Raw genomic sequence first — 57299 nt, 5'->3', positions numbered from 1 at the left:
CGAAACCGTCGGAGACGATCTGCACGACCCTGCGGCGCACGCCGTCGGGCAGCGGACGGTCGAGCACCTCGGCGGCGCCGTCGTCCGGCTCCCCGCCCGTGGTGGTCTCCACCATCCTTCACCCCATCGTCCGTGCGGGGCCCGCTCCTGTCAGGAGCCGGCGCCCGGCCTGTCCACCAGTTCCACCTGATCCACCGCGTTGCACCAGCGACAGCGCACCGACTCGATGGTCTCACTGACCACCTCGCGCTCCTCGATCTTCGGTTCCCCGGCCAGGTCCAGATGCACGTACTCGACGACCTTCGACGAACGGGTCACGTCGAATCGCGTGAGGTTGCCGCAGAGCGTGCAGCGCCACCGGGTCTCGGCGGTCGGCAGGGGTACCGTCATCGTTGCAGTCGCTCTCTTTCCTGAGTCTCCATGCCGCACCAGGTTCCCTGGAGCGTGTGGCTCGTAACCCTAAGGCCTGGCGGGTACTCGACGCCCGTCCACCGGGAGCGGCGAGGCGCTCTGTGCGGTTTGCTCCCGTTACGTCATGCTCTGCTCATGATCGGCAACTGGGGTAGGCCCGTCGAGAGGGCAGTCAGGGCGGTCCGGGGTCAGTCCGCTCCGGTGACCTACGGACTGATCGCCCTGTGCTGCCTGGTCTTCGTGATCGGTCCGGGGTCGGGCCTCAGTCCCGCGTACGGCACCGGTGACGAGCTCCTTTCCGCGCAGCGGGCCTATTTCGAACGCTGGGGCGTGGTGCCCATCGAACTGTTCGAGGGGACACCGAGGGCCGCCGTCACTCCGGCCACCGCCCTCTTCGTGCACGGCAGCTGGCTGCATCTGCTGGGGAACATGCTCTTCCTCTATGTCTTCGGGGCGATGGCCGAGGAGAGGATGGGCCACTTCGCGTTCGCCCTCTTCTACCTGGGCTGTGGCTACCTCGCCCTGTTCGGCTACGCGGCCGCCCACTCCGACTCCGCGCAGACGTTGGTCGGCGCGTCCGGGGCGATCTCCGCGGTCCTCGGTTCGTTCCTCTACCTGTTCCCCAAAGCCCGGGTGACCAGTCTCTTTCCGTTCCTCTTCTTCCTGCCTCTGCGGTTTCCGGCCTGGGTGGTCCTGCCCTTCTGGGTGTCCCTCCAGTGGATGGCCGCGAGCCGCGCGACGCAGGGGCCGGCGGTGGCGTATCTGGCGCATTTGCTGGGGTTCTCGGCGGGGTTCCTCTACGCGTGGGTGCGCTATGGACGTACGGCTGCCGTGTTCTCCCGGGGGACGACCCCCGGACCTCCGGCCGAAAAGACTCCCGGGCGTGAGGCTGAGTAAGGTGAAAACCCAGCCATGGCCACCGAGGGAGAAAACCAGCCGTGATCACCGCGATCGTGCTCATCAAGACCAGCGTGGACCGGATCCCCGAGATCGCGGAGTCGATCGCCGCGCTGGACTCCGTCAGTGAGGTGTTCTCCGTGACCGGCACGTATGACCTGATCGCCATGGTCCGGGTGAAGGCGCACGACGATCTGGCGGATGTGATTCCCGGGATGATCAGCAAGATTCCGGGGGTGGAGGGGACGGACACGCATGTGGCGTTCCGTACGTACTCTCAGCATGATCTTGAGGCTGCGTTCGCGATTGGGCTCGACAACTAGTTCGGTTCGTGGGGTTGCGTGTCGGGTGCGGGTGCATCGTGGCTTGTCGCGCAGTTCCCCGCGCCCCTCGAGGGGCGCCCCATGCTGCGTCGTCCGGCCCGGATGAAGAGTTCTTCATCCGGCGCTCATCCGGGGGCACCGGTGAGGCCCGCAGCATCGGGGCCATGGTTTTCTCTCATCGGATGGCGGCTCTCGCCGCTGTGGTGGTGATTCCTCTGGGGATCGCCGCTACGAGTTACGCCCTGACCGACAGTCCGGAGTCCCCGAAGGTGCCGCCCAAGGTGGAGTTGGAGAGTGGGTCGCCGTCCGCGACGCCCACGTCGGCCGCCTCTCCTGCGCCGACTCCGACGCCGAGTGACGAGGTCGTGTCGCGGCCTCCGGTGAGTGACGACGATGACGATGACGACGGACCCGGGGACGACGGCTGAGCCCGTACCCGCACCCATGTCCGATTCCGATCTCGATCCCGTTCCCGTGCGCCGGCGGATCTCGGCCCGGGTCCGCATCCTGCTCTGGCTGCTGCTCGTGATGGCCGTCGCCCTCGCCGCCGTGGCCACGACCACGCGTTCCATCCTCCTGCGGGACGTCGACTCCCGCGTCAGCGGTCTGCTCGCCCAGGAGGCGGGCGAGTTCGCGAACTTCGAGGAGCGGGGGGTGGACCCCGCGACCGGGGAGCGGTTCACGGAGCCGGGGCGGCTGCTCAAGGTCTTCCTGGAGCGGCAGTACGCCGATCCGGACGAGGAGCTGATGGGGCTGCTCGCGGGAGGCCCCGACGCGGACCCGGCGAAGCTCGTCCAGGACCGTGAGATCCCCGCGGGACTGCCCCTGCACCAGGACGAGGCCGGCCGTCGGCAGATCTTCGAGTCCGCCGAATCCACCGGCACGCTGCACCGCGCCGCCGGGGACGTCCGGTGGGCCAAGGTCGCCATCGCCCGCTCAGGCGGCGAACCGGAGGCCGCCTTCGTGGTCGCCTTCCACCCGGGGCGCGAGCACGACCGCGTGGACGAGGTGTTCCGCATCCTGCTCGCCATCTCCGGGGTCGCGCTGCTGATGACGACGGGGATCGGCTGGGTGGTGGCCGGGCGGATCCTCAAGCCGGTACGTCTGGTGCGTACCGCCGCCGCCCAGCTCACCGAGCAGGACCTCACCCGGCGCATCCCGGTCCGCGGCCACGACGACATCGCCGCGCTCGCGGAGACCTTCAACGCGATGCTCGACCGGCTGGAACGCGCCTTCGCGGCCCAGCGCGAGTTCGTCGACGACGCGGGCCACGAGCTGCGCACCCCGATCACCATCGTGCGCGGCCATCTGGAGCTGATGGGCGACGACCCGGCCGAGCGTGAGGAGACCGTCCGGCTGGTCACCGACGAGCTCGACCGGATGAGCCGCATCGTCGAGGACCTGCTGCTGCTCGCCAAGGCCGAGCGCCCGGACTTCGTCACACCCGAGCCCGTACAGCTCGCCGAACTCACCGCCGATGTCTTCGTCAAGGCACGCACGCTCGGCGACCGCCACTGGGAACTGGCCGAAGTCGCCGACGGGGAAGCCCAGTTGGATCCGCAGCGTGTCACCCAGGCGATGGTCCAGCTGGCGCAGAACGCCGTGCAGCACACCGTCCCCGGCCAGTCGATCCGTATCGGCTCGCACGTCGTCGGCGGCCGCATCGAGTTGTACGTCGCCGACTCGGGCCCCGGTGTGCAGCCGCAGGACGCCGAGGTGATCTTCGAGCGGTTCCGGCGCGGCACCTCCCGGCGCGGCACCCGGGGCAGCGGCGCGGGCCTCGGCCTGTCGATCGTGCGGGCCATCGCGGAGGGACACCGGGGCGGGAAGGTCCGGCTGCGGCAGACACCGGGCGGCGGGGCCACGTTCGCCGTCGTGCTCGACTCGGTGCCGGACCCGCTCCTTGAGACGGACCGCGCATGAACAGCCGTACCACCCGCACCACCCGTACCGGAAAGGCCTGCTGGACATGAAGCGCATCCTGATCGTCGAGGACGAGGAGCGCATCGCCTCCTTCGTCGAGAAGGGGCTGCGCGCGGGCGGCTTCACCACGACCGTCGTCGGGGACGGCGAAACGGCGTACGAGTACGCGCTGACCGGCGGCTTCGACCTGGTGATCCTGGACATCGGACTCCCGGGCCGGGACGGCTTCACCGTGCTGCGCGAACTGCGCGAGGCCCGGGTGACCGTACCGGTGATCGTGCTGACCGCCCGGGACTCCGTACGCGACGCGGTGGCGGGTCTGGAGGGCGGCGCCGACGACTGGATGACCAAGCCGTTCCGATTCGAGGAACTCCTCGCGCGGGTGCGGCTGCGGCTGCGTACGGCGGCTCGGGCGCCTGAGGTCACCGTGCTCCGCGGTGGTGATCTGACGCTGGATCTGCGTACGAGGCGTGCCCGTGCGGGCGAGCGGGTGGTTGACCTGACGGCCCGTGAGTTCGTGCTGCTGGAGCTGTTCCTGCGGCACCCGGGGCAGGTTCTGTCGCGTGAGCAGATCCTGTCGCATGTGTGGGGGTACGACTTCGATCCCGGGTCCAACATCGTTGATGTGTATGTGCGTTCGTTGCGGAAAAAGTTGGGTGCGGAGCGGGTGGAGACTGTGCGGGGGATGGGGTATCGGCTACCCGTGTGAGTGTTCCGTCGGGTCGGTTGTTCGATGGCTGCGGGTGCGTTGTGGCTTGTCGCGCAGTTCCCCGCGCCCCTGAAGGGGCGCCCCCTGCCGGGCTCGTGAAGGTTCCCTCATGTGGTGCTCATGGGAGGCTCACCGCCCCGCTGAACTCTGAATGTCGTGAGTCTGAATCTCCGGCAAGCCGCCGCCCTCTGTGTGGTCCTGAGCCTCTGTGCCCTGCTGATCGTGCCCGGCAACTTTCCCGGGCTCGGTGGTGACGCGCGGCTGACGCTGGCCGTGTTCGCGCTGGCGACCTGTGCGTGGATCGGTACGCCCATCGACGACACGTACATCGCCCTGGGCGCGGGGCTCGCGCTCACGGTGACCGGTGTGATCAGCAGCGAGACGCTCTTCGGCACGCTCGGGGACTCGACGGTCTGGCTGCTGATCTGTGCGTTCGTGCTGGCGGCCGCGGTGGCCCGGACAGGGCTCGCGGGACGGGCGGCGGCCTTCCTCGTGGGCGGGGCACGCAGCGTCAGGCAGTTGGTGCATCTGACGACGGCCGCGCTGGTCGTGACGGCGTTCGCGGTGCCGGCGACCTCCGGCCGGGCGGCGCTCGCACTGCCGGTGTTCCTCGCGCTCGCCAAGGTGCTGGCCGACCGGAAGCGACTGGTCGTGATGCTCGCGCTGCTCTTTCCGACCGTGATCCTGCTGTCGGCGGTGGCGACCCTGATCGGCGCGGGTGCGCATCTGATCACGGTGTCGGTGCTGTGGGAGACGACCGGCGACCGTATCGATTTCACCCAGTGGCTGCTGCTCGGGCTTCCGTTGGCCGTGGCGTTCTCCCATCTGGCCGCCGAGACCGTGCTGTTGACGACGACTCGGCGCGCGGACCGCCGAACTCCCGTACGGATCACGGCCGATGACATCCAGCAGCACAGTGAGCAGCCCGTCACCGGCCCCTGGTCGCCCGCCGAGTCGCGTTGCGCGCTGCTGCTCGCCACGGTGGTCGTGCTGTGGTGCAGCGAGCCCCTCCACCAGGTCTCCCCCGCGGTCGTCGCCCTGATCGGCGCGGTCGTCGCGGCCTCCCCCGCTCTCGGGACCGTGGGCCTGAAGGACGCGCTGAAGACCGTTCCCTGGTCGCTGCTCCTCTTCATGGCGGCGACGATGGCGATGGGTGTCGCGCTCGCGGACTCGGGGGCGGCCGGGTGGCTGGTGTCCGGGCTTCCGGGAGACGTGGCCCCATGGCTGTTCCTCGCGCTCGTCGTCGCGGTGAGCACGGCCGCCCACCTGGTCCTCCAGTCCCGTTCGGCCCGCTCGTCCGTCCTCGTGCCGCTGGTGGTCGCGGCGGCGGTGGGCGCGGGGGTCAACCCGGTCGCGGCCGCGCTCGCGTCCACCGCCGCGGCAGGCTTCTGCCACACGCTCCCGGCCTCGGCCAAGCCGGTGACGCTCTTCGCCGAGATACCCGGCACACCGACGTACACCCCGCGCGACCTGCTGCGTCTGTCAGCGGTCCTGGCCCCGCTGACGGCGACGCTCGTCCTGCTCTTCGCCCTCACCGTGTGGCCGCTGCTCGGCGTACCGGTCCTCAAGCCCTGAAGCCGTCAAGCCCTCAAGGAGCCCCTCTCATGCTGACCCGTTTCGCCGTCGCCCCCAGTGGCTTCAAGGAGTCCCTGTCCGCCCAGGCCGCCGCGGACGCCATCGCGGCGGGCGTACGCCGTGTCGTTCCGGACGCCGAGGTCGACCTGATCCCCCTGGTGGACGGCGGCGAGGGGACGGCCCGGGCCCTCGCCTCGGCCACCGGGGGCCGGCTGGTCGCCCTGCCCGCCACCGGCCCGCTCGGCGAGCCCGTGGGCACCCACTTCGCGCTGCTCGGCTCCGGATCCGACCTCGGCTCCGCCGAGACGGCCGTCGTGGAGATGGCGGCGGTGGCCGGCTTCTCCCTCGTCCCGCACGGCCTGCGCGATCCGGGCGCCACCACCACGTACGGCGTCGGCGAGCTGATCCGCGCCGCCCTCGACACGGGCGTACGCCGCATCCTCGTCGGCTGCGGCGACTCGGGTACGTCGGACGGGGGCGCCGGAGCCCTGCAGGCGCTCGGCGCCCGCCTCCTCGACGAGGACGGCTTCGAACTCCCCCAAGGCGGACGGGAGTTGACCCGCCTGCACCACATCGACCCGAAGGGCCTCGACCCCCGCCTGGCCCACACCGAACTGCTGGTCGCCTGCAACCCGTACAACGTGCTGTGCGGTGAGCGCGGCGTGGCCCGGGTCTTCGGTCCGCAGAAGGGCGCGACCCCCGCGCAGGTCGAGGAACTCTCCGCGGGCCTGGAGAACTGGGCGTACGTCCTCACCCGGGACCTCCCGGTCACCTGTGACCTGTACGGCGGCCCCGGCACGGGTGCCTCCGGCGGCCTGGGCGCGGGCCTCGCCGCTCTCGGCGGCCGCCTCCTGCCCCGCTTCGACGTACTGCTCGACCATCTCGACCTGGACGCCCGCCTCGCCCGCGCCGACCTGGTCCTCACCGCCGAGGGCGCCCTGGACCACCAGACACCGCGCGGCAAGGTCCCGGCCGAGGTGGCCCGCCGCGCCAAGCTGAACGGGCGCCCGGTCCTCGCGCTGGCGGGCACACTCGGCGAGGGCGCCCACACGGTGCCGGGCGTGGACGCCTTCACCGGCATCCTGCCCGCCCCGATGGCCCTCGCCGAGGCCCTCGTACGAGCTTCCGAACTCCTCACCGACGCGACCGAGCGGGCGCTGCGGATGATCCTGCTGGGGGCGGGGCTGCCACGAGGGGCGGGCGTGTGAGGGCGGACGGGGGTGGCCGGACCCGCGGGGAGTCCTGCCGGCTCACACGGCCGGGACGCAACGCCCTTCCACCGTGCGGTAGTTCCACTGCGCACCGTCCCGCACGAGTTCCTTGACGGCACGGACGAACCGCTCCACGTGCTCGTCCGGGGTTCCGGCCCCGAAGCTGACCCGAATGGCGTTCAGGGACTTCTCGCCGGGCGCGGCCTCGGGGGCCCCGCACTCGCCCTGGGTCTGCGGGTCGCTGCCGAGGAGGGTGCGGACGAGGGGGTGGGCGCAGAAGAGGCCGTCGCGGACCCCGATGCCGTACTCGGCGGAGAGCGCGGCGGCGAAGTGCGAGCTGTTCCAGCCCTCGACGACGAAGGAGATGACACCGACGCGCGGGGCGTCGTCGCCGAAGAGCGAGAGGACACGGACCTCGGGCACCTCGGCGAGACCGGCCCGGACGGTGTCGATCAGGTGCTGCTCACGGGCGACCAGCGTGTCGAAGCCGGCCTCGGTGAGGGCCTTGCAGGCGGAGGCGATGGAGTAGGCGCCGATGACGTTGGGCGACCCGGCCTCGTGCCGTGCGGCGCTCTCGTGCCACTCGACGTCGACGCCGCCGTCCACCCGCCGCGAGACCTTCCGCGAGGCACCCCCGCCCGCGAGGTACGGCTCGGCCGCGGTCAGCCAGTCGGCGCGTCCGGCGAGGACACCCGACCCGAAGGGCGCGTACAGCTTGTGTCCGGAGAAGGCGACCCAGTCGACGTCCAACTCCCGTACGGACACGGGGTGGTGGGGCGCGAGCTGGGCGGCGTCGAGCACGATCCGGGCGCCGTGCTCATGGGCGGCGGCGGCCAGTTCCCGTACGGGCCACAGCTCGCCGGTGACGTTCGAGGCGCCCGTCACGCACACGAGCGCCGGCCCGTGGGGGTCCCGCTCGGCGAGCGCCCGCTCCAGCGTCGCGACGGCCTCGCCCGGGGTACGCGGGGCGTTGAGGTAGGTGACGCGGGCGTCCCGCCACGGGAGCAGCGACGCGTGGTGCTCGGTCTCGAAGACGAAGACCTGGCAGTCGGCGGGGAGGGCGGCGGCGAGAAGGTTGAGCGAGTCGGTGGTGGACCGGGTGAAGACGACCTGGTCGCCGTCGCGGCAGTCGAGGAACTCCTCGACGGTCCTGCGGGCGTTCTCGAACAGGTCGGTGGACAGCTGGGAGAGGTACCCGGCCCCGCGGTGCACGCTCCCGTAGTACGGGGCGTACGCGGCCACGTCGTCCCACACCCGCTGGAGGGCCGGGGCGCTGGCGGCGTAGTCGAGCGCGGCGTAGGTGACCTCGCCGCCGGTGACGAGCGGGACGGTGACGTCCCGGCCCAGAACGGCCAGGGACCCGGAGGTGTCACGGCAGACGGGCTGGTCGGCGGCAACGGCAGCGGTGGAAACAGACATGGCGAACTCCTGTGAGGCAGGCGGGAACACCACGCGAGCGGGTACGGCTCGAGCGTGGGTGAAGGTGAAAAGGGGTGTGCGGAGGCGGGGCTCTACGCCCTATCGCATTCGCTTGCTCACAGAAGGCTCCCTCGAACGACCAGGACCCCTGGTGATGCGAGGGGTCCGCGCTTGCCGTAGACCTCACTGCCTACGGCCTGGTCTTCACCCGGGGCACCCCGCCACGGACGGAGGGTTGCCGGACAGCCGGCCGGGGCCTGATGGCTGTCGCTCATGACCTGCCTGCATCTTGCCACACGATCATTCAGACGCAACCCCGCCGTCCGGATGCCGGGACGGCGGGGTCGGGTTCAGGGGCGCGGGGAACTGCGCAGCCTTCCAGCCCCTCCGGCGTCTGAGGAGCGGGGGTTCGGGAGTGGAGCCCCCGAGGAAGTGACGGGACTGGGCAGGGGCGGCGGGGGCGGGAAAGCCCCCGCCGCAACCGCTACGCGTTGGTCGCCGCCACCCACCGCTCCAGCGTGGCCTTGGCCGCCCCGGAGTCGATCGCGGCCGCGGCCTTCACCATCCCCGCCCGGAGCTGGTCCGCGAGCGGCCCGTCCCCCGGCGACAGAGCCACCAGCGCCGCCGCCGAGTTCAGCAGCACAGCGTCCCGCACAGCCCCGGTCTCCCCGTTCAGCAGCCGCCGGGCCACATCCGCGTTGTACGAGGCGTCAGCCCCCCGCAGCGCCTCCACGGGCACCAGCTCGATCCCCACGTCACGCGGATCGAACGACTCCTCGCGCACCTTCCCGTCCCGTACCACCCACACCCGTGACGTGGCCGTCGTCGTCAGCTCGTCCAGCCCGTCGTCACCGCGGAAGACGAGCGACGAGTTGCCGCGCTCGGCGAACACCCCGGCCATGATCGGCGCCATCCGGGGATCGGCACACCCGACGGCCTGCGCCCTCACCTTCGCCGGATTGGTCAGCGGACCGAGCGCGTTGAAGACCGTCCGGATCCCCAACTGCCCACGCGCGGCGCCCGCGTAGCGCATCGCGGGGTGGAACTTGGCCGCGAAGCAGAAGGTGATCCCGGCCGTCTCGGCGACCTGGGCCACCCGGTGCGTCGGCAGCTCCAGGTTGACTCCGAGCTTCTCCAGCACGTCGGACGCCCCGGAGGCCGAGGAGGCCGCCCGGTTGCCGTGCTTGACGACCTTGGCGCCCGTCCCCGCGATGACGATCGCCGACATGGTGGAGATGTTGACGGTCTTCGCCCCGTCGCCGCCCGTACCGACGATGTCGACGGTCTCCCCCGGCACCTCGATCACGTTCGCGTGCTCGTACATCGCCCGGACGAACCCGACGATCTCCTCGACGGTCTCGCCCTTGGCCCGCAGCGCCACCACGAACCCGGCGATCTGCGCGTCGGTCGCCTCGCCCCGCATGATCAGGTCCATCGCCCAGGCGGTGTCGGCGGCGCTCAGGTCGCGTCCGTCCAGCAGGCCGTTCAGCAGGGCGGGCCAGGAACGGACCGCCGCGGTGTCGCCTCCTGCGGGGGTCACAGCGCTCATATGCCGCTCCTGGGTCCGTCCCGCGATGGGGACTCCTGTGGGATCTGTCGGATCCGTGAGATCCGCCCGTAGCTCGTACGGGAACGGGTCCACCCTATCCAGCCCCGGGGACGGCAAAGAGCCCCGTCCGGGCAATGGACGGGGCTCCTGCCGTGGCGAACAGGTTGAGGATCAGTGGTGGCCGTGGCCGCTCGTGATCTCCTTGTACTCCTCAGCGGTGGGCTTCGGGATCTGGTTGTCCTCCCCGAAGTACGCGTTGCTGAGCTTGGCGCGCAGCTTCTGCGGGCCCTTCACCTTGCGCTCGACACCGTTCTCGTCGACCGCCGGGCCGATCGCGGCCGGCTCGTACTGCTCGTGCGCCGTGAGGGTGTGCAGGGCCTCCTGGCTGAGGGGCTCGTGGACCTCGATGAACTCACCGTGCGGCAGGCGCTTGATGATGCCCGACTCGCGGCCGTGCAGCACCTTGTCCTTGTCGCGGCGCTGGAGGCCGAGACAGATCCGCTTGGTGACGACGAACGCGAGGACCGGTCCGACGAAGAACCCGATCCGGACGAACCAGGTGACCGAGTTGATCGACAGATGGAAGTGGGTCGCGACGATGTCGTTGCCACCGCCGATCAGCATGATCATGTAGGCCGTCACCCAGGCGACACCGAAAGCCGTACGGGTCGGGGCGTTGCGCGGCCGGTCCAGGATGTGGTGCTCGCTCTTGTCCCCGGTGATCCAGGACTCGATGAACGGATAGAGCGCGAGCACCCCGAGGAACAGACCGAAGAGCACCAGCGGGATGAACACACCCAGGACAAGTGTGTGACCCCAGAAGTTGATCTCCCAGCCGGGCATCGCACGGATCAGACCCTCGGCGAAGCCCATGTACCAGTCCGGCTGGGCGCCCGTGGACACCTGATCCGGCCGGTACGGTCCCAGCACCCAGATCGGGTTGATGGACGCGACCGCGGACAGCATCGCGATGAAACCGAAGACCAGGAAGAAGAAGCCTCCGGCCTTGGCCATGTAGACCGGCAGCAGCGGCATGCCGACGACGTTCTTGTTGGTCTTTCCGGGACCCGCGAACTGCGTGTGCTTGTGGTAGAAGACCAGGATCAGGTGGCCGACCACGAGCCCCAGCATGATGCCGGGCAGCAGCAGGATGTGGATCGAGTAGAACCGCGAGACGAAGTCGCCGCCCGGGAACTCCCCGCCGAACAGGAACATCGAGATGTACGTTCCGACGATCGGCGTGGCCAGGATCGCGCCCTGGGTGAAGCGGACGCCGGTACCGGAGAGCAGGTCGTCCGGGAGCGAGTAGCCGGTGAACCCGGTGAACATGCCGAGGACGAACAGCAGGAAGCCGAACATCCAGTTGATCTCACGCGGCTTGCGGAACGCGCCGGTGAAGAACACGCGCATCATGTGCACGAACATGCCGGCCAGGAAGACGATGGCCGCCCAGTGGTGGATCTGCCGGATGAGCAGACCGCCGCGGACGTCGAAGCTGATGTCCAGCGTGGAGGCGAAGGCCTCCGACATCAGCTGCCCCTGCAGCGGGACATAGCTTCCGTGGTACTCGATCTCGTTCATCGAGGGGTGGAAGAACAGCGTCAGATACACACCCGTGAGGATGATGATGATGAAGCTGTAGAGGCAGATCTCGCCCAGCATGAAGGACCAGTGGTCCGGGAAGATCTTGCGCATGTTGGCCTTGGCCAGGGAGTAGATCCCCAGCCGGCCGTCGGCCCAGTCGGCGATCTTCTCGCCGGCCGGCGCCTTCTCGCGCGAGCGCGAGTCGGTGGTGGTCGTAGTGCTCATCCGCGCTCCCAGAATGCAGGACCGACAGGCTCGTCGAAGTCGCCGAGCGCCTGAAGGTAGCCCTCGTCGTTCACGCCGATGCGCAGCTGCGGCAGGGCGTGACCGGCCGGGCCGAAGATGACTCGGGCACCGTCGGCGAGGTCGAAGGTGGACTGGTGGCACGGGCAGAGAACGTGGTGCGTCTGCTGCTCGTACAGGGAGATCGGGCAACCGACATGGGTGCAGATCTTCGAGTACGCCACGATGCCCTCGTGGGACCACTCGAGCTCACGCTTGTCCTTGATGTTGTCCGGCTGCAGCCGGACGATCATCAGAGCCGCCTTGGCGATCTCGGTCTGGAACTCGTGGTCGTGCTCCTCCAGGCCCTCGGGCTTGGCGAAGGTGAGCGAGCCCACGGCGACGTCGGAGGGACGCAGCGGCTCGTTCGTGTTCATGTTCACGAGCTGCAGGCCCTTGCGCCACATGGTGTGCCGCAGCTTGTCCTCCGGCAGCGGACCGAGGTCGCGCAGCAGGACGATGCCGGACAGCGGGAACAGGGTCAGCGCGCCGAACATCGTGTTGCGGATCAGCTTGCGGCGGCCGAGCGCGGACTCCTTGGCGCCCTGCTTGAAGTCGGCCAGCACCTTGGCCTTGACCTCGGGCTCCGCCGCGATGGCGTGACGCTCGTCGGTCATCTCCTCGTCGGACATCAGCGTGCGGGCCCAGTGGACCGCGCCCGCGCCGATGCAGAACAGCGCCAGTCCGAGCGTCATGCCCAGGGCGAAGTTCAGTCCGCTGATGTGACCGAGCGGGAAGATGTAGACGATCTTGTCGGCAGGAATCGTCACGAACGCCGCGATGAAGCCGACCGTGGCCAGCATCGACAGCGTGAACAGGAAGGCGACCGTGCGCTCGGAGCGCTTGGCGGCCCGCTCGTCGATGTCCTGGATGCGGTGCTCGTGCGGCGGCAGACCGGGATCCGCGAACGGGTGCTTCTCGTCCGCGACACTCACGGTGCCGTGCGCGTGCTCGTCGTCGGCCCGCTCGGCGGGCAGGTTCTCTTCTGGGATGTCTTGGCTACTCATGACTTCTTGGCCTTTGCGGTCCGGGCGGCGACCCACACGGCGACGGCGATCAGTCCGCCGAGACCGAAGATCCAGCCGAAGAGGCCTTCACTGACCGGCCCGAGGCCGCCCAGCTCCAGACCACCGGGGCTCTCCGAGTCGTCGCTGTTGACCGCGTGCAGGTACGCGATGATGTCCTGCTTGTTCTTCTCCGTCAGCGTGGTGTCGGGGAAGGAAGGCATGTTCTGCGGGCCGGTCTGCATGGCCTCGTAGAGGTGCTTCGGGTCGACATCCTCCAGCGTCGGGGCGTACTTGCCGTTCGTCAGCGCGCCGCCCTTGCCGGTGAAGTTGTGGCACTGGGCGCAGTTGGTACGGAAGAGCTCACCGCCCTTGGCGATGTCCGCGCCCTCGGGGCTGTACTGCGCCTCGGTCGGCACCGTCGGACCGGCACCCAGCGAGGCGACGAACGCCGCGAGCTGGTCGATCTCGGCCTGCGAGTAGATGACCTTCTTCTTCGGAACCTGCGCGCCAGGCTGCTGGGCCGGCATGCGGCCGGTGCCGACCTGGAAGTCGACGGCCGCGGCGCCCACGCCGACGAGACTCGGACCGTCAGTGGTGCCCTGACCGCCGGTGCCGTGGCAGCTGGCGCAGCCGACGGCGTAGAGCTTCTTGCCCTCGTCGATTGCTAGGGACTGGGCGGTTGTACCGGCCTGCGCCTCGTCCGCGGGCGCGAACGCGGTATACAGCCCCCCGGTGCATGCCAGCGCGAGGAGTAGGACGACGAGCGCCGCCAGCGGATGGCGTCGTCGTGCGGAGAGCTTTTTCACGGATTACCCCGGTGTCAGGATCTTCTGCGTCGATGCTTCTGGAATGTGCTCGGGAACGGGCCCGGCTACTTGATCATGTAGATCGTGGCGAAGAGGCCGATCCAGACGACATCGACGAAGTGCCAGTAGTAGGACACGACGATGGCGGCGGTCGCCTGCTCGTGCGTGAACCTGCGGGCGGCGTAGGTGCGCCCGAGGACCAGCAGGAAGGCGATGAGACCACCCGTCACGTGCAGGCCGTGGAAGCCGGTGGTCAGGTAGAACACCGAGCCGTACGGGTCGGAGGAGAGCGAGAGGCCCGCGTCCTTGACCAGTTCGGTGTACTCGAGGACCTGACCGCCGATGAAGATCGCACCCATGATGAAGGTGACGATGAACCACATCCGGAGCTTCTTCACGTCCCCGCGCTCGGCGGCGAACACGCCGAGCTGGCAGGTGAGGGAGGAGAGCACCAGGATCGTGGTGTTCGTAGCCGAGAACGGGAAGTTGAGATGTTCCGCCATCTCCTTCCAGTGATCCGGCCCGGTCACCGATCGCAGGGTGAAGTACATCGCGAAGAGGGCCGCGAAGAACATCAGCTCGGAACTCAGCCAGATGATGGTTCCGACGCTGGTGAGGTTCGGCCGATTGACCGACGGGTGCGCGTGCCCGGTTTCTACTGTCGTTGCTGTCGCCACGACCGACATTATGTCGGTCGCTTATCTCGCCCTCACTCCCGGGGGTGCCGTTCGGAGTGTCTGTGGGGTGTGTCCAGCCCATATGGCCCATCGAAGCCCTGTCCGAACCGCTGTTGACCATGTGTTCAAGGGGGTAGCATCCGCGCATCGGACCCTGTCCGTATCTGTCTCTACGACGCTGACGTCCCGGAGGAAGAATGCAGCCGACCGCAACGGTGCTGGTCTACAGCGACGACTCCAACACCCGTGAGCAGGTGCGGCTCGCCACCGGCCGGAGGCCGGCCACGGACGTGCCTCAGGTCGAGTTCATCGAGTGCGCGACGCCTGCCGCCGTCATCAAGGAGCTGGACCGCGGTGGCATCGATGTGTGCGTGCTCGACGGCGAGGCCGTTCCCGCCGGCGGGATGGGGATCTGCCGGCAGATCAAGGACGAGATCTTCAACTGCCCGCCGGTGCTGTTGCTGATCGGGCGGCCTCAGGATGCGTGGCTGGCCACGTGGAGCCGGGCCGACGCCGCCGTGACCCTGCCGGTGGAGCCGGTGGAGTTCGCCTCTGCCCTGGCGGGGTTGCTTCGCAGTAAGCGGGCCTTGAGCGCCTGAGAGCTCGGTCGGTCCTGTAGTTCGGCGGGTGCGGGTGCGTTGTGGCTGGTCGCGCAGTTCCCCGCGCCCCTGAAGAGCCGGCCCCTGCCTGCACAGTTGCCTAGACAGACTCCGGGCGCAGCCTCAGGCGGGCTTCCGGGCCGGGGCCCTCCGGCGTGTCGGCCACGAGGGCGCTGCCCGTGCGCCATTTCTTCCAGTCGAGATTCCAGTCACCGAAGCCGTTGCCGAACGGGGCCATCGTGTCGCCGGACGAGTTGACGACCTGGACGATGTCGCCGGCGCGGATGTTCTCGTAGAACCACTGGGCGTTGGCGGTACTCATGCCGGTGCAGCCGTGGCTGACGTTGGCGTAGCCCTGGGAGCCGGTGGACCAGGGGGCGGCGTGAACGTACTCGCCGCTGTTGGTGAGCCTGACCGAGTTGTGGACGATCAGGTCGTAGAAGTCGGAGGAACCGATGCTGGCGCTGGTCATGCGAACGGTACCTTCCTTGCCCAGTACGACCTTGACGCCGTTGCGGGTGTCGTAGCCCGGTTTGCCGGTGGTGACGGGGATCGTCTTGATCGCCTCGCCGTTCCTGTAGACCGTCATGGAGTGCGCCGAGGCGTCCGTGACGGCCTCCACGCGGTCGCCCGTGGTCAGGGTCAGGGGCTTGGCCGTGCCGCCCCAGAGGCGCTCGGCGACCTTGATCCCGGACAGGTTGCTGCGGGCGGTGATGGTGGCCTGGGCGGGCCAGTACTCCTTGGGGCGGTAGTGCAGTTTCTTGTCGTCCACCCAGTGCCAGGCGCCGTCCACGGCGGGCCGGGAGTCGACCTTCAGTGAGCGCTCCACGACGGCGCGGGCGGCCCTGTCCTTGACCGGGAGGCTGAGCTCGGCGGTGACGGGCTGACCGACGCCGTACGTGCCCTTGTCGGGCCCGAACTTCACGTCCAGCCGCTTTTTCGTGGTCGGGATTCCGGTGTCGAAGTCGACAACCTTGCGGCCGGGAGCGCCGTCCTCGTCCTCGGTGCTCACGCGGACCCTGTAGTGGGCGCCGGCGGCCAGCGGGGAGGTGCTGTGCCAGCGGGTCCCGTCGGCCGAGAGTTCGCCCGCCAGATACCGTCCTGCGGCGTCCGTGGCGGTCACGTCGGTGATGCGGCCGTCGGAGTCCTCGGCGGTGATCTCCAGGGGCTTGTCCGGGTCGGCTTTCCTGCCGTCGTCCACGGGGGTGTTGAAGGAGATGTCCTCTGCGGCGTCGTACGGCTTGGCCGAGAGCGGGTGGCTGTCGGAGCCGCAGGCCGTGACCCCGGCGCCGAGGGCGACTATGAGTGCCGTGCTGACGGCTGTGCGGTTTCGCGGTGTGTGGCTCATGACCTCACGCTAGGAAGCGAGGCCGGACCCGGCGCGGCGAGTGGGCCGTGCGAGGGACGAGAGGTGTGGCAAAAGAGGGAAGCCCGGACCTCCTGACGGAGTGTCCGGGCTTCCTGTGCTCTGCGCGTGTTACTGGTTCTGGCTTTCTCCGCGGTAGTACTCGAAGACCCAGCCCCACAGGCCGATCATGATGATCGGGGCCGAGAAGTAGAGCAGCCACCAGCCGAAGATCACGCCCATGAAGGCGAGTGCGCCACCGATACCGAGGGAGAGCGGCTGCCAGCTGTGCGGGCTGAAGAAACCGACCTCACCGGCGTCGTCGGCGACGTCGGCCTCCTTGTTGTCCTGGGCGCCCACGTCGACACGCCGGGCCGTGAAGGCCAGGTAGTAGCCGATCATGACGCACAGGCCGAAGCCCAGGAAGAGCGCCGTGGTGCCGGCGGGCTCCTTGGACCACACGCCGTAGACGATCGCCATGGCCAGCACGAAGAACGCCAGCCAGAGGAACATCTTGCCTTGGACCTTCACTTGCCGGCCTCCTTGCCACCAGCGAGGGCCTTCTCACCGTGACCGGCGTTCTCGAGCTGGTCGAGAGCGGCGATCTCGGGGTGGTGCAGGTCGAAGGCCGGGGATTCGGAACGGATCCGCGGCAGCGTGAGGAAGTTGTGCCGCGGCGGCGGGCAGGACGTGGCCCACTCCAGCGAACGGCCGTAACCCCACGGGTCGTCGACCTCGACCTTCTTGCCGTACTTGGCCGTCTTCCACACGTTGTACATGAAGGGAAGGATCGACAGACCGAGCACGAACGAGCTGATCGTCGAGATCGTGTTCAGGGCGGTGAAGCCGTCGGCCGCGAGATAGTCCGCGTAACGACGGGGCATGCCCTCGGCACCCAGCCAGTGCTGGACGAGGAAGGTGCCGTGGAAGCCGATGAACAGCGTCCAGAAGGTGATCTTGCCGAGGCGTTCGTCGAGCATCTTGCCGGTGAACTTCGGCCACCAGAAGTGGAAGCCGGAGAACATCGCGAAGACCACGGTGCCGAAGACCACGTAGTGGAAGTGCGCCACCACGAAATAGGAGTCCGAGACGTGGAAGTCCATCGGCGGCGAGGCCAGGATGACACCGGTCAGACCACCGAAGGTGAAGGTGATCAGGAAGCCGGTGGCCCACAGCATCGGGGTCTCGAAACTCAGGGACCCCTTCCACATGGTGCCGATCCAGTTGAAGAACTTCACACCGGTCGGCACCGCGATGAGGAACGTCATGAAGGAGAAGAACGGCAGCAGCACACCGCCGGTGACGTACATGTGGTGCGCCCACACCGTCACCGACAGGCCGGCGATGGCGATGGTCGCGCCGATCAGGCCCATGTAGCCGAACATCGGCTTGCGGGAGAAGACCGGGATGACCTCGCTGATGATGCCGAAGAACGGCAGCGCGATGATGTACACCTCTGGATGCCCGAAGAACCAGAACAGGTGCTGCCACAACAGGGCACCACCGTTGGCGGCATCGAAGATGTGTGCGCCGAATTTCCGATCCGCCTCCAGCGCGAACAGCGCGGCGGCAAGGACGGGGAAGGCGAGCAGCACGAGGACCGCGGTGAGCAGCACGTTCCACACGAAGATCGGCATGCGGAACATGGTCATGCCCGGCGCGCGCATGCAGATGATGGTGGTGATGAAGTTGACCGCGCCCAGGATGGTGCCGAAGCCGGAGAACGCCAGACCCATGATCCACATGTCGGCGCCGATGCCCGGCGAGCGGACCGCGTCCGAGAGCGGGCTGTAGGCGAACCAGCCGAAGTCGGCCGCGCCCTGCGGGGTGAGGAAACCACCGACCGCGATCAGCGAGCCGAACAGGTACAGCCAGTAGGCGAACATGTTCAGCCGCGGGAACGCGACGTCGGGCGCGCCGATCTGCAGCGGCATGATCCAGTTGGTGAAGCCGGCGAACAGCGGTGTCGCGAACATCAGCAGCATGATCGTGCCGTGCATGGTGAACGCCTGGTTGAACTGCTCGTTCGACATGATCTGCGTGCCGGGACGGGCCAGTTCGGCGCGCATGAACAGCGCCATCACGCCGCCGATGCAGAAGAACGCGAACGAGGTGACCAGGTACAACGTACCGATCGTCTTGTGGTCAGTGGTGGTGAGCCACTTGATCACAACGTTGCCGGGCTGCTTGCGCCGTACCGGTAGCTCGTTCTCGTACGAGTCTTCGGCCGCGGCGGCACCCTGAGGTTCATTGAGGATGCTCACAGGTTGTTCGTCTCCCGGTTCTTCTCGTGGTCCGTCTGCTCGATACCGGCCGGGACGTAACCGGTCTGACCCTTCTCGGCGAGCTCCTTGAGGTGGGCCTCGTAGCGCTCGGGAGAGACGACCTTCACGTTGAACAGCATCCGGGAGTGGTCGACGCCGCAGAGCTCGGCGCACTTGCCCATGAAGGTGCCCTCCTTGTTGGGAGTCACCTGGAAGGAGTTGGTGTGGCCCGGGATGACGTCCTGCTTCATCAGGAACGGCACCACCCAGAAGGAGTGGATGACGTCACGCGAAGTGAGGACGAAGCGGACCGTCTTGCCCTTGGGCAGCCACAGGGTCGGACCGGGGTTGCCGTTCTGCGGGTTCTTCGTGGCAGGCGTACCGACGTCGTAGACGCCACCGGCGTTCTCCGGGAACTGCTTCTTGAACCTGTCCGGAATCGCGTCGAGGTTCTTGTCGGTCTTCGCGTCACCGGTCGAGCCGTCGACGTTCTCGATGTAGTTGAAGCCCCAGCTCCACTGGAAGCCGACGACGTTGACCGTCACGTCGGGCTTCTTGTCGAGACTGAGGAGCTTCGTCTCGTCGCGGGCCGTGAAGTAGAAGAGCACCGAGACGATAATGAGCGGGACCACCGTGTACAGCGCCTCGATGGGCATGTTGTACCGGGTCTGCGGAGGAACTTCGACCTTGGTGCGGCTGCGCCGGTGGAAGAACGCACTCCACAGGATCAGGCCCCAGACCAGCACGCCCGTGACGAGCGCTGCAGCCCACGAGCCCTGCCACAGGGAGAGGATCCGCGGAGCCTCTTCCGTGGTCGGGGTGGGCATACCAAGGCGGGGGAAGTCCTTGTATGTGCAACCGGTGGCGGTCGCCAGGACCAGGCCCGCAGTCAGTGCCTGCAGCAGCTTCCGCCGCATCGGGCGCCGCGGCGAGCGGTCGGAGCCGTAGGGACTCACGTAGCGCCTTCCCGAGAGTCTCGCCCGCGCTGTTGGCTGCGGCCTTCTCGCTGGTCGGTCGCCGCCCTGCGTCGGGCAGGGGTTTGGATGTTTATGCGGAGCAAACCCTACTGGACGCTTTTTGGGGTCGCGCGGGGAGGGTCCCCAACGCGCCGCGGCTCACCCCGAAGGGGTGGAATGCGGGGCTCCGGGACGTATGTGACGGCCCGTCGCGGGGCGCCTGTGAACTCGGGTGGCCCGGCTTGTCGGCGGGTGCGGGCCGGTGGGGGTTGTTCGCGCAGTTCCCACGCGCCCCTGGAGACAAAAGCCGGGGCGCAGCCCCGTTTTCAGGGGCGCGGGGAACTGCGCGGCCAGCCCCCACACGCCCGCAGCCGACGAACCGACCCCGCGCACCCCTACCGGACCAAACCGAATAGCGTGAGGTCGTGTCCTACTTCGACGCCGCATCCTCCGCCCCGCTCCATCCCGTGGCCCGCCAGGCCCTTCAGGCCTCCCTGGACGAGGGGTGGGCGGACCCGGCCCGTCTCTACCGGGAGGGACGGCGGGCGCGGCTCCTCCTGGACGCCGCCCGCGAGGCCGCCGCGGAGGCGATCGGCTGCCGCCCGGACGAGCTGGTGTTCACCACCTCCGGCACACGGGCGGTCCACACCGGAATCGCCGGCGCGCTCGCGGGACGCCACCGCGTCGGACGCCACCTGATCGTGTCCGCGGTCGAACATTCTTCGGTGCTCCATTCGGCAGAGGTGCACCGGAACCAGGGCGGCACGGTGTCCGAAGTGCCCGTTCTGCGCACGGGTGCGGTCTCCCCCGGCACGTACGCCGATGCCCTGCGCCCAGACACCGCGCTCGCCTGTCTCCAGTCCGCCAACCACGAGGTGGGTACGGAGCAGCCGGTGGCCGCCGTCGCCGAGGCGTGCCGCGCGGCGGGCGTACCGCTGCTGGTGGACGCGGCGCAGTCGCTGGCCTGGGGGCAGGTCGAGGGCGGCTGGTCACTCCTGACGGGCAGCGCCCACAAGTGGGGCGGCCCCTCGGGCGTCGGGCTGCTCGTCGTGCGCAAGGGGGTGCGGTACGCCCCTCAAGGCCCGGCCGACGAACGGGAGTCGGGGCGCGCTCCCGGCTTCGAGAACATCCCCGGGATCGTCGCCGCGGCGGCCTCACTGCGGGCCGTACGCGCGGAGGCGGCCGTCGAGTCGGCCCGGCTGCGGGAACTGACGGACCGGATCCGCGCGCGGGTGCCGGAACTGGTCCCGGACGTGGAGGTGGTGGGCGACCCGGTGCACCGACTCCCCCATCTCCTCACCTTCTCCTGTCTCTATGTCGACGGAGAGACACTGCTGCACGAGCTGGACCGTGAGGGCTTCTCGGTTTCGTCCGGATCGTCCTGTACGAGCAGCACGCTGACGCCGAGCCATGTTCTGAGGGCCATGGGCGTACTGAGCGAGGGCAACGTCCGGGTGTCCCTCCCCCTCGGCACCCCGGCAGAGGACGTGGACCGCTTCCTGGACGTCCTGCCCGGCACGGTCGCGGCGGTCCGCGAGAAGCTGGGCGCCCCGGCGAGCGCCCCCGCCGTGACCGTCCAGGACGACTCCCTCGTCGTGGACGCCCTCGGCAAGCGCTGCCCGATCCCGGTGATCGAACTCGCCAAGGTGATCACCGACGTCCCCGTCGGCGGCACGGTCCGCGTCCTCTCCGACGACGAGGCGGCCCGCCTGGACATCCCGGCCTGGTGCGAGATGCGAAACCAGGAGTACGTGGGCGAGGAACCGACAGAGGGCGGAACGGCTTACGTGGTCCGCCGCAAGGCGCCGTAGTCGTCTCCGGTGCGCGGGGCCGCATCCATGTGCGGCTCCCGCGCACCGGCGTTTTCAGGGGCGCGAGGAACTGCGCGACCAGCCCCCACGCACCCGCAGACACAATCGGACAGACGCGCCCCACGAAAAAGGCACCGGCACTAGGCCAGGTGCCCTTGAACCTCCGCCGCGGCGTCGTGCCCGTACGCCTTCGTGAACCGGTCCAGGAAGTGCGACCGCTTCAACTGGTACTCCTGCGTGCCCTTGGTCTCGATGACGAGGGTCGCGAGCATGCAGCCCACCTGCGCGGCCCGCTCGTGCGAGACCCCCCAGGCCAGCCCCGACAGGAACCCGGCCCGGAAGGCGTCCCCGACTCCGGTGGGGTCGACCTTCGCCGTCTCCTCGGGCACACCGACCTCGATCGTGTCCGCCCCGACCCCCTCGATCCGCACCCCACGCGCCCCGAGGGTGGTCACCCGGTGGCCGACCCGCGAAAGGATCTCCGCGTCGCTCCAGCCGGTCTTCGACTCGATGAGCCCCTTCTCGTACTCGTTCGAGAAGAGGTACGTCGCGCCGTCGAGCAGCAGCCGGATCTCGTCGCCGTTCATGCGCGCGATCTGCTGGGAGAAGTCGGCGGCGAAGGGGATCGAGCGGGTCCGGCACTCCTCGGTGTGCCGGAGCATCCCCTCGGGGTCGTCCGCGCCGATCAGGACCAGGTCGAGTCCGCCCACACGGTCGGCGACCGCCTTGAGCTCGATGAGACGGGCCTCGCTCATGGCGCCGGTGTAGAAGGAGCCGATCTGGTTGTGGTCGGCGTCCGTGGTGCAGACGAAGCGCGCGGTGTGCAGCACCTCCGAGATCCGTACGGACGCGGTGTCGACGCCGTGCCTGTCCAGCCAGGCGCGGTACTCGTCGAAGTCGGAGCCCGCCGCCCCGACCAGGATCGGCGAGGTGCCGAGCTGGCCCATGCCGAAGGCGATGTTCGCACCCACGCCGCCCCGGCGTACGTCGAGATTGTCGACCAGGAAGGAGAGGGAGACCGTGTGCAGCTGATCCGCGACCAACTGGTCGGCGAAACGGCCGGGGAAGGTCATGAGGTGGTCGGTGGCGATGGAGCCCGAGACTGCGATACGCACGGCTAGGACACGCTCCTGCGAGGAGGGAGATTGACATCTAACGCTATCGGGTCCGCGCCGCAGCTTCGAAGCAGGCAAAACTACCCAATAGTAGGGCTTTTTTCGTAGGGCATGCGGTGCATACGGTTCCGCTATGACGAACCTCAAGATCCATGGCGAAGTTCCGCTCGATCTCGACGGCGGTCTGGCCGAGCTGCGGGGTGACTGCGCCCGCATGGTCCCGCACTGGTCGGCTCCCGCCAGGATCGTGGCGCTTCCGGTGTCGCCGTCACTCATCCATGGCGTGACGGTGCCGTCGGCTTCCGCCCGGATGCTGGATGCGATGTCGGACTACGGCGACTGAACGCTCCGCGGGGAGGCCGGATGGAGGCTGCGGGCCGGCTGTGGCTGGTCGCGCAGTTCCCCGCGCCCCTGAAAGACGTAGGGCACCGCCGGCCCCCGAAGGGCGTAGGGCACCGCCCGCCCCTAAGAAGAAGTAAGGCTCCGCGCTCCTGAAAAAGGTGAGCGGCGCCAATTAGGGAACCGCGCGCTCCCCCGTCGCGTCCCATCGCTGTCCCCCGTAAAGGGGAGGCAGGATACGACCCCGCTGTGTCCTGACCCGGTCAGGAGCGGGTCTCATGGGACAGCGGTGCGGCAGAAGGAGCGATGCGGTGGACAGCGAGCGACCCGACAACGACGCGGCCCGGGCCGCCGACGAGGACAAGCCGCGCAGGCGGCATTCGCCGGTGGTCGTCGCCTCGGTCGCGGCCGCCGTGCTGCTCGCCGGGGGCGGCGGGGCGTACTTCGCCACGACCGCGTCCAGCGGCGGCGGAAGCAAGGACAGCTCCGGTACGCCGGGCGACGACGGCACTCCGCCGCCGCTCGCCCTGGACGGCTACACCGAGGGCGGCGCGAAGAGCACGGAGGGCACGACCGGCATCGCGCCCGGCGAGCCCGACCCGAACGGCGCGACCTACCGCGCCGAGGGCGAACTCCCCGACGGCCCCTCCTCCGCGGCCGTCCACCGTGCGAAGGGCGAGGTCACCGCGGCCGAGGTGGCGAAGCTTGCCAAGGCCCTGGGTGTGGAGGGCACACCGAAGGCCGAGGGCGACGCCTGGCTGGTCGGTGCCACGAAGGACGGTTCCGGGCCGGGTCTGCGGGTGAACAAGAAGGCACCCGGCACCTGGACGTTCAACCGCTTCGTGCCCGGCACCGACAACTGCAAGAGCACCACCGTGTGCGCGAGCGGGACGGCCAAGGGTGCCGAGACCGACGCCAAGGGTGCCGGAACCGACCCGGTGAGCGTGGACGCGGCGAAGAAGGCCGCCACGCCCGTTCTCAAGGCGGTCGGCCAGGACGACGCCAAACTCGACGCGAGCCAGCTCATGGACGCCGTACGCGTGGTGAACGCGGACCCGAAGGTGGGCGGGCTGCCGACGTACGGCTGGTCGACCGGCCTCCAGATCGGCCCGGACGGCCAGGTGGTGGGCGGCAGCGGCCAGTTGAAGACCCCGGTGAAGAGCGACACGTACCCCGTCATCAGTGCCGAGAAGACGCTCGCCCTGCTGAACGGGTCCGGGACGGGCGGCGGGCGCGTGGGTATCGGCGGGTGCGCGAGTCCCGTACCGCTGAAGGACAAGGACGAGAAGCCGTGTGAGACGTCGACCGTGGCGCCGAAGCCCGAGACGGTCGTCGTCGAGGACGCCGTGTTCGGTCTGGCCACGCACTTCGTGGACGGGCGGCAGGCACTCGTGCCGTCCTGGCTCTTCGAGGTACGGCCCTCGGGGGCGGGCGCCGCCTTCACGATCACGCATCCCGCGGTCGACCCGCGGTATCTGACCTCTCCGAAGCCTCCGGGCGGCGACCCGAGCGAGGATCCGACGGTGGCTCCGAGCCCGCGGCCGAGCGAGCCGGGCGGCGGGACGACAGGGTCGCCGAAGACAGAGACCCGGGATGTCCGTGTCGAGGGCTACAGCGCGGACGGCAAGGAAGTGACCGTGCGCTTCACGGGCGGGGTGTGCAGTGACTACAAGGCCTCGGCGCAGGAGTCCGGCGGCAAGGTGACGGTCCGGGTGACCGAGACGCTGAAGACGGACAAGGTCTGCATCCTGATCGCCAAGGTCTTCCACGAGAAGGTCGAGCTCAAGGAATCGCTCGCGGAGCGGAAGGTCGTCGACACGGACGGCAAGGCCGTACCGCTGGAGAAGGACCTGCCGAACCCGACCGGGACCCGGTAGCCGGGGACGCCCGGCCACCGGTACGCGGAGGACGCGCACCCGCCGGTACGCGAGAACCCGCTGGTAAGCGAAAGGCGGCGCCCTGTTGGAGGGGGCGCCGCCTTTCGGTGTCGCTGAGGACGACGGACCCGGCCGTCATCCGTCAAACGCAAGCAGCAGGCTTAGCTGAACGAGTCGCCGCAGGCGCAGGAACCCGTCGCGTTCGGGTTGTCGATCGTGAAGCCCTGCTTCTCGATGGTGTCCACGAAGTCGATGGAGGCGCCGCCCAGGTACGGAGCGCTCATGCGGTCGGTGACGACCTTCACGCTGCCGAACTCCTTGACGACGTCGCCGTCGAGGGAGCGCTCGTCGAAGAAGAGCTGGTACCGCAGGCCGGAGCAGCCGCCGGGCTGAACGGCGACACGCAGCGCCAGATCGTCGCGGCCTTCCTGCTCCAGCAGGCCCTGGACCTTGGCCGCGGCGGCGTCCGACAGGAGGATGCCGTCGCTCACGGTGGTGGTCTCGTCCGATACGGACATCTGCTTCTCTCCCGGGTTGTACGGAGACTGCTTGCCGACGGTTGCAACCGTCGGAGCCGCGGATTCATTCCGCGCCGAGCGTTAAGTCTTTGGCTTCTCTCTTCATGCTCGCACACCCACCCGGAAGCGGAAAACGGCCTGTGGACAACCACCGCCCACACCTCGCCGAACACCCCGCGACCACCCCGTCGACCACCCCACGGGATTCACGTCACATGGACGCTATGGGCATCGTCAAACTGACGTGAAGCGGTTATGATAGATAGTGTCATTTCGACGAAAAGGCTTGTTCTGCTTGATCGTTCCAGCCGGTCGATCCAAGCGGGCCGCAGAACAGAAAGGGTGCGTGTCGTGACCACCGCCCAGACCCAGGAGCTCGACGTACAGCCGACGCCCCTCGCCCTGCTGCTCCTCGGCCGTGAGGCCGACCCCAGGAGCGAGCGCGGCGTCGAATGTCCCGGTGACCTGCCCTCGCCGTCCGACCCGGACCTGGTCGAGCGCGCCCGCGCGGCCAAGGAGAAGCTCGGGAGCAAGGTCTTCGTCCTCGGCCACCACTATCAGCGCGACGAGGTCATCCAGTTCGCGGATGTCACGGGGGACTCCTTCAAACTGGCCCGGGACGCCGCCGCGCGCCCCGAGGCCGAGTACATCGTGTTCTGCGGTGTGCACTTCATGGCCGAGTCGGCGGACATCCTGACCTCCGACGACCAGAAGGTCGTTCTGCCCGACCTGGCCGCCGGCTGCTCGATGGCCGACATGGCCACCGCCGAGCAGGTCGCCGAGTGCTGGGACGTGCTGACCGACGCCGGGGTGGCCGAGCAGGTCGTGCCCGTCTCGTACATGAACTCCTCCGCGGACATCAAGGCGTTCACCGGCAAGCACGGGGGCACGATCTGCACCTCGTCCAACGCCAAGAAGGCGCTGGAGTGGGCCTTCGAGCAGGGCGAGAAGGTGCTCTTCCTGCCCGACCAGCACCTGGGCCGCAACACGGCCGTCCGCGACATGGGGATGACTCTGGAGGACTGCGTCCTCTACAACCCCCACAAGCCGAACGGCGGGCTCACGGCCGAGCAGCTCCGCGACGCCAAGATGATCCTCTGGCGGGGCCACTGCTCGGTGCACGGCCGTTTCTCCGTCGACTCGGTCAACGACGTGCGCGCCCGGATCCCCGGTGTGAACGTCCTGGTGCACCCCGAGTGCAAGCACGAGGTCGTCGAGGCGGCCGACTACGTGGGTTCCACGGAGTACATCATCAAGGCCCTGGAGGCGGCCCCGGCCGGTTCCAAGTGGGCGATCGGCACGGAGCTGAACCTCGTACGGCGGCTGGCGAACCGTTTCGCGAGCGAGGACAAGGAGGTCGTCTTCCTCGACAAGACGGTCTGCTTCTGCTCGACCATGAACCGCATCGACCTCCCCCACCTGGTCTGGACCCTGGAGTCCCTGGCCGAGGGCAACCTCGTCAACCGCATCGAGGTGGACCGGGAGACCGAGCAGTTCGCCAAGCTGGCGCTGGAACGGATGCTGGCACTGCCGTAAAGCCAAAAAGATTGCGCAGTTCCCCGCGCCCCCTTTCAGGGGCGCGGGGAACTGCGCAACGGGGGTTCGGGGGCGGAGCCCCCGCCCCACCTACACCCCCACGGGCTCCGGGTCACCCGAGTTGGAGGAGCCGGAGGCCTCGGCCTTCTTCTCCCGCTTCGCGGCCTTCTTCTTCGCGCGGCGCTCCTTGCGGAGTTCGACCATCGCGTAGAGCGTCGGCACCAGAAGCAGCGTCAGCAGCGTCGACGTGATCAGACCGCCGATCACCACCACCGCCAGCGGCTGGGCGATGAAGCCGCCCTCACCGGTGATGCCGAGCGCCATGGGCAGCAGGGCGAAGATGGTCGCCAGGGCCGTCATGAGGATCGGGCGGAGCCGGTGCCGGCCGCCTTCCACCACGGCCTCGACAACGCCGTACCCCTGCTTGCGGTACTGGTTGATCAGGTCGATCAGCACGATCGCGTTGGTGACGACGATGCCGATGAGCATCAGCATGCCGATCATCGACGGCACACCCATCGGCGTACCGGTGACGACCAGCAGACCGATCGCGCCCGTCGCCGCGAACGGGATCGAGACGAGCAGGATCAGCGGCTGGATCAGCGACCGGAAGGTCGCGACCAGCAGCATGAAGACGATCGCGATCGCCGCGAGCATCGCGAGGCCGAGGGACGCGAACGCGTCGTCCTGGTCCTCGGACACACCGCCGATGGCGGCCGTGGCACCGGCCGGCAGCTTCAGCTTGTCGAGCTTGGCCGTGAGGTCGGCGCTGACCGCGCCCGTGTTGTCACCGGTCGGCTTCGCCGTGATGGTGGCCGCGCGCTGGCCGTCGATACGGGTCATCGAGACCGGCCCGTCGACCAGCTTCACCGTCGCGATGTCACCGAGCTTCACGGACCCGAGGCTGAGGCTCCTCAGCTCGGACAGCGTCTCGGCCGGCTTCGCCGACTTGATGACGACGTCGCGCTCGGTGTCGTCCAGGATCGCCTTGCCGCTGGTGGTGCCGCGCACCGCCTGGGCGACGGCCGCGCCGAGGGTCGTGTCGTTGAACCCGGCCGCGGCGGCCTTGTCGTTGGCCCTGACCGAGATCCGCGGCACGGACTGGGCGAGGTCGCTCGTCACGTCGGTGACGTCGTCGAGCCCGGCTACCGCGTCCCGGACCTCCTCCGCGGCCTCGCGCAGTACGGCGGCGTCGGCCGACTTCACCACGACGCTCAGGTCCTGGCTGCCGAAGCCGTCACCGGCCGCGACCGTCGTCGTACCGATCCCGGAGAGCTTGCCGAGCCCCTCCTCGATACCGTCCTGGACGTCGTCGAAGGAGGCCGAGTCGGCGACCTTGACGGTGTAGGAGGCCTGGTTGGTGTCCGTGCCCCCGCCGAACGCGGCCATGAAGCCGGAGGAGCCGACCGTGACCTGGTAGTCCTCGACGCCCTTGACGCCGTCGAGCATCTTCTCGACCTTCTTGGCCTCGGCGTCGGTCGCCGCCAGGCTGGTGCCGGGCTTCAACTCCTGCTTGACCGTGATGACTTCCTGCTCGCCCTGGTCGAAGAAGTTCGTCTTCAGCAGGGGCGCCATACCGAACGTACCGACGAGGACCACCACGGCGATCGCCACGCTGGTGAGGCGGCGCCGGGTCGCGAAGCGCAGCACGGGCACGTAGATGCGCTGGAGGCGGCTGCGCGCCTCCTTCTCCTCGGCCTTGCGGCGCGCCTCCTCCGGGTCGATGCCGCGCACGTCCTTGGGGGCGCGCAGGAACCAGTACGAGAGCACCGGTACGACCGTCAGCGAGACGATCAGCGAGGCCAGCAGGGCCGCCGTGACGGTGAGGGAGAACGAGCCGAAGAGCTCGCCGACCATGCCGCCGGTCAGACCGATGGGCAGGAACACCGCGACCGTGGTGAGCGTCGAGGAGGTGACCGCGCCCGCTACCTCGCGTACGGCCTTGAGGATCGCCTCCTGGCGCTCCTCGCCGTAGCCGAGGTGCCGCTTGATGTTCTCGAGGACCACGATCGAGTCGTCGACGACCCGGCCTATGGCGATGGTCAGGGCGCCCAGCGTCAGGATGTTGAGCGACTCGCTGCGGGTCCACAGCACGATCAGCGCGAGGACGACCGACAGCGGGATGGAGACCGCGGTGACCAGCGTCGAACGGATCGACGCCAGGAAGACCAGGATGACCAGGACCGCGAAGAGCAGACCGAGGGCGCCCTCGGTGGTCAGGCCCTTGATGGACTTGGAGACGGCCGGGCCCTGGTCGCTGACGACGGTCAGCGTCGCGCCGGAGCCGAGGTCCTTGCGCAGACCGGACAGCTTGTCCTGGACGGCGTCGGAGACCGCGACCGCGCTGCCGTCGTGGTCCATGGTGACGGAGACCGCGAGGCTGGGCCTGCCGTCGGTGCGGGTGATGGAGTCCGCCCTGGCGGGCTCCTCCTCGACGGTGGCGACGGCACCGAGACGTACGGGCTTCTTGCCGCCCTCGCCGGTGACCATCAGGTCCTCGATCTGCTTCAGCGAGGTGAAGCCGCCGCCGACCTGGACCGTGCGGTTGCTGCCGCCCTCGTCGAAGGAACCGGCCGGGAGGGTCGCGCCGCCCGCCTGGAGGGCCTGGCCGAGCGCGGCCGTGGTCAGCCCGGCCTTCGCCAGCTTCGCGTCGTCGGGCGTGACCGAGACCTGAAGGTCCTGTACGCCGTCGACGGTGACCTGGCCGACGCCGTCGATGTCCTTCAGCGCGGGGACGACCGTGCGGTCGAGCTGGTCCGAGAGGGCCTGCTGGTCCTTGTCGGAGGTGACGGCGAGGACCACGGTCGGGATGTCGTCCGTGGAACCGGCGACGACCTGCGGGTCCACGTCGTCCGGGAGCTGCACACGGGCACGGTTCACGGCCTGCTGGACGTCGGCGACGATCCGGGCGGAGTCGTTGCCGTAGTCGAAGGAGGCCATGATCAGGGCGTTGCCCTCGCTGGCCGTGGAGGTGACGCCGGAGATCCCGTCGACCGCTTCGAGGTTGTCCTCGATGGGCTCGACGACCTGCTTCTCGACCACGTCGGGGGACGCGCCCTGGTACGGCGCGATCACCGACACCATGGGCAGTTCGATGGTGGGCAGCAGCTGCTGCTTGAGCTGCGGGATGGCTATCGCCCCGAAGGCCAGGGCGATGATCGACATGAGCCCGATGAGGGCCCGTTGGGCGAGGCTGAAGCGGGACAGCCAGGACATGGGTGACGGGTCTCTCTTCTGTGGCTTGAGTCTCTGGAGCGGCAGAATGGGCTCATGTGAGCGTCCGCCTATCACTCTGAGCCATGGGTGAGGCCCTACCCTCGCCCCCAAGTCCCGTTTCCTTATGCCGCGCATACCGCGACCGCAGTATGTGCGGGTGGAGCTCACTCCACCCTTGGGCGTACCAGTCCGGACTCGTACGCGATGACCACCAGCTGTGCCCGGTCGCGGGCTCCCAGCTTGGCCATGGCCCGGTTGACGTGCGTCTTCACCGTGAGCGGGCTGACCGTGAGGCGCTCGGCGATCTCGTCGTTGGAGTGCCCGCCGGCGACCTGGACGAGGACCTCGCGCTCGCGGACGGTCAGCGCTTCGAGGCGTTCGGCGCGGCCGGGGTCCCGGTCGTCGTCATCGCCGTCGCCCTGGGCTAGGAACTTCGCGATCAGCCCCTTGGTGGCGGCCGGTGACAGCAGCGCCTCGCCACCCGCCGCGATCCGGATCGCGTTGAGCAGTTCGTCCGGCTCGGAGCCCTTGCCGAGGAACCCGGAGGCTCCGGCGCGCAGCGACTGCACCACGTACTCGTCGACCTCGAAGGTCGTCAGCATGACGACGCGTACGTGGGCGAGGCCCGGGTCGGCGCTGATGAGCCGTGTCGCGGCGAGACCGTCGGTGCCGGGCATGCGGATGTCCATGAGCACGACGTCGGCCCGCTCGTCACGGGCCATCCGCACGGCCTCCGCCCCGTCCGAGGCCTCTCCCACGACCTCCATGTCGGGCTCGGAGTCGACCAGCACACGGAACGCGCTGCGCAGCAGTGCCTGGTCGTCGGCGAGCAGGACGCGGATGGTCATGCGGGGTCCCCCGTGGGTGCCGTGGTCGAGGCCGCCGGTGCGGATGCCGCTGTGGAGGACGCGGTGCTTCCGGTGCGGCTCTTGACCGGCAGGATCGCATGGACCCGGAAGCCGCCTCCGTATCGGGGTCCGGCGGTGCAGACGCCGCTCAGCGCGGTGACCCGCTCGCGCATGCCGAGCAGTCCGTGGCCGCCGTTCTCCTCCAGGCGGGCCGCCGCGTCGTCGCCCGGTCCGTTGTCGAGGACGGTGATCTCCACGTTCGGCCCCACGCGTACGACGCTGACCTCGGCCTTCGCTTCGGGGCCCGCGTGCTTCTGCACATTGGTGAGGGCTTCCTGGATGACGCGGTACGCGGCCAGGTCGACGGCGGCGGGGAGGGTGGTGCCGTGGTCGGTGCGGGCCACCTCCACGGGCAGGCCGGCGCTGCGGAACGTGCCGACCAGTTCTTCGAGGCGGTGCAGGCCCGGGGCCGGTTCGGTGGGTGCCTCGGGGTCGCCGGACTGTCTCAGCAGGCCGACCGTGGCGCGGAGTTCGTTGAGCGCGGAGCGGCTGGCCTCGCGGACGTGGGCGAGGGCTTCCTTGGCCTGGTCGGGGCGCTTGTCCATGACGTGCGCGGCCACTCCGGCCTGCACGTTGACGAGGGCGATGTGGTGGGCGACGACGTCGTGCAGGTCGCGGGCGATGCGGAGACGTTCCTCGGCGACGCGGCGGCGGGCCTCCTCCTCGCGGGTTCGCTCGGCGCGCTCGGCTCGTTCGCGTATGGCGTGCACGAAGGCGCGGCGGCTGCGGACCGCGTCGCCCGCGGCCGCGGCCATGCCAGTCCAGGCGAAGATGCCGAGGTTCTCCTGCGCGTACCAGGGCAGGGGGCCGGCGAGCATGGCGATGCCGGTCAGGACCGTCATGGTGAGGAGGCCGACGCGCCAGGTGGTGGGACGGTCGGTCGCCGACGCCACCGTGTAGAGGGCGACGACGGCGGACATCACCACGGGGGCCCTGGGGTCGCCCGTCACGACCTCCACGACCGACAGGGCGCTCGTCGCGACGAGGACCCTCAGGGGGTGGCTGCGGCGGAAAACCAGGGCCGTCGCGGCCAGCAGCATGAGGGTGAGGCTGAGGGCGTCGGGGGTGCGGGTGCCCCAGTCCGGGCCGCCGTGTCGTCCGTTCGGCTCCGCGAACGAGCCGACGACCATGCAGGCGAGGACTGCTGCCGCGAGGGCGCCGTCCACCACCAGCGGGTATGCCCGCAGGCGGTCCCGGGCTCGCTCCAGTGTGCTCACGTTCGTTTACGGTACGGGGCCCTTGCAGGGGGCGGAACTGGTGCCACCGGTAATCGGGCCGGGGCCCACGTTTTTCGCCCCCGCCGCCCCTACCCGTCCCATCCTTCTGGGGCTCCGCCCCAGACCCCGTGGGGTGCGATTTCGGGTGCGGGTTCGTTGTGGCTGATCGCGCAGTTCCCCGCGCCCCTTTGGGGGCGCGGGGAACTGCGCAGCGGGGGTTCGGGGGCAGCGCCCCCGAGTAGTGACGGGAATGGGTAGGGGCGGCGGGGGCGAGAAAAAGTCAGCCGGGGATCAAGCCGTCGTCGTTCAGCATCTCTCGGACCTCGGAGAGGGTGGCGTCCGGGGACGGAAGGATGAGCTCGGAGGGTTCGAGGGCGGCGTCAGGGAGTGGCGCGCCCAGGCGGCGAACCGCGTCGAGGAGCGCCCCCAGCGTGCGCCGGAAGCCCTCCTCGTCACCGGACTCCATCTCCGCGAGGAGCTCGTCGTCCAGCTTGTTCAGTTCGGTGAGGTGGCCGTCGTCCAGCCTCACCTGTCCCTCCCCCATGATCCGTACGATCATGACGCCCTCCTAGGCGTGGGACTGCTGCCTGCGGCTGCTGCTACTGCTTGTCGAAGCGCGGAGTGTCCTGCGACTGCTGCTGGGACTGAGTCTGGTCCTTGCCGCCCTCGATCGCCTGCTGGGAGGAGGAACCGCCGGCAAGCTCGGCCTTCATGCGCTGGAGCTCCAGCTCCACGTCCGTGCCGCCGGAGAGCCGGTCGAGCTCGGTCTGGATGTCGTCCTTGGCGAGCCCGGAGGAGTCGTCGAGGGCGCCTGAGGCGAGCAGCTCGTCGATGGCACCGGCGCGCGCCTGGAGCTGCGCCGTCTTGTCCTCGGCCCGCTGGATGGCCATCCCGACGTCGCCCATCTCCTCGGAGATGCCCGAGAAGGCCTCGCCGATCCGGGTCTGCGCCTGGGCGGCCGTGTACGTCGCCTTGATCGTTTCCTTCTTGGTCCGGAAGGCGTCGACCTTGGCCTGGAGCCGCTGCGCCGCGAGGGTCAGCTTCTCCTCCTCGCCCTGGAGGGTCTGGTGCTGCGTCTCCAGGTCGGTGACCTGCTGCTGGAGCGCGGCACGGCGCGACAGCGCCTCACGGGCCAGGTCCTCGCGACCGAGCGCGAGCGCCTTGCGGCCCTGGTCCTCCAGCTTGGAGGACTGGTTCTGAAGCTGGTTCAGCTGCAGCTCCAGGCGCTTGCGGGAGGTCGCCACATCGGCGACTCCGCGGCGCACCTTCTGCAGCAGCTCCAGCTGCTTCTGGTACGAGTAGTCGAGGGTTTCGCGCGGGTCCTCGGCCCGGTCAAGGGCCTTGTTCGCCTTCGCGCGGAAGATCATCCCCATACGCTTCATGACACCGCTCATGGGCTTCGCGCGCCCCCTTCTGACGGACTCCAGCTCCAGCGACTGCAACAGAACCCACAGTACGGGCCCTGCATCCATTACCGCACTGTTCGGGGACGGATGCGCTCATCCCCAAGGACGACTGTGAAGGATCTTGCTCCGGCGTAGGGAGTAGGTGTCCCCCTGGGTTCGTCCCGGGGTCGGCCGGGAGAACCGTAGGCAGCCACCCCTTTTCAGGCTCCTCTGTCCCCCTACAGACGACCGGTGTTGCCGGATCGTTCCCCACTGGGCTGACGTCCATGCCTCCGTACCCATTACCCTTGGGTTTTGTGTTCCGTAGCCGTGCCAAGGATGAGAAGGCCCACGCCGACAAGGCGCCGGTGACCGACTCCACTCAGCCCCGTGACCCGCAGGCCCCCAAGGGTCGGCCCACGCCCAAGCGCAGTGAGGCCCAGTCCCAGCGCCGCAGCGTGGCCAATACGCCGACGACGCGCAAGGAGGCCGCCAAGCGGCAGCGTGACGATCGCCGTACCCAGATGGCGAAGCAGCGCGAAGCGCTCGCCAGTGGGGACGAGCGCTATCTGCCCGCCCGTGACAAGGGCCCCGTGCGCAAGTTCGCGCGCGACTTCATCGACTCGCGGTTCTGCATCGCCGAGTTCTTCCTGCCGCTGGCGGTGATCATCCTCGTCCTGAGCATGGTCCAGATCGCCCAGCTGCAGAACGTGGCTCTGCTGCTGTGGCTCTTCGTGATCGTGATGATCGTGGTCGACTCGATCGGCATCGCGATCCGCATGAAGAAGCAGCTGAACGCGCGCTACCCGGACGAGCCCAAGCGCGGCGCGGTCGCCTACGCGCTGATGCGCAGCCTCCAGATGCGTCGCCTCCGGCTGCCGAAGCCGCAGGTCAAGCGCGGAGAGCGGCCCTGAGCGCGGCATCTTTCGCGGGGGGCGCCGCCGATGCCTGGCTGAGCAAGCTGGGCGGCCTGCGTGATGTCGTACGGCAGGAACTGGTCGCCCGGCAGCTCGACGAGCAGATAGCCGGGCGGTTCCCCGTGGGGCAGCGGCTGCGCGTGCTCGACGTGGGCATGGGCCAGGGCACGCAGGCGCTGCGGCTGGCCCGCGCCGGGCATCAGGTCACGGGGGTCGAGCAGGACTCCACGATGATCGCCGTCGCGCGTGAGAGCCTCGCCGCCGAGCCGGAGGGGATCCGCAGTCGCGTGCGGCTCGTCGAGAGCGACGGGCGGGACACCGGCGTCCACTTCCTGCCGGGCAGCTTCGACGTGGTGCTGTGCCACGGCGTGCTGATGTACGTCGAGGAGCCCGACCCGCTCCTCGCCGGGCTCGCCCGGATGCTGGCCCCCGGCGGACTGCTCTCCTTGCTCGTACGGAACGCCGACGCGCTGGCCATGCGGCCGGGGCTGGCCGGCGACTGGGCGGGCACGCTGGCCTCCTTCGACACCAGCGCGTACACGAACCGCCTCGGACTCGACGTACGGGCCGACCGGCTGGACGCGCTCACCGGCACGCTCGCCGGGATCGGGGCGCCGCTGCACGCCTGGTACGGGGTGCGGGTCTTCACGGACACCGCGGCGGACGACGCGGCCGTCCCGGACGACGTGGAGACGCTGCTGGCCGCCGAGGAGCGGGCCGGGCGCACGGATCCGTACCGCCGGGTGGCGGCCCTTCTTCACCTGTGCGGCGTACGCGGCTGAGAACCCCCTGTTCGGCCCCGCACCACAGGCCGGACCCACCGCCCCGAGGCAAGACTCGGGACATGGATGATGCATCGCGTGCCCGGCTCCGTGGCCGTGGCCGTGGCCCTGCCCGGGTTCTTCCCTTGATCGTCGGCTGCTGCTGCGTGGTCCTGCTCGGTGGGTGTTCCGGCAGTGGGGCGTCGACCGGGAGCGAAGGTGGCACCAAGGCCGCCCGGGCCGCCGCTCCCCGGGCCGCGAACGATCTGCAGGACGACTACCAGAAGGTGATCAAGGACGTCCTGCCGTCGGTCGTGCAGATCCGGGCGACCAGCGATCTGGGCTCCGGGGTCGTGTACGACGACAAGGGGCACATCGTCACGAACGCGCACGTGGTCGGGGACGAGAAGACCTTCAAGGTGACGACGGCCAACAGCGAGGACGAGTTGACCGCGAAGCTCGTCTACACGTACCCGCAGCAGGATCTCGCGGTCATCAAGCTGGACCGGAAGCCGGAAGGGCTCAAGGCGGCCGGGTTCGGGGACTCCTCGAAAGTGGACGTCGGCCAGATCGTGCTGGCGATGGGCTCCCCGCTCGGGCTGTCGTCCAGCGTCACCCAGGGCATCGTGTCGGCGACCGGACGCACCGTCAGCGAGGGCAGTACGGACGGCGGGACGGGCGCCACCATCGCCAACATGGTGCAGACGTCGGCCGCGATCAACCCGGGCAACAGCGGTGGCGCCCTCGTCGACCTCGACGGGCAGGTCATCGGCATCCCGACGCTCGCCGCGACCGATCCCGGCATGGGCGAGGGCGCGGCGGCGGGCATCGGATTCGCGATTCCCTCGTCGATGGTGCGCACGGTCGCCGACCAGATCGTCGAGGACGGCAGGGTCACCGATTCGGGGCGGGCCGCGCTCGGCATCACCGCCCGGACCGTGGTGGGCGCCGACTACCGACCCGTCGGGGTCGCGGTGGTCGAGGTCAAGGACGGCGGCGCGGCCGCGAAAGCGGGGATCGAGCGCGGGGATGTCATCACCGGGCTGGGTGACACCGGGATCACCACGATCACCTCGCTCTCCGAGGCGCTCGCGGCCCAGCAGCCGGGCGAGAAGGCGCGGGTGACATACACACGCGACGGTGACGAGGAGAGCGCCGAGGTGACACTCGGCGAGCAGTGACCCGGCAGGCGGTGAAGGCGGGTGGCGGAGGGGCCGCGGTCGTTCGTACGGCCGCGGCCCTCACGCGTACGGGCTACGGGGGCCTAGGAAGCCTCTGCGTGCAGGCTCATCGGCCCGTAGATCTCCGTGGCGTCCTCGGAGAGCCGGACCTGGTCCGCTCCCGCTTCGGCCAGCGCCTTCCAGTGTTCGCCGAGCCAGGACTCCGCGTCGCCCTGGGTGGTGAACTCCTCGGGCTGGACCGCGGGCTGGACTTCCGTCCCGTCGGCCTTCTCGAACCGCCACGTCCATGCCGCCATGTCAGCCTCCCAAAGTTCCCAGCAAGATCGGGCCTCGCCCTGAAGCCTAGGCGGTCTGGTGGTCGTGCGGTGTTCAAAGGTGCAGGTCGTGAACCGTTGAGTGCTGTCTGCGGGTTGGTGGGGGCTTGTCGCGCAGGTCCCCGCGCCCCCAAAAGGGTCGCCTTTGTGTACCCCTTGACGCGCAGGACCGGAAGCCACACGGAAAAATCAAAACCGTGGAAGTTACTTTGCTTGGTACCGGTGGGCCCTCGGGGCTGCCTCGGCCCGACTGTCCCTGTGCTGCTTGTGCGGTGGCGCTGGGTGTGGATGCGCGGGCGGCTGCCGCCTTGTTGGTCGACGGGGCCTTGTTGCTGGATCTGACGCCCGGGGCGGCCTTTGCCGCGGCTCGGGCCGGGCGGTCGTTGGGTGGGGTGCGGCAGGTGTTGCTGTCGCATCCGCACAACGGGCCCGCGGTGGAGGTGCCGGCGGGGCTGCCGCAGCCGGGGCGGGTGCCGGACGGGCGGGAGCTGGCGCTGCTGACGGGGCATCGGGTGCGGGCGGTGCCGATGGACGCGCCGGGCACCGGGTACGCCGTGACGGGGCCCGACGGCCAGCGGCTGCTGTATCTGCCGCCCGGCGCGGCTCCCGCGGGTCTCGAGGAGGCGGCCGGGACGTACGACATGGTGGTCGCCGATGTCGTCGGGCGGCCGGACGCGTTGGCCCGGCTGCGGCTGGCGGGGGCCGTCGGGCCGGCCACGGACGTGATCGCGGTGCACCTCGACCACGACGTGCCGCCCGGCCGGGAGCTGGGGCGGCGGCTCGCGGCGGCGGGGGCACGGGCGGTGCCGGACGGTACGACGCTGACGGTGGGGGTGTACGAGGACGTGCCCGACGTGCCCCGGCGGACTCTGGTGCTCGGCGGGGCCCGGTCCGGGAAGTCGGTGGAGGCCGAGCGGCGCCTTGAGGCCTTCCCCGATGTTCTGTACGTGGCGACCGGCGGGACGCGGAACGGGGACGGCGAGTGGGCGGCCCGGGTGCACGCCCATCGTGAGCGGCGGCCCGGCTCCTGGCGCACCGCCGAGACCTGCGACCTCGTACCCCTGTTGAAGGACGACGGGGCGCCGCTGCTCGTGGACTGTCTGTCGTTGTGGCTGACGGACGCGATGGACTCGGTGAACGCGTGGGACGACGACGAGTGGGGCGGTGGCGGTGAGCGTGCGCTGCGGGCCCGGGTGGAGGAGCTGACGGCCGCCGTCCGCGAGAGCCGTCGCACGGTGGTCGCCGTCTCGAACGAGGTCGGCTCCGGCATCGTCCCCGCCACCCCCTCCGGCCGCCGCTACCGCGACGAACTCGGCCGCCTCAACGCGGCGTTCGCGACCGAGTGCGAGCACGTGCTGCTGGTGGTGGCGGGCCAGGCGCTCACTCTGAAGGGCTAGCGGGAAGGGTTGGCGCGGGCCGGAGGGAGGGCCTGCCTGTCGTCTTGCGGGCGATGATGCGGTACGCGTTCGAGAAGCGGGTGCGGCGCAGGAGCGGGGCCAGGGCGTGGTCCAGGACGAGGGCCGAGGCGAGCAGCGGGGTGGTGGCCCGGGTCAGGGCCGTACGGAGGGTGCGCTGGAGGTCGGTCGGCGGGCTCGGGCGCCAGGGCTCGTCGCCGCCCGGCAGCCGGTTGCCGATCGCGAGCGCGAGGGCGCCCGTCAGGTCGTACGGGATGTGCGGTTCGCGGCGGTCGGTGGAGACGACCGTGCAGCCGAGCTCGTCGAGTTCGTCGAGCAGGTTGCGCAGCGGCATGAGGTGGAGGTGCTGCGGCTGGCAGTAGGACACCCACCACTTGCCGAGCAGCGCGCCGAACGCGCAGTCCGGGTCCGGGACTTCGACGAGCAGATGCCCGCCGGGGCGCAGTACGGCGAGCGCGGCGCGCAGTTCCTCGCGCGGGTCGGGGCTGTGCTCCAGGTGGTGGAACATGCTGACCACGTCGTAGCGGGCGCGCAGCCGGTCGACCAGGTCGGGCAGCCTGCCGTGGTGCGCCTCCTCGACCCGGCCCGCCGTCCGTGCCTGCTCGACGCGAGAGGTGGGGTCGAGCCCGTCGAAGGACGTGTACGTGTACAACTCCTTGGCCGCTGCCGGGAAGTGGCCGTGTCCGGTGCCGACGTCCAGCCAGCTCTCGGGCTCCGGGTACGGGAGCATCGCGCGGGCGGCGGCCTCGTGACGTCTGCGTCCGGCGCGGGCTCGCAGGATCCGCTCGGCGAAGCCCTCGTGGGTCTCGTGGTGCTCGTGGCCCTCGTAGAAGTCCCGGTAGTAGAAGGCCAGGCCCTCGGCGGTGAGGCGGGGGTTCTGGAAGGCGTGGGCGCAGTCCTCGCACTCGTCGACGACGAAGGTGCCGGGCTTGTGCTGGAGCAGGTCCGGGGTGCGCAGGCGGGTGCGCAGCCGTCGGGAGCCGCACCAGGGGCAGTCGGGCCGACGGGGCTCGTGGAAGTGGTCGGTGCCCTGGGCGAGTTCGCTGAGATACGCGGCGCGGCGCCGGGCGGCGGTCTGCTGGATGGGGGGTGTGGCGGGTGCGGGGGGTGTTGCAGGTGTCGGGGGTGTTGCGGGTGTCGGGGGTGTTGCGGGTGTGGGGGGCATGGTCTGTCTGCTCCTGCCGGTCCGACGCGGTACGACCCTGTAGAGGCTGATATGAGCTACTACCGGTCGATACAAACCGGTATGACAATCCACTGCAAACCGGAACGTATGGGATAGCGATCTTCGATGCAACGACCGCGTGCAGCGCACTGACCGACCGTCAGGAGACCGGCCCGATCACTGCCGGTACTGTTCGGCGAATGAGCTCGCTTAATCTCGACGACTTCACCGATCTGATCGAGCGCCCCGACGGCGGTGTGCGCCGTGACGCCGAGGCGCGCCGGGAGCGGCAGGTCGTGCCGCCCGGGGCCCTGGGACGCCTCGACGACCTCGGTGAGTGGCTGGCGGCCGCGCAGTCGGCCGTGCCGGTGCGGGCGATCGAGCGTCCGCGTGTGGTGCTGTTCGCGGGTGACCACGGGGTCGCCGGACTGGGGGTGTCGGCGCGGCCCGCGGGGAGCGCCGACGAGCTGGTGCGTGCCGTGCTCGACGGCGCGAGCCCCGTCTCGGTGCTGGCCCGGCGGCTCGGGGTGCCCGTGCGCGTGGTGGACATGGCGCTCGACTGCGAGCCGGAGAGCCTGCCCGACGAGGTCGTACGGCATCGGGTGCGGCGCGGCTCCGGGCGGATCGACGTGGAGGACGCGCTGACCCTGGAGGAGGCGGAGGCCGCCTTCCTCGCGGGGGTCGCCGTCGCGGACGAGGAGGCTGACTCCGGAACCGATCTCGTCGTGCTCGGCGATGTGAGCGTCGGGGGAACCACCGCCGCGGCCGTGCTGATCGCGGCGCTGTGCGGCACCGACGCGTCGGTCGTCACCGGGCGCGGGGGGCGGGCCATCGACGACCTCGCCTGGATGCGGAAGTGCGCGGCGGTGCGGGACGCCCTGCGGCGGGCCCGGCCCGTTCTCGGGGATCAGCTGCAGTTGCTCGCGGCGGTGGGCGGGGCGGACCTTGCCGCGATCACCGGGTTCCTGCTGCAGAGTGCCGCGCGGAAGACTCCCGTGATCCTCGACGGGGTCGTGTCCGCGGCCTGTGCGCTGGTCGGGCAGCGGGTTGCCTTCCGGGCGCCGGACTGGTGGCTGGCCGGGCAGACCAGCGGTGAGCCGGCCCAGGCGAAGGCGTTCGACCGGATGGCGCTCGAGCCGCTTCTCGATCACGGGGTGACTGTCGGGGAGGGGGCGGGGGCGTTGCTCGCCCTGCCCTTGGTGCAGGCCGCGGCGGCGTTGGCCGCGGAGCTGCCGGAGAGCCCGGAGGGCTCCGAGGACCCCGAGAAGGAATAGCGGCTTGGGGGTCGTTCGTCGGGTGCGGGTCGGTGGGGGCTTGTCGCGCAGTTCCCCGCGCCCCTAAAGACAAAGGCAGGGGCTGCGCCCCTGCCTTTCGCCTTTGGGGCGGTAGCCCCTTGCTTTTTAGGGGCGCGGGGAACTGCGCGGGCAACCCCCACCGCACCCGCACCCGCCCCTCAGCGCAACCACCCCACCCAGTAGGCGCCCACGCGCAACGGTGCCCCATATGATCCCGTTTCATGGGAAGCGCCCGAATCGCCGTCAAGCAAACCCCGGCTCCGGAGCCAGAGCGGGCCCCCGCCCGCACAGGCGACGGCGCCCGCCCCACCACCCCCGCCTCACGGAGAGCAGCCGCGTTCGCCGTCTGGTACCTCCGCCTCGTCGCGTTCCTCAACTTCCTGAGCGCCGTATGGGTCTCCCTCGGCCAGGACGTACGCCGCCACAACACCGAGAACTACTTCACCCCGTACCTCCTGACGGCAGGCTTCGCGTCGGGCGCGTTCACGATGTTCCTGGCGATCACGATGCGCCGCCGCAAACGAGCCGCCTGGATCCTCAACCTCGTACTCAGCGGGCTCTTCCTGCTGCTGTTCGCCTTCGCGATGGTCTTCCCGGAGATCCGCGAGTACCCGCAGAACTGGATCTCCCTCGCCCTGACGGCCGCCTTCGTGGCGTCCCTCTTCGTCGGCCGGCGCGAGTTCTACGCGAAGGGCGACCGCTCGAACCCGAAGCTGGCGGCGGCCGTCGCGGTCGGCGGCCTGCTGCTCTGCTCGCTGCTCGCCGCACTCCTGGTGACAGTGACGAACGACGCTCACGACGCGCACAGCTCGACCTTCCCCGACCGCTGGCGCTACGGCACCCTGCGGCTGATCTCGGTCGCAGCCGACGACTCCCGTTTCCCCGGGATCACGACTCCCAACTGGGTGAACGTCACCATCAACGTGCTCAGCACCCTGCTGGTCCTGGCCGTCTTCTACGCGGCCTTCCGATCCCGGCGCGCCGTCGACCCGCTCACCGAGGGCGACGAGGAGCGGCTGCGGGCGCTGCTCGACAGGAACGGTGACCGCGACTCCCTCGGCTACTTCGCGCTGCGCCGCGAGAAGAGCGTGGTGTGGTCGCCGACCGGCAAGGCGGCCGTCGTCTACCGCGTCGTCAGTGGTGTCTCACTGGCCTCCGGCGACCCGATCGGCGATCCCGAGGCGTGGCCCGGCGCCATCGATCCCTGGCTCGCCGAGGCGCGCGCCCACGGCTGGATCCCGGCGGTGATGGGCGCGAGCGAGGAGGCGGGGACCATCTACGCACGCCACGGCCTCGACGCTCTGGAGCTCGGCGACGAGGCGATCGTCGAGACGGCCGAGTTCACGCTGGAGGGGCGGGCCATGCGGACCGTCCGCCAGGCCTACAACCGCGTCCAGCGCGCGGGCTACGAGGTCCGCATCCGGCGCCACGAGGACATCCCGGCCGACGAGATGACGTACCTGCTGAAGCGGGCCGACGACTGGCGGGACGGGGCGACCGAGCGAGGCTTCAGCATGGCGCTCGGGCGGCTCGGGGATCCGGGCGACGGCCGGTGCGTGATGCTCGAATGCACGAACAGCCGCGCGGAGGAGGGCACGGACGAGCTGAGAGCGGTGCTCTCCTTCGTGCCCTGGGGGCCGCACGGGCTCTCCCTCGATCTCATGCGGCGGGACCGGGACTCCGAGAACGGGCTGATGGAGTTCATGGTCATCCAGCTCCTCCAGCAGGCCCCCGAGATCGGGATCACGCAGGTCTCGCTCAACTTCGCGATGTTCCGTTCCGTCTTCGAACGTGGCGGGCGTCTCGGCGCGGGCCCGGTACTGCGGCTGTGGAGGTCACTCCTCAGTTTCTTCTCGCGCTGGTGGCAGATCGAGTCGCTGTACCGCGCCAACGCCAAGTACCGGCCCATCTGGGAACCACGGTTCCTGCTCTTCGAGAAGAGCGGCGACCTGCCGCGCATCGGCATCGCCGCGGCCCGCGCGGAGGGGTTCCTGGAGGCGCCGGGACTGCCGAAGTGGCTGCACCGCAAGCACCTGGAGTCACACAGATGAGTACGCACGGATGAGACGGACGAGGCAGACGACCACGCACGGACCGGCGGTCACCCGCCGATGAACACGCTCGCCCGCCTGGCCCGCGCCGAATGGGGCCCGCTGTACGCGGCCGTACGCGCGGGTCTCGTCGAGCGGCGCCTGCGTGCGATCCCCATGACCGTCGCCGCGGTGTGCCTGACGGCGCTCACGCAGTACGTGCAGAACCAGCCCTGGGGCTACCGGTTCATCCAGAACATCGGTGCCGTCCGCGCCGAGGACCCGCTCTGGCTCGCCCTTCTGCGCACCCCGTTCTCCCTCTTCGTACCGGCCCTCGACCTTCCCGTGTGGGGTGCGCTCGCGCAGATCCTGATCGTGTTCGGGATCGCCGAGATCTGTCTGGGCCGGTGGCGCACGCTCGTCATCGCGTACGTCGCCACGCTGGCCGGCACCCTCTACGCGCGCGTCGGCATCGCGCTCGGCCCGCACGGCTTTCTGGGGCTGCCCGCCTCGGACTCGCTGGTCGTGGATACCGGGCCGTCGGCGGCCGTGGTCGGGCTCGCGGTCTTCCTCTGTTGGCGATACCACGCGTACGTCACCGCGGGGGTGGTCGTCGCGGCCATGGTGGTGGAGGTGCTGCTCAAGGAGAACCTGGCGGGCAAGGAGCATCTGGCCGCGATCGCGGCCGTGCTGGTGCTGTGCGGGATCTCCGAGCTGCGTCACCGGCCTCCGGGCAGGGACCGGACGGGCTCCGGGTCCGGTTTTCCGCCGATCCAGTCCTGAACCTTACGGCGGGGGCCCGCCCAGCGGCGGTCGTGGTGATAGGCCCGCAGCTGGGCCCTGGCCCGGGCACGGTGCCGTCTGCGGTAGAAGCGCTTGGCCCACGGCGAGCCGGGGCGGGCGAGGCGGACGGCGCCGACCAGGGCGACGAGCGGGACGACCACGCCGAAGATCGCCATACGTGCCTTGCCCTTGCTCAGGGCCAGCAGCGAGATGAGGAAGTTCAGCCCGATGCTCACGATGACGCTCGCGCGGTCCTGCAGTTCGTCCTCGGTGAGGTCGTTGACGCCGAACGGCAGGAAGCCGCTGAGCATCAGGCCCACCAGGGCCGCGGTGAGCACCACGACCTCGACACTCTTGCGGCCCTCCTCGCTCCAGTAGACGTCGTCGAGGTGCAGGATCAGCGCGAACTCGTCGAGTACGAGTCCCGCGCCGATCCCGAACACCACGGCGAACACTGCCGAACCGAAGCCGTGCCGGCCGCTCGCCACCGCGCCGAAGCCGCCGATCACGGTCAGGACGACTCCGGGGACCACGTGGTGGATGTGGACGCCGCCGGCCTCGACGTTGCCGAAGGGGCCCTTGCCCGCGCGGATCATCCGGACGACGATCCGTGTGATCACGAAGGTCAGTACGAAGGAGGAGAGCGCCAGCAGCAGCGGCAGCTTTCCCGGTTCGGTGATGTTCCGTGTCCACCAATGACCCATGTGCGCACTTTATCCGCGGCTGCCGTGGGCGGCTCTCGGGCCGCCGGGTAACCTGCGCCGGTGTCCACGCCCTCGCCGGAAACTCCCGGGACCTCCTGGTCCGACGGCTTCCGTTTCGCCTTCGGAACGCTCACCGTGCTGCCCGTCGAGGTGACGCGGTGGGACCGTGAGGCCGCACGGACCGGGATGCTGTGCGCGCCCGTCGCCGGGCTGGTCGTGGGTCTCGCCGCCGCGGCGCTCGGTCTGTTCCTGCTGGTCCTCGGCGCGGGTCCGCTGCTCGCGGCCGTCGCCGGGGCGGCCGTGCCCGCCGTCCTGACGCGCGGCCTCCACCTCGACGGGCTCGCCGACACCGCCGACGGGCTCGGCAGCGGCAAGCCGGCGGAGGACGCGCTGCGCGTCATGAAGCAGTCGGACATCGGGCCGTTCGGTGTCATCACCCTTGTGTTCGTGCTGTTCGCCCAGGTGGCGGCGCTTGCGGAGGCCTACGGCGTCTCTTGGGGGCGCGGTGCTTTCGCGACCGTCGTGTCGGCGGTCGCGGCCCGGCTCGCGCTCACGCTGGCCGCGCGGGGTGGCGTGCCGCCGGCTCGGCCGGAGGGGTTGGGGGCGGCGGTCGCGGGGACGGTGCCCCTGCGGGGGGCTGTGCTGGTCGTCGCCGGTGTCACTGTCCTCGCGGCGGTCGCGGGGGCGGGTTTCGGGACGTACGGGGCCGTCCACGGGGTGGTTGCCGTGCTGGCCGCGTGCGGGTGCGCCGAGCTTCTGCTGCGGCACTGTGTCCGCCGGTTCGGCGGGATCACCGGGGACGTCTTCGGAGGACTGGCCGAAACTGCCGCTACCGCGGCGCTGGTGGTTCTTGCTTTGTGGTGACAGTGCGGGCCCGGTGGGGGCTGGTCGCGCAGTTCCCCGCGCCCCTAAAAGACAAAGCCTGGGGCGCAGCCCGCTTTCAGGGGCGCGGGGAACTGCGCGACCAGCCACGGACGACCTGCACGTCGCAAACCACCGAAACCCCCACCCACCCAGGGGCGCGGGGAACTGCGCGACCAGCCCCCACCCGCCCGCAGGCGAAGAACTCAGCCCGCCTGCAAGGCATGCGGCAAGGTGCCCCATGGGTGGGTCCCCTCGCCGGGGACCGCGCAGTGGATCGTGGCGCCCCGGGCGCGGGCCAGGTCGCCCACGGGGACGCCCGGCGGGACGCCGTGGACCAGGTGGCACTGGCGGGTGCGGCCCACCGGGAACGGGGCCGGGCGGAGGCTGCGGTACGTCTCCCACGTGCCCTCGAAGGTGACGAGGACGTCGGCGAGGCGGGCGTACGCGGGATGCGGTGGCGCCCCGTGGTTGAGGGCGAGGGTGGTGCAGCCCGCCCCCCAGGCGGACGTGGCGAGCCGCTGGTAGTGGCCGAAGTCGCCGAGCCCTGAGGCGACTTGGTCGAGGAAGGCGCCGTCCACGCCGTACCAGTCGCGGTGGCGAGCGAGGTCACGGACGACCTCCGTGCGCGGCCTGCGGCCGTAGTCGGTGTCGGCGTACCCGAGCACCCGGACGTCACTCCCCCGCAGCCGCTCGGCGACCTCGGCGAAGGCCGGGTCGGGGCGCTCGCCGGGACCGCTGGCCGGGTTCAGTACGACCCCGTAGAGGCGGGGCGCGGCCGCGACGATCGCCTCCCATTCGGCGGGGCGGACGGACGGGTGCTCGTAGTACGGGACGAGGAGGGTGCTCATCTGTGGGCGGTCGCCCTTCCCAGTTGCCAGCAGACCAGGGTCGCCAGCACCGCGGCAGCCGCGCCGTACACGACGAGGCCGACCAGGTGCGGGCTCTCGTCCGCGAGCAGCGCCCCGGCCTGGGCGAGCCCCGCGGCGCAGCAGACCACGGCGGCGCTCAGGACGGCGCCGAACGACTGGAGCAGCAGGCCGGTCCAGAGGACGACCCCGAGGAGCAGCAGGGCGGTGAGCCGTACGCCGTCGAGGCCGGGCGCGTGCGGCCAGAGCGCGGCCGTGGCGAGGCTCAGCAGGAACAGCGCGGCGAGATAGCCGCTGAGACATTTGACGAGGGTGCCCGCGGTGGTCCGCCAGAACTCGCGTGAGGTGCTGCTGGAGCGCAGTCCGGCGAGGCTTCCGCTGCGGAACCGGTAGAGCAGCCACTCGGCCGGCCCCATGCTCAGCGTGAGCGCCACGGCGGCCGGGGCGGCGACCGCGGCGGTCGACGACCCGTCGGCCAGGACGTCGCCGAGCGCCACGAACACGACGAGGACACCGCTGCCGAGGCCGAAGAAGGCGTACGGCAGGGAGCCGGCGAGCCAGGGCGAGGCGCTGCGCGACCGTTTGGTCTCCTGGGCGCCGCCGAAGGGCAGCAGGGCCGCGAACCCGGCGGACCAGCCGATCCGTGTCCCGTCCCCCGACTGCCGTACGGCCGGGGCGACCTCGATGGCGGCGAGCGCGCCGACGATGCCGAGCGAGCCGAGCAGCAGGCCCAGTCTCACGGTCTCGGGCACCGGCTGGGCCATCGCCAGTACGGCACCGGCCGCCATGGGCAACAGGGCGGCCAGCAGGGCCCGTTCGCGGCCCATCACCAGCAGCACGGTGGCGGCCGCGAGGTAGCAGGACTGGCCGGCGGCGAAGGCGACCGCGCCGAGGTGGCCGGGGGCGACGGCGAGTGCGACGAGCGAGCCGAGCAGGGCGCCCATGGGTGCCCCGACGAGGAGCGAGCGGCGGGAGGCCGCCTTGTCGCCCAACCCCAGCCAGGAGTACGCCCGGTGGGCGAGCCCCTGGTTCCAGGTCCAGCCGCACAGGGCGCCGGCCAGCAGCGGGACCGTGCCGGCGGGGAGCCCGAGGCCGTCCTGCGGGCCCGCGAGGAGAGGAGCCCCGAGGACGTAGCCGAGGCCGGGCAGGGCGAAGACGACGCCTCTCAACAGGCAGCCCAGCAGGCCTATTTGCCAGGGATCGTGGGCCGGTCCCGGGGGTTCGGGGTGGCGGCGCTCGACGCGCTCGTACAACTCCTCGGCGAGCGAGAAGGAGTCCTTGCAGCCGTACTTCTCGCGTATCTGGTCGTCCGACATGCCGTCGGACTCCAGGAGCGCCGCTATCTCGTCCGGGTGGACCGCGGCGGCTATGAACTCCTCCAGGCGCGTGGCGAGTTCGTCCACCGGGTCGGCTTCCGCCCAGCTGGGGCGGCGTTGGCGCGGCACATAGGGCAGGGTGTCGGGCCGCGAGCCCGGCGGCATCCGGATCGATCCGCTCACCAGCCGGTCCCGTCCGTCGCGACGGCCTGGTACCAGGGGTCGCGCAGTTCGAGGGTCCAGTCGGCGACGGTCTCCAGCGTGGGCTCGTACACCTCGGGCAGGCCCGCGAGTTCCTGGTAGATCGTGCGGAAGGCGTCCACGGAGCGGCGGAGCGTGAAGCGTTCGATGACGCGCTGGCGGGACAACCGGCCCAGTTCCAGGCGGCGTTCGTCGTCCCGCAGCAGGACGAGTGCGGCGGCGGCCATCTTCTCGGGCTCGCGCGGCGGCACCACGAGCCCGGTGTCGCCGACGGCCTCGCCGACGCCGCCCACGTCGGTGGACACGGTGGTCCGGCCGCACGACATGGCCTCGATGATCGAGAAGGGGAAGCCCTCCGAGATGGAGGAGAGCATCACGACGTGCCCGGCCGCGTAGGCCCGCCACACCTCGCTGATCCGGCCCTCGAAGGTGAGCCCGTCCGTGACGCCCAGTTCGGCTGCGAGCTTCTCCAGCCGGGTCTTGTACGCCTCTCCACCGGGCGGTACCGGGCCGAACAACCGCAGCCTGGTCTCGGGGAGTTCGGCGCGCACCATGGCGTACGCGCGCAGCAGCGTTTCGAGGTCCTTGATGGGGTCGACGCGGCCGCACCAGGTGAGCGTGGGTACGTCCGGCTCGGGTCCGGCGTGCGGGAAGGCGGCGGGGTCGACGCCGTTGTAGACGGTACGGATCTTGTCCGGGTCGGCGCCTCCGCGCTCCTCCCAGCGGCGGTTGTACTGGTTGCACGGGGTGATCAGGTCGGCCGCCTTGTAGCCGAGGGTGTTGAGCTCGCGGTAGAAGCCGAGCATCAGGGCCTTGACCGGCCACCGCTGTGCGTCGCTGCGGTAGCCGAGGTAGCGCTCGCGCAGATAGATGCCGTGCTCGGTGAGCAGGAACGGGGTGCCGTCCAACTGCCGTGCGGCCAGGGCGGGAAGGGTGGCCAGACCGCTGCCGGTGGCGTGCGAGACGGAGTCCTCGGGCAGCCGGACGCCCAGCGGGCGCAGCGCGTGCTCCAGCAGGTCGGTGGCGGTCAGCGCGTCGTGCACGGTGGGGCATGCCTGGGCGATCCGGAGATGCGGCATGGTCCAGATCCACATCAGCGAGCGCAGCGCGGCCTCGGTGCGCAGGGCCGCCGACAGCTTTCCGTCACGGGCGAGTCGGGCGAGTTCGTAGAAGGCCTCGCCGAAGTCGCAGTGCGCCTCGGGGTCCAGGAAGGACAGCAGGAACCGCTCGTAGGTGTCGATGAAGCGGCGGCGGGCGGGGCCGCGCGGTGCGCGCCGGGACCCCTGCAGCGTGCCCCAGAGCGGTACGGACGTGTGCTGGTAGACGTTGCCCGGCAGCTCCCAGGTCACGGGTTCGCGGCCGTTGCCGGAGAGCGAGACGACGTTGAACCGGACTTCGGGCATCCCCTTCACGAGCTGGTCGCACCAGGTGCTGACCCCGCCGTGGACCAGCGGATACGTGCCCTCCGTGAGCATGGTGACATGACGGCCCTTGCTCATCATGCGTGTTCCCCCCTGGAACATTTCTTACGGCTCGGTCGCGCCCCGGCCGGTCTTGGCCGGGGCGCGCGTCGTGCTGCGGCGCTTGTCTCCGTTATGCGGGCAGTCTCAGGGTGAGGGCTGTCTGCAGAGCGTCCGGCGTGGTCCAGGCCGATCGCTCCCCCGCGTACGGCGTCCCGAACGCGGTGGTGCCGAGCAGGAGTTGCTTGAGTGTCCCTTCGGGCGCGGTCACCGGGATCTGTGTCCCGGACGGGGCGGTGACGGTGACGGTCGTGCCGACGCGGTACGCGGTGACGTCACCGTCGGCGACGGCCTCCTGCCAGGCCGCGCGGCGTTTCAGCTCGGTGCCGACGGTGCTCTGCCGCGGGTTCTCCAGCGGGGCGTTGTCGGCGTAGAGCGCGCGGTAGTCGGCGAGCACCTTGTCCAGGACCGGGTAGAGCAGCCGGTCCTCGGCCAGGTTGGACTGGTGCACGTAGTGCGGGCGCGGGTCGTTGCCCACGGCGTGACCGAGGGCGGTGCGGGCCTCCTGCGGGAGGATGTACGACTCGAAGCCGGTCGCCGTGTCGAGCGGGTCGTCGAGGCAGGTCGACGTGGGGTTGTTCTCGCAGATGCCGCTGCCGCCGTCGGCCTTCGAGGTGTAGATCCAGTTGTACTCGTCGGTGATCTCCTCGGCCGTGCCGACGTTGTAGTACACGTTCATCGGGTAGCGGGGCACGGTCAGGGCGCTGCCCACCGAACGCTGCTTGGGTTCACGGGAGTTGTCGGATGCGGTCCAGTCGATGCCGTTGTCCGCGAGGGCGCCCGCGAGGTTCGGGTTGTCGTCCGGCTGCTGCGGCAGGGTCTTCAGCCCCGAGTGCTCGCCGGTCACCAACTCGCTGCTGTCGACGGGCAGTCCGTGGCTCGCCGCCCAGAGTCTGTTGTCGCGGATCTCCGCCGAGATGTCGGCGCGGCTCACGTACCGGGTCGAGCCGTCGGCGTTCTTCGCGCAGCTCCACGGCACGGTGCTGGTGTCCTGGACGCAGCCGAGGAAGGGGTGCGTGTAGGTGTGGTTGACCCAGCGGTACTCGCCCTTGTCGGCGAGGAGCTGGTCGGTCAGCGCGTCGACGTTGCCGTTCTCGCTCTTCCACTCCTCACCCGCTCCGGCGTTGTAGACCATGTCGAGGGTGAAGCCGCTGTCCCGCTGCCACTGGGCGGCGTACACCGCGTCGGCCGCGGACATACGGATCGGCGTGGTCCCCTCTCCGTCACCGCCCACGCAGTCGAAGTCGCCGGGCGTGCAGTTGCGTTCGGTGTCCCAGCGGCTGTCGGGCGCGAAGACGTCGTCGACATGGACAGAAAAATAGTTCCTGCTCTGACCGAGGTGCACGCCCTGGGTCAGCCATTCGACAATGCCGCGGGCAAGGACGCGGAACTGCTGCTGGTAGTGGTTGTAGGCGAAGGTCACGACGAGTTCGCGACGCCCGTCGTGCGCGTACTCGCCCACCAGGCTGCCACGGCCGCTCCCACCGGGCACGGCGGTGTCGACGTAGCTGGTGAAGCCCGCGCGGGGCCGGGCCACGTAGCCGTAACTCTCCTGGATGGAGGGCGAGTTGTCCTCGAATGCGAGGGGTCCGTCGAGGTAGCCGAAATAGCCCGCCCCGCCCGCCGTGGTGACCGCCGCCTCGCGGCCGTCGAGCGTTCCGGCCCAGCCGCCCGCGTCCGTGTAGTCGAGGCCGACCCCGGGGTGCGCCCACGTGTAGGCGTCGACCTGGGGAATGCCGAAGGTCCTCTCGTACGTCTCCAGGGCCGTTTGCTCGGCAGAACCCGACCCGAACGGCGCCTCGTTGGGCAGCACGACACCCTGGTACTTGGCGCGCGGCGTGCCGTCCACCGTGTCGCTCAGGAACGCCTCGGTGATGGCCGGGCGGCCGGAGTCGTTCAGGTCGACGGTCGTGTACGGGATGCCGGTGGTCCTCAGCTCCTCCGTGATGGCTTCCACGGGGCTGTCGCCGTTGTCGACGACGAGCACTTTCAGATCGATGCGCGGCTCTTCCGCCGCCGACGCTCCGGGGGTTCCCAGCCCCAGGCTCAGCAGACCGGCGGCCGCCATGACGGCGGCCGCGTTTCTCCATCTGTGCGCACTCTGCGCCATGTTCGCCCCTCCCCCAACAAGATCCCCTGATGGTCAGTTCGAGGAGGATCCGTGGAAATCATGCAAAGCGACGAGTGGGTTACTCATCGCAAACAGCAGGAGTGTGTCTCAGGTCACAGAAGTGAAGGGTGATAAGTGGCCAGGCCACCACGCACGGATGAACGGCCGCTGGAATGAGCGAAACGCGCCACCGCGCGTAGGCTCGTGCCCGGGACTCCACCGCCCCGGCCGACGTCACCCCTGACGGCCACAGCAACTCAATGGAAGCGAGATTTCACCACCGTGACTGCTCTCACTCTCAGCACCGCCGCGGCGCCCGGCCTGCGGGTCGACGCCATCGTCGTCGGTGTCGCCAAGGGCACCGGGCCCAAGTCCGGGGACCTGGTCGTGGCACCGGGCGCCGAGGCCGTGGACAAGGCGTACGACGGCAGGCTCGCCGGCGTTCTGGAGACCCTCGGCGCCTCGGGCGGCGAGGGCGAGGTGACGAAGCTGCCGGCTCCGTCCGGCTTCAAGGCACCGCTCGTGCTTGCGGTCGGTCTCGGTGCTCTGCCGGAGAAGGACGGGTCCTTCTCCGGGGAGACCCTGCGCCGGGCGGCCGGTGTCGCCGCACGTGCCCTCGCCGGTTCGAAGAAGGCCGCGTTCGCCCTGCCGATCGAGGACGCCGCCGACGCGGGCGCCGTCGGCGAGGGCGCGCTGCTCGGCGCGTACTCCTTCGACGTCTACAAGGAGAACGCCAAGAGCAACGGCAGCGGGAAGGACGCCAAGAACGGCAAGGCCCCGCTCGCCGAGGTCACGCTGCTCGGCGGCAAGCCCCGCGACAAGGCGTTCAAGGCCGCGATCGAGCGCGCCACCGCCGTGTCCGAGGAGCTGAACCGCGCCCGTGACCTCATCAACACCCCGCCGAACGACCTGAACCCGGAGGCCTTCGCGGCCGTCGCGCAGGCCGCGGCCAAGGAGCACGGCATCAAGGTGCAGGTGCTCGACGAGAAGGCCCTGGAGAAGGGCGGCTACGGCGGCATCCTCGGTGTCGGCGTCGGTTCCACGTCCGCGCCCCGCCTGGTGAAGCTGTCGTACACCTCCTCCAAGGCGAAGAAGCACCTCGCCTTCGTCGGCAAGGGCATCACCTACGACTCGGGCGGCATCTCGCTGAAGCCGGCCGGGCACAACGAGACGATGAAGTGCGACATGAGCGGCGCCGCCGCCGTGTTCGCCGCGGTCGTCGCCGCCTCACGGCTGGGTCTCGAGGTCAACGTGACCGGCTGGCTCGCGCTGGCGGAGAACATGCCCTCCGGTTCCGCGACCCGTCCCGGCGACGTGCTGCGCATGTACAGCGGCAAGACCGTCGAGGTCCTCAACACCGACGCCGAGGGCCGGCTCGTCCTCGCCGACGCGCTCGCCAAGGCCTCCGAGGAGACCCCGGACGCGATCGTCGACGTGGCGACGCTGACCGGGGCGATGATGCTGGCGCTGGGGAACCGGACGTTCGGTGTCATGGCGAACGACGACTCGTTCCGTACGGCGGTGTACGAGGCGGCCGAGGAGGTCGGCGAGGCGGCGTGGCCGATGCCGCTGCCGGACCACCTGAAGAAGGGGATGGACTCCCCGACCGCCGACATCGCCAACATGGGCGAGCGGTACGGCGGCGGCCTGGTCGCCGGACTCTTCCTCAAGGAGTTCGTGGGCGAGGGGATCACATGGGCGCACCTCGACATCGCGGGGCCCGCCTTCAATGAGCAGGGGCCGTTCGGTTACACGCCCAAGGGCGGGACGGGGTCTGCCGTACGGACTCTCGTGCGGCTGGCGGAGATCACGGCCGCGGGCGATTTGGGCTGAGGCCCGCCCACTGGCTCGGTCCGGCCCGTCGTACGGCGGGTGCGGGCCGTCAGTGGCTGATCGCGCAGTGCCCCGCGCCCCTGACGGGGCGCGGGGCCGGTCAAACGCACTGCCGTGTGATCGATCAGACGTCTCACTGCACGGCCCGGCGTCCCGCTCGGCGCCGACAGGTGCGAAGATGGGTTCTCGGCAGGACAGGGCCCACCACAGGGCCGAAGAAAGAGCGGCCGGACACCAGCCGCCGCCCGGTCGACGCAGACCGGCGTACGGCGCACATGCATGGAGGACGTGACGTGGCGAACGACGCCAGCACCGTTTTCGACCTAGTGATCCTCGGCGGTGGTAGCGGCGGCTACGCCGCGGCCCTGCGCGGAGCGCAGCTGGGCCTGGACGTCGCCCTGATCGAGAAGAACAAGCTCGGCGGCACCTGCCTGCACAACGGCTGCATTCCCACCAAGGCCCTGCTGCATGCCGGCGAGATCGCCGACCAGGCACGCGAGGCGGACCAGTACGGTGTCCTGACGACTTTCCAGGGCATCGACATCAACGCCGTCCACAAGTACAAGGACGACGTGATCAGCGGCCTCTACAAGGGCCTGCAGGGCCTGGTGGCCTCGCGCAAGGTGACGTACATCGAGGGTGAGGGCCGCCTGTCGTCCCCGACCTCCGTGGACGTCAACGGCCAGCGCATCCAGGGCCGTCACGTGCTTCTGGCGACCGGCTCCGTGCCGAAGTCGCTGCCGGGCCTGGAGATCGACGGCAACCGCATCGTCTCCTCGGACCACGCGCTGAAGCTGGACCGCGTCCCGCAGTCCGCGATCGTGCTGGGCGGCGGCGTCATCGGCGTCGAGTTCGCCTCCGCGTGGAAGTCCTTCGGCACCGACGTCACGGTCATCGAGGGTCTCAAGCACCTCGTCCCGGTAGAGGACGAGAACAGCTCCAAGCTTCTTGAGCGCGCCTTCCGCAAGCGCGGCATCAAGTTCAACCTCGGCACGTTCTTCGAGAAGGCCGAGTACACGCAGGACGGCGTCCGCGTGACCCTCGCCGACGGCAAGACCTTCGAGGCCGAGATCCTCCTGGTCGCCATCGGCCGCGGGCCGGTCTCCGCCGGTCTCGGCTACGAGGAGCAGGGCGTCGCGCTGGACCGCGGCTACGTCCTCGTCGACGAGTACATGCGCACGAACGTGCCGACCATCTCGGCCGTCGGTGACCTGGTCCCGACGCTCCAGCTCGCGCACGTCGGCTTCGCCGAGGGCATCCTGGTCGCGGAGCGTCTCGCCGGTCTGAAGACCGTTCCGATCGACTACGACGGCGTGCCGCGGGTGACGTACTGCCACCCCGAGGTCGCCTCCGTCGGTATCACCGAGGCCAAGGCCAAGGAGATCTACGGTGCGGACAAGGTCGTCGCTCTGAAGTACAACCTCGCGGGCAACGGCAAGAGCAAGATCCTCAAGACCGCGGGCGAGATCAAGCTCGTCCAGGTCAAGGACGGTGCCGTGGTCGGCGTCCACATGGTCGGCGACCGCATGGGCGAGCAGGTGGGCGAGGCCCAGCTGATCTACAACTGGGAGGCGCTGCCCGCCGAGGTCGCGCAGCTCATCCACGCTCACCCCACGCAGAACGAGGCGATGGGCGAGGCCCACCTCGCTCTCGCCGGCAAGCCGCTGCACTCGCACGACTGACCGACCCTCGGTCAACTCACGACGCGACGACACAGACTTCCGCAATTCGTAAGGAGCAACCGAAACCATGGCGGTTTCCGTAACCCTTCCGGCGCTCGGCGAGAGCGTCACCGAGGGCACTGTCACCCGCTGGCTGAAGGCCGAGGGCGAGCGCGTCGAGGCCGACGAGCCGCTGCTCGAGGTGTCCACCGACAAGGTCGACACCGAGATCCCCTCCCCTGCCGCTGGCGTGCTCGCCTCCATCAAGGTCGCCGAGGACGAGACGGTCGAGGTCGGCGCCGAGCTGGCCGTCATCGACGACGGCTCCGGCGCACCTGCCGCCGCCGAGGCGCCCGCCGCCGAGGCTCCGGCCCCGGCCGCCGCTCCCGAGCCGGCTCCGCAGGCCACCCCGTCCGCCGAGGCCGCCGCTCCGGCGCCGGCCCCGACCGCCGAGGCCGCCTCCGGCGGCGGCAGCGCCGAGGGCACCGACGTGGTCCTCCCCGCGCTGGGCGAGTCGGTCACCGAGGGCACCGTCACCCGGTGGCTCAAGGAGGTCGGCGAGGAGGTGGCGGAGGACGAGCCGCTGCTCGAGGTCTCCACGGACAAGGTCGACACCGAGATCCCGTCGCCCGCCGCAGGCGTGCTGCTGGAGATCGTGGTCGGCGAGGACGAGACCGCCGAGGTCGGCGCGAAGCTCGCCGTCATCGGCGCCCCGGGCGCGGCTCCGGCCGCCGCTCCGGCTCCCGCGGCCCCGGCTCCGGCGCCCGCCGCCGAGGCTCCGGCCCCGGCTGCTCCTCCGGCTCCGGCTCCGACTCCGGCACCTGCTGCTCCGGCCGCCCCGGCCGCAGCCGCACCGGCTCCGGTCCAGCCCGCCGCTCCGGCTCCGACGCCCGCCCCGGCTCCCGCGCCGGTCGCGGCCGCTCCCGTCACCCCGGCCCCGGCTCCCGCCGCGACCTCCGGTGACGACGGCGCGTACGTGACCCCGCTGGTGCGCAAGCTCGCCGCCGAGAACGGCGTCGACCTGGCCACCGTCAAGGGCACCGGCGTCGGCGGCCGTATCCGCAAGCAGGACGTCCTCGCCGCCGCCGAGGCCGCGAAGGCCGCCGCGGCGGCTCCGGCTCCGGCCGCGGCAGCCCCGAGCACCGCCAAGAAGGCCCCGACCCTGGAGGCTTCTCCCCTCCGCGGCCAGACCGTGAAGATGCCCCGCATCCGCAAGGTCATCGGCGACAACATGGTGAAGGCCCTGCACGAGCAGGCCCAGTTGTCCTCGGTCGTCGAGGTCGACGTCACGCGGCTGATGAGGCTGCGCGCGCAGGCGAAGGACTCCTTCGGGGCCCGCGAGGGCGTCAAGCTCTCCCCGATGCCGTTCTACGTGAAGGCGGCGGCCCAGGCGCTGAAGGCCCACCCGGCCGTCAACGCCCGGATCAACGTCGAAGAGGGCACGATCACCTACTTCGACACCGAGAACGTCGGTATCGCGGTGGACTCCGAGAAGGGCCTGATGACCCCGGTCATCAAGCACGCGGGCGACCTCAACATCGCCGGCATCGCGAAGGCCACCGCCGACCTGGCGGGCAAGGTCCGGGCCAACAAGATCACTCCGGACGAGCTGTCCGGCGCGACCTTCACGATCTCGAACACCGGCTCGCGCGGCGCGCTCTTCGACACGATCATCGTGCCGCCGAACCAGGTCGCGATCCTGGGCATCGGCGCCACGGTCAAGCGTCCGGCCGTCATCGAGACGGAGGAGGGTACGGTCATCGGCGTCCGCGACATGACCTACCTGACGCTCTCCTACGACCACCGCCTGGTGGACGGCGCCGACGCCGCCCGCTACCTGACGGCGGTCAAGGCGATCCTGGAGGCGGGCGAGTTCGAGGTCGAACTCGGCCTGTAGGCTCCACCGCCGCATCGCACGACGAGGTGCCCCCGCCCGGTTCTCCGGGCGGGGGCCCTTTGCGTTCCCCGGCCGCAGAGACCGTGGCCATCCTGCGGGCCGGTGGGGGTTGATCGCGCAGTTCCCCGCGCCCCTGAAAGATGAAAAGCCAGGGGTGCAGCCCCGCTTTTCAGGGGCGCGGGGAACTGCGCGACCAGCCAGGGACGGCCGGCAGCCTGCGAACAACCACCCGTCCCACGGCGCAACCCAGATCACAGCCACGGCGTGTAAGTCTCGTCTCACCTGCGCGAAAGCGCCCCCGGCACCTCTCCCCACGCCGGACCCGGCCTTATTGTCTAGAAGTCAACGCCCTCGGGGCCGGAGCGCCCCCACCAAAGGAGCCCCAATGACCGCGCCCGTCGTCCACTCGCTCCGCGAACAGATCCGCGAGCACATCGTGGAGGGGATCGTGAGCGGTCGCTGGAAGCCGGGCGAGCGGATCGTGGAGCGCCGGATCGCCACCGAGCTGGAGGTCAGCCAGACACCCGTGCGGGAGGCCCTGCGCGAGCTGGAGTCGCTGCGCCTGATCGAGTCGGCCCCCAACAAGGGCGTACGCGTACGCAACCTCACCGCGGCGGACCTGGAGGAGAGCTACCCGGTACGGGCCGGTCTGGAGGCCATCGCGGCCGAGCTGGCCGCCGAGCGGCTCGCCGCCGACTGCTCGTCACTGGAACCGCACGTCACCGCCCTGTACGAGGCCGACCGCAAGGCCGACGGCACCGGCCAGGTCCGCCACACGGTGGCCTTCCACCGCGAGCTGGTCCGCGCCGCGGGCAACTCCGTGCTTCTGCACACCTGGGAAGGTCTCGGCATCGAGGTGTTCACCGCCCTGTCGATCCGTTGGCTGGGCACGGTCCAGCAGTCGTACGCGGAGGAGCACGAGGCCCTGGTGGAGGCGTTCCGCCGCCGGGACCCGCTGATCGCGGAGCTGGTGAAGGCGCATGTACTGGGCTGCGCACCGAGGACGG

At 70.1% G+C, this 57299-nt stretch carries 50 protein-coding genes and 1 riboswitch (2 of these 51 running past the window's edge); of the genes, 24 read left to right on the top strand and 26 right to left on the bottom strand.

All coding sequences use genetic code 11. The features are described from left to right. Together OG718_RS38410 and OG718_RS38405 are read right to left on the bottom strand one after the other, a co-directional pair. A protein-coding gene (locus OG718_RS38410) for an NYN domain-containing protein (protein ID WP_143637935.1) crosses the window boundary here: on the bottom strand, window positions 1-115 show its beginning. It extends 1238 nt beyond the left edge of the window; the window shows 115 of its 1353 coding nt (coding positions 1-115); its start codon is at window positions 113-115; its stop codon lies beyond the left edge, outside the window. Window positions 116-150: 35 nt separating this feature from the next. Then, window positions 151-390 carry a hypothetical protein gene (locus OG718_RS38405; protein WP_055615920.1) on the bottom strand — a complete coding sequence of 80 codons (240 nt, stop codon included), beginning with the start codon at window positions 388-390 and terminating at the stop codon, window positions 151-153. A gap of 156 nt (window positions 391-546) precedes the next feature. Here OG718_RS38405 and OG718_RS38400 point away from each other — a divergent pair, with 156 nt between their 5' ends. The 7 genes from OG718_RS38400 to OG718_RS38370 all read left to right on the top strand — a co-directional run bounded on the left by OG718_RS38400 (window position 547) and on the right by OG718_RS38370 (window position 7046). Then, a complete protein-coding gene (locus OG718_RS38400; RefSeq protein WP_328846374.1) occupies window positions 547-1308 on the top strand; it encodes a rhomboid family intramembrane serine protease in 762 nt (253 codons plus the stop codon). Between the two features lie 41 nt (window positions 1309-1349). Continuing rightward, window positions 1350-1631: an Lrp/AsnC family transcriptional regulator gene (locus tag OG718_RS38395; protein WP_055615922.1), complete on the top strand. Its 282-nt coding sequence runs from the start codon at window positions 1350-1352 to the stop codon at window positions 1629-1631. A 164-nt stretch (window positions 1632-1795) separates the two neighbouring features. Beyond that, window positions 1796-2059: a small secreted hydrophilic protein gene (locus OG718_RS38390; protein WP_143637939.1), complete on the top strand. Its 264-nt coding sequence runs from the start codon at window positions 1796-1798 to the stop codon at window positions 2057-2059. A 16-nt stretch (window positions 2060-2075) separates the two neighbouring features. Next, window positions 2076-3554, top strand: coding sequence for a sensor histidine kinase (locus OG718_RS38385; protein ID WP_328846373.1), 1479 nt, complete (start codon window positions 2076-2078; stop codon window positions 3552-3554). A 46-nt stretch (window positions 3555-3600) separates the two neighbouring features. Next, entirely contained in the window at window positions 3601-4263 is a 663-nt protein-coding gene (locus OG718_RS38380; protein ID WP_143637941.1) for a response regulator transcription factor, read from the top strand. A gap of 156 nt (window positions 4264-4419) precedes the next feature. Next, window positions 4420-5838, top strand: a complete 1419-nt coding sequence (locus tag OG718_RS38375) for an SLC13 family permease (protein WP_328846372.1) — start codon at window positions 4420-4422, stop codon at window positions 5836-5838. 29 nt (window positions 5839-5867) lie between these two features. Then, window positions 5868-7046, top strand: a complete 1179-nt coding sequence (locus OG718_RS38370; protein WP_328846371.1) for a glycerate kinase — start codon at window positions 5868-5870, stop codon at window positions 7044-7046. A 42-nt stretch (window positions 7047-7088) separates the two neighbouring features. Here the strand turns inward: OG718_RS38370 and OG718_RS38365 are convergent, their stop codons facing one another. The 6 genes from OG718_RS38365 to ctaE all read right to left on the bottom strand — a co-directional run bounded on the left by OG718_RS38365 (window position 7089) and on the right by ctaE (window position 14382). After that, entirely contained in the window at window positions 7089-8468 is a 1380-nt protein-coding gene (locus tag OG718_RS38365) for an aminotransferase class V-fold PLP-dependent enzyme (protein WP_328846370.1), read from the bottom strand. 162 nt (window positions 8469-8630) lie between these two features. Then, a riboswitch (SAM riboswitch) is annotated at window positions 8631-8747 on the bottom strand. Window positions 8748-8952: 205 nt separating this feature from the next. Continuing rightward, window positions 8953-10017, bottom strand: a complete 1065-nt coding sequence (trpD, locus tag OG718_RS38360) for an anthranilate phosphoribosyltransferase (protein ID WP_143637947.1) — start codon at window positions 10015-10017, stop codon at window positions 8953-8955. Between the two features lie 171 nt (window positions 10018-10188). Then, window positions 10189-11826 (bottom strand): cytochrome bc1 complex cytochrome b subunit, encoded by a 1638-nt coding sequence (gene qcrB / locus OG718_RS38355; RefSeq protein ID WP_143637949.1) that lies wholly within the window; start codon window positions 11824-11826, stop codon window positions 10189-10191. Next, window positions 11823-12890: a cytochrome bc1 complex Rieske iron-sulfur subunit gene (gene qcrA, locus OG718_RS38350; protein ID WP_143637951.1), complete on the bottom strand. Its 1068-nt coding sequence runs from the start codon at window positions 12888-12890 to the stop codon at window positions 11823-11825. The genes qcrB and qcrA overlap by 4 nt, the downstream gene beginning before the upstream one ends. Then, window positions 12887-13696, bottom strand: coding sequence for a cytochrome bc1 complex diheme cytochrome c subunit (gene qcrC, locus OG718_RS38345; RefSeq protein ID WP_143637953.1), 810 nt, complete (start codon window positions 13694-13696; stop codon window positions 12887-12889). The genes qcrA and qcrC overlap by 4 nt, the downstream gene beginning before the upstream one ends. Window positions 13697-13761: 65 nt before the next feature. Next, window positions 13762-14382 carry an aa3-type cytochrome oxidase subunit III gene (gene ctaE / locus OG718_RS38340; protein ID WP_143637955.1) on the bottom strand — a complete coding sequence of 207 codons (621 nt, stop codon included), beginning with the start codon at window positions 14380-14382 and terminating at the stop codon, window positions 13762-13764. A gap of 188 nt (window positions 14383-14570) precedes the next feature. Between ctaE and OG718_RS38335 the strand changes: the two genes are divergently transcribed. Beyond that, a complete protein-coding gene (locus OG718_RS38335) occupies window positions 14571-14972 on the top strand; it encodes a hypothetical protein (RefSeq protein ID WP_055615512.1) in 402 nt (133 codons plus the stop codon). Between the two features lie 100 nt (window positions 14973-15072). On the opposite strand, the gene OG718_RS38330 is transcribed toward OG718_RS38335, so the two are convergent. The 4 genes from OG718_RS38330 to ctaC all read right to left on the bottom strand — a co-directional run bounded on the left by OG718_RS38330 (window position 15073) and on the right by ctaC (window position 19537). After that, entirely contained in the window at window positions 15073-16320 is a 1248-nt protein-coding gene (locus OG718_RS38330; protein WP_328846369.1) for a L,D-transpeptidase, read from the bottom strand. Window positions 16321-16449: 129 nt separating this feature from the next. Further along, on the bottom strand, window positions 16450-16848 hold the full coding sequence (locus OG718_RS38325; RefSeq protein WP_055615514.1) for a cytochrome c oxidase subunit 4: 399 nt from the start codon (window positions 16846-16848) through the stop codon (window positions 16450-16452). Beyond that, window positions 16845-18581 carry an aa3-type cytochrome oxidase subunit I gene (ctaD, locus tag OG718_RS38320; RefSeq protein WP_266740594.1) on the bottom strand — a complete coding sequence of 579 codons (1737 nt, stop codon included), beginning with the start codon at window positions 18579-18581 and terminating at the stop codon, window positions 16845-16847. Before ctaD ends, OG718_RS38325 begins: the two co-directional genes overlap by 4 nt. Beyond that, entirely contained in the window at window positions 18578-19537 is a 960-nt protein-coding gene (gene ctaC, locus OG718_RS38315; protein ID WP_143631119.1) for an aa3-type cytochrome oxidase subunit II, read from the bottom strand. The genes ctaD and ctaC overlap by 4 nt, the downstream gene beginning before the upstream one ends. 425 nt (window positions 19538-19962) lie before the next feature. On the opposite strand from ctaC, the gene OG718_RS38310 reads away from it, so the two are divergent. Further along, on the top strand, window positions 19963-21348 hold the full coding sequence (locus OG718_RS38310) for a cysteine desulfurase/sulfurtransferase TusA family protein (RefSeq protein ID WP_143631120.1): 1386 nt from the start codon (window positions 19963-19965) through the stop codon (window positions 21346-21348). A gap of 140 nt (window positions 21349-21488) precedes the next feature. Here OG718_RS38310 and OG718_RS38305 read toward each other — a convergent pair whose 3' ends face one another. Further along, window positions 21489-22463, bottom strand: coding sequence for a carbohydrate kinase family protein (locus OG718_RS38305; RefSeq protein ID WP_143631121.1), 975 nt, complete (start codon window positions 22461-22463; stop codon window positions 21489-21491). A 133-nt stretch (window positions 22464-22596) separates the two neighbouring features. Here OG718_RS38305 and OG718_RS38300 point away from each other — a divergent pair, with 133 nt between their 5' ends. Continuing rightward, complete coding sequence (locus OG718_RS38300; protein WP_143631122.1) at window positions 22597-22806, top strand: hypothetical protein; 210 nt, start codon at window positions 22597-22599, stop codon at window positions 22804-22806. Window positions 22807-23113: 307 nt separating this feature from the next. After that, window positions 23114-24679 (top strand): hypothetical protein, encoded by a 1566-nt coding sequence (locus tag OG718_RS38295; protein ID WP_328846368.1) that lies wholly within the window; start codon window positions 23114-23116, stop codon window positions 24677-24679. A gap of 161 nt (window positions 24680-24840) precedes the next feature. Here the strand turns inward: OG718_RS38295 and OG718_RS38290 are convergent, their stop codons facing one another. Then, window positions 24841-25197 carry a HesB/IscA family protein gene (locus tag OG718_RS38290; protein WP_055617203.1) on the bottom strand — a complete coding sequence of 119 codons (357 nt, stop codon included), beginning with the start codon at window positions 25195-25197 and terminating at the stop codon, window positions 24841-24843. A gap of 351 nt (window positions 25198-25548) precedes the next feature. Here OG718_RS38290 and nadA point away from each other — a divergent pair, with 351 nt between their 5' ends. Next, complete coding sequence (gene nadA / locus OG718_RS38285) at window positions 25549-26733, top strand: quinolinate synthase NadA (protein WP_143631124.1); 1185 nt, start codon at window positions 25549-25551, stop codon at window positions 26731-26733. Between the two features lie 90 nt (window positions 26734-26823). Here nadA and OG718_RS38280 read toward each other — a convergent pair whose 3' ends face one another. The 5 genes from OG718_RS38280 to OG718_RS38260 form a co-directional block, all read right to left on the bottom strand. Then, the gene (locus tag OG718_RS38280) at window positions 26824-29949 is read right to left on the bottom strand and encodes an efflux RND transporter permease subunit (protein ID WP_143631125.1); all 3126 of its coding nucleotides are present in this window, start codon (window positions 29947-29949) and stop codon (window positions 26824-26826) included. 164 nt (window positions 29950-30113) lie between these two features. Then, window positions 30114-30797 (bottom strand): response regulator transcription factor, encoded by a 684-nt coding sequence (locus OG718_RS38275; RefSeq protein ID WP_143631126.1) that lies wholly within the window; start codon window positions 30795-30797, stop codon window positions 30114-30116. After that, on the bottom strand, window positions 30794-32074 hold the full coding sequence (locus OG718_RS38270; protein WP_143631128.1) for a sensor histidine kinase: 1281 nt from the start codon (window positions 32072-32074) through the stop codon (window positions 30794-30796). The genes OG718_RS38275 and OG718_RS38270 overlap by 4 nt, the downstream gene beginning before the upstream one ends. Before the next feature lie 280 nt (window positions 32075-32354). Further along, window positions 32355-32633 (bottom strand): PspA-associated protein PspAA, encoded by a 279-nt coding sequence (gene pspAA / locus OG718_RS38265; protein ID WP_143631130.1) that lies wholly within the window; start codon window positions 32631-32633, stop codon window positions 32355-32357. Window positions 32634-32673: 40 nt separating this feature from the next. Further along, window positions 32674-33468, bottom strand: coding sequence for a PspA/IM30 family protein (locus tag OG718_RS38260; RefSeq protein WP_143631132.1), 795 nt, complete (start codon window positions 33466-33468; stop codon window positions 32674-32676). Between the two features lie 278 nt (window positions 33469-33746). On the opposite strand from OG718_RS38260, the gene OG718_RS38255 reads away from it, so the two are divergent. From OG718_RS38255 to OG718_RS38245, 3 genes are all read left to right on the top strand, one after another. Beyond that, window positions 33747-34373 (top strand): DUF3043 domain-containing protein, encoded by a 627-nt coding sequence (locus OG718_RS38255; protein ID WP_143631134.1) that lies wholly within the window; start codon window positions 33747-33749, stop codon window positions 34371-34373. 80 nt (window positions 34374-34453) lie between these two features. Further along, window positions 34454-35158, top strand: coding sequence for a class I SAM-dependent methyltransferase (locus tag OG718_RS38250; protein WP_143632796.1), 705 nt, complete (start codon window positions 34454-34456; stop codon window positions 35156-35158). A 62-nt stretch (window positions 35159-35220) separates the two neighbouring features. Further along, a complete protein-coding gene (locus OG718_RS38245; protein WP_328846367.1) occupies window positions 35221-36318 on the top strand; it encodes a S1C family serine protease in 1098 nt (365 codons plus the stop codon). Window positions 36319-36401: 83 nt separating this feature from the next. Here the strand turns inward: OG718_RS38245 and OG718_RS38240 are convergent, their stop codons facing one another. Next, window positions 36402-36614, bottom strand: coding sequence for a hypothetical protein (locus OG718_RS38240; protein WP_055618417.1), 213 nt, complete (start codon window positions 36612-36614; stop codon window positions 36402-36404). A 215-nt stretch (window positions 36615-36829) separates the two neighbouring features. On the opposite strand from OG718_RS38240, the gene OG718_RS38235 reads away from it, so the two are divergent. After that, window positions 36830-38029, top strand: a complete 1200-nt coding sequence (locus OG718_RS38235) for a bifunctional adenosylcobinamide kinase/adenosylcobinamide-phosphate guanylyltransferase (RefSeq protein WP_328846366.1) — start codon at window positions 36830-36832, stop codon at window positions 38027-38029. Here OG718_RS38235 and OG718_RS38230 read toward each other — a convergent pair. Further along, window positions 38013-39212, bottom strand: coding sequence for a class I SAM-dependent methyltransferase (locus OG718_RS38230; RefSeq protein WP_328846365.1), 1200 nt, complete (start codon window positions 39210-39212; stop codon window positions 38013-38015). The two genes, OG718_RS38235 and OG718_RS38230, sit on opposite strands and share 17 nt — an antisense overlap. Before the next feature lie 200 nt (window positions 39213-39412). On the opposite strand from OG718_RS38230, the gene cobT reads away from it, so the two are divergent. From cobT to OG718_RS38215, 3 genes are all read left to right on the top strand, one after another. Then, window positions 39413-40486: a nicotinate-nucleotide--dimethylbenzimidazole phosphoribosyltransferase gene (gene cobT / locus OG718_RS38225; protein WP_328846364.1), complete on the top strand. Its 1074-nt coding sequence runs from the start codon at window positions 39413-39415 to the stop codon at window positions 40484-40486. 242 nt (window positions 40487-40728) lie between these two features. Continuing rightward, complete coding sequence (locus OG718_RS38220) at window positions 40729-42558, top strand: phosphatidylglycerol lysyltransferase domain-containing protein (RefSeq protein ID WP_143631144.1); 1830 nt, start codon at window positions 40729-40731, stop codon at window positions 42556-42558. A gap of 60 nt (window positions 42559-42618) precedes the next feature. Further along, window positions 42619-43320 carry a hypothetical protein gene (locus tag OG718_RS38215; RefSeq protein ID WP_328846363.1) on the top strand — a complete coding sequence of 234 codons (702 nt, stop codon included), beginning with the start codon at window positions 42619-42621 and terminating at the stop codon, window positions 43318-43320. Here OG718_RS38215 and OG718_RS38210 read toward each other — a convergent pair. After that, window positions 43257-44024: a hypothetical protein gene (locus OG718_RS38210; protein WP_143631146.1), complete on the bottom strand. Its 768-nt coding sequence runs from the start codon at window positions 44022-44024 to the stop codon at window positions 43257-43259. The genes OG718_RS38215 and OG718_RS38210 overlap by 64 nt on opposite strands. A 60-nt stretch (window positions 44025-44084) precedes the next feature. On the opposite strand from OG718_RS38210, the gene OG718_RS38205 reads away from it, so the two are divergent. Next, window positions 44085-44888 carry an adenosylcobinamide-GDP ribazoletransferase gene (locus OG718_RS38205; protein WP_328846362.1) on the top strand — a complete coding sequence of 268 codons (804 nt, stop codon included), beginning with the start codon at window positions 44085-44087 and terminating at the stop codon, window positions 44886-44888. A 203-nt stretch (window positions 44889-45091) separates the two neighbouring features. On the opposite strand, the gene OG718_RS38200 is transcribed toward OG718_RS38205, so the two are convergent. The 4 genes from OG718_RS38200 to OG718_RS38185 form a co-directional block, all read right to left on the bottom strand. Then, a complete protein-coding gene (locus tag OG718_RS38200) occupies window positions 45092-45736 on the bottom strand; it encodes a spherulation-specific family 4 protein (RefSeq protein ID WP_306940447.1) in 645 nt (214 codons plus the stop codon). Beyond that, the gene (locus OG718_RS38195) at window positions 45733-47253 is read right to left on the bottom strand and encodes a hypothetical protein (RefSeq protein ID WP_143631152.1); all 1521 of its coding nucleotides are present in this window, start codon (window positions 47251-47253) and stop codon (window positions 45733-45735) included. The genes OG718_RS38200 and OG718_RS38195 overlap by 4 nt, the downstream gene beginning before the upstream one ends. Further along, a complete protein-coding gene (pelF, locus tag OG718_RS38190; RefSeq protein ID WP_328846361.1) occupies window positions 47250-48773 on the bottom strand; it encodes a GT4 family glycosyltransferase PelF in 1524 nt (507 codons plus the stop codon). The genes OG718_RS38195 and pelF overlap by 4 nt, the downstream gene beginning before the upstream one ends. Before the next feature lie 91 nt (window positions 48774-48864). Beyond that, window positions 48865-50901 (bottom strand): hypothetical protein, encoded by a 2037-nt coding sequence (locus OG718_RS38185; protein WP_260694799.1) that lies wholly within the window; start codon window positions 50899-50901, stop codon window positions 48865-48867. 282 nt (window positions 50902-51183) lie between these two features. Between OG718_RS38185 and OG718_RS38180 the strand changes: the two genes are divergently transcribed. The 4 genes from OG718_RS38180 to OG718_RS38165 form a co-directional block, all read left to right on the top strand. Next, window positions 51184-52734, top strand: a complete 1551-nt coding sequence (locus OG718_RS38180) for a leucyl aminopeptidase (protein ID WP_143631156.1) — start codon at window positions 51184-51186, stop codon at window positions 52732-52734. 293 nt (window positions 52735-53027) lie between these two features. Next, window positions 53028-54416, top strand: coding sequence for a dihydrolipoyl dehydrogenase (gene lpdA, locus OG718_RS38175; protein WP_055618698.1), 1389 nt, complete (start codon window positions 53028-53030; stop codon window positions 54414-54416). A 67-nt stretch (window positions 54417-54483) separates the two neighbouring features. Continuing rightward, a complete protein-coding gene (sucB, locus tag OG718_RS38170; RefSeq protein WP_143631157.1) occupies window positions 54484-56292 on the top strand; it encodes a 2-oxoglutarate dehydrogenase, E2 component, dihydrolipoamide succinyltransferase in 1809 nt (602 codons plus the stop codon). A gap of 385 nt (window positions 56293-56677) precedes the next feature. Beyond that, a protein-coding gene (locus OG718_RS38165) for a GntR family transcriptional regulator (protein ID WP_143631160.1) crosses the window boundary here: on the top strand, window positions 56678-57299 show its 5' portion. Its footprint extends 17 nt past the window's final position; 622 of the gene's 639 nt are visible here — the first part of the coding sequence; the start codon lies at window positions 56678-56680; its stop codon lies beyond the right edge, outside the window.

The sequence above is a fragment of the Streptomyces sp. NBC_00258 genome (assembly GCF_036182465.1).
Taxonomy (GTDB): domain Bacteria; phylum Actinomycetota; class Actinomycetes; order Streptomycetales; family Streptomycetaceae; genus Streptomyces.
This window is presented reverse-complemented; position numbering and strand designations above follow the sequence as displayed.

Coding starts and splice junctions, on each gene's coding strand:
- pelF (WP_328846361.1), bottom strand. CDS start 48,773: ATGATGAGCAAGGGCCGTCATGTCACCATGCTCACGGAGGGCACGTAT.
- OG718_RS38390 (WP_143637939.1), top strand. CDS start 1,796: ATGGTTTTCTCTCATCGGATGGCGGCTCTCGCCGCTGTGGTGGTGATT.
- OG718_RS38385 (WP_328846373.1), top strand. CDS start 2,076: ATGTCCGATTCCGATCTCGATCCCGTTCCCGTGCGCCGGCGGATCTCG.
- OG718_RS38365 (WP_328846370.1), bottom strand. CDS start 8,468: ATGTCTGTTTCCACCGCTGCCGTTGCCGCCGACCAGCCCGTCTGCCGT.
- OG718_RS38260 (WP_143631132.1), bottom strand. CDS start 33,468: ATGAGCGGTGTCATGAAGCGTATGGGGATGATCTTCCGCGCGAAGGCG.
- OG718_RS38405 (WP_055615920.1), bottom strand. CDS start 390: ATGACGGTACCCCTGCCGACCGCCGAGACCCGGTGGCGCTGCACGCTC.
- OG718_RS38220 (WP_143631144.1), top strand. CDS start 40,729: ATGGGAAGCGCCCGAATCGCCGTCAAGCAAACCCCGGCTCCGGAGCCA.
- OG718_RS38300 (WP_143631122.1), top strand. CDS start 22,597: ATGACGAACCTCAAGATCCATGGCGAAGTTCCGCTCGATCTCGACGGC.
- qcrB (WP_143637949.1), bottom strand. CDS start 11,826: ATGAGCACTACGACCACCACCGACTCGCGCTCGCGCGAGAAGGCGCCG.
- OG718_RS38380 (WP_143637941.1), top strand. CDS start 3,601: ATGAAGCGCATCCTGATCGTCGAGGACGAGGAGCGCATCGCCTCCTTC.
- OG718_RS38280 (WP_143631125.1), bottom strand. CDS start 29,949: ATGTCCTGGCTGTCCCGCTTCAGCCTCGCCCAACGGGCCCTCATCGGG.
- sucB (WP_143631157.1), top strand. CDS start 54,484: ATGGCGGTTTCCGTAACCCTTCCGGCGCTCGGCGAGAGCGTCACCGAG.
- OG718_RS38185 (WP_260694799.1), bottom strand. CDS start 50,901: ATGGCGCAGAGTGCGCACAGATGGAGAAACGCGGCCGCCGTCATGGCG.
- OG718_RS38245 (WP_328846367.1), top strand. CDS start 35,221: ATGGATGATGCATCGCGTGCCCGGCTCCGTGGCCGTGGCCGTGGCCCT.
- trpD (WP_143637947.1), bottom strand. CDS start 10,017: ATGAGCGCTGTGACCCCCGCAGGAGGCGACACCGCGGCGGTCCGTTCC.
- OG718_RS38290 (WP_055617203.1), bottom strand. CDS start 25,197: ATGTCCGTATCGGACGAGACCACCACCGTGAGCGACGGCATCCTCCTG.
- OG718_RS38215 (WP_328846363.1), top strand. CDS start 42,619: ATGAACACGCTCGCCCGCCTGGCCCGCGCCGAATGGGGCCCGCTGTAC.
- OG718_RS38370 (WP_328846371.1), top strand. CDS start 5,868: ATGCTGACCCGTTTCGCCGTCGCCCCCAGTGGCTTCAAGGAGTCCCTG.
- pspAA (WP_143631130.1), bottom strand. CDS start 32,633: ATGATCGTACGGATCATGGGGGAGGGACAGGTGAGGCTGGACGACGGC.
- OG718_RS38335 (WP_055615512.1), top strand. CDS start 14,571: ATGCAGCCGACCGCAACGGTGCTGGTCTACAGCGACGACTCCAACACC.
- OG718_RS38275 (WP_143631126.1), bottom strand. CDS start 30,797: ATGACCATCCGCGTCCTGCTCGCCGACGACCAGGCACTGCTGCGCAGC.
- OG718_RS38400 (WP_328846374.1), top strand. CDS start 547: ATGATCGGCAACTGGGGTAGGCCCGTCGAGAGGGCAGTCAGGGCGGTC.
- OG718_RS38240 (WP_055618417.1), bottom strand. CDS start 36,614: ATGGCGGCATGGACGTGGCGGTTCGAGAAGGCCGACGGGACGGAAGTC.
- OG718_RS38255 (WP_143631134.1), top strand. CDS start 33,747: ATGCCTCCGTACCCATTACCCTTGGGTTTTGTGTTCCGTAGCCGTGCC.
- cobT (WP_328846364.1), top strand. CDS start 39,413: ATGAGCTCGCTTAATCTCGACGACTTCACCGATCTGATCGAGCGCCCC.
- OG718_RS38330 (WP_328846369.1), bottom strand. CDS start 16,320: ATGAGCCACACACCGCGAAACCGCACAGCCGTCAGCACGGCACTCATA.
- OG718_RS38200 (WP_306940447.1), bottom strand. CDS start 45,736: ATGAGCACCCTCCTCGTCCCGTACTACGAGCACCCGTCCGTCCGCCCC.
- qcrA (WP_143637951.1), bottom strand. CDS start 12,890: ATGAGTAGCCAAGACATCCCAGAAGAGAACCTGCCCGCCGAGCGGGCC.
- OG718_RS38210 (WP_143631146.1), bottom strand. CDS start 44,024: ATGGGTCATTGGTGGACACGGAACATCACCGAACCGGGAAAGCTGCCG.
- OG718_RS38230 (WP_328846365.1), bottom strand. CDS start 39,212: ATGCCCCCCACACCCGCAACACCCCCGACACCCGCAACACCCCCGACA.
- ctaE (WP_143637955.1), bottom strand. CDS start 14,382: ATGTCGGTCGTGGCGACAGCAACGACAGTAGAAACCGGGCACGCGCAC.